Here is a 57,671-nt window from a genome sequence, read left to right on the forward strand (position 1 = left end):
CGACCGAAGCCAGCGTAAAAAGGGCGATGGCAACCAGGAAAAGGTTGCGCCGGCCCAGGATGTCGCCGAACTTGCCGTAGATCGGCATAACGATCGTGGTCGCCAGCAGATAGGCCGTGGTGATCCAGGCTTGGTGTTCCACGCCGCCGAGTTTCCCAACGATGGTGGGCATGGCGGTGGAGACGATCGTCTGGTCGAGGCTTGAGAGCAGCATGCCCGCGATCAGCGCGGAAAATATGATCCAGATCCGTTTCTGGGTCAGGAGCAGCGGCGTGGGCGCTGCCGGGGTGGTGACGGCAGAACTCATTGGGGTCCTTCGGTGGAGGGGGCGGGGTCAATATCCAGGGTCTGCGAGAAAAAGGTGCGGGCTGCCGCGACGTTGTCGAGCAGCATCTCCCGGTACGGGCGGGTGTTGTCCGCCGAGAAGTAGGCGGCGCTCGTTTTGCGGGTGATGCTGCCGAACAGAAGAACCGCCATCCGGACCACCGGGTGGTCCGGGGGAACCTGCTCCCGGACCGCAAGCATCCGCGCGATTTGGCCTTCGCGTTGTTCCGAGGCGCCAATAATCCGCAGCATCAGCTGTGGTTCCTTTTGGACGACGGCGATCAGCTGGCGGGTTTCTTCCTCGCTGGCGGTCATCTGTTCGGACAACACAAGGGCCAGGCGCACGAGGTCAGAGAGCAGGGTCGGGGAGATTTCGCCGGCCGGCGAACCTGCACCGCCTTCGACGAAGCGCCGCACCACGTCGGCAGGGAAGTCGTCGTCGACGTGTCCGATGATGGCATCTTCCTTGGTCGGGAAGTAGTTGAAGAACGTCCGGCGGGAGATGCCCGCGCGTTCGCAGGCTTCCTCCACCGTGTAGCCGTTGAGTCCCAGCTCGGCCGTCATGGTGCGCGCGACGGCGGTAATTGCCGCCCTCGTTGCGGCCCGTTTGCGTTCGCGGAGTCCGCACTCATGTTTTGCACTATTAATCACAAAGTACATATTTGCACTCAATATCTTAAAGTGCAAAATTCCGAAATCCGGCCTTGGGCAGCATACCGCCGCCGGGGTGGCCAACCGGAGGAACGACGTCGGCCGGCACCCTTGCGAAAAGGTGCCGGCCGACGAAGGACGTTTAGTTCGCTGAGCGGGCGCCGCCGCCCGCGGTGCCTAGGCTTTGTGCGGCGGCCGGGTCATGGACATTACGTCCAGCGCGGTGTCCAGCTGCCCCTCGGTCAGTTCGCCGCGTTCCAGGAAGCCCATAGCCACTACTGTCTCGCGGATGGTCAGGCCTTCGGCCACTGCCTTCTTTGCGATCTTGGCGGCGTTCTCGTAACCGATGAACTTGTTCAGCGGCGTGACGATCGACGGTGACGCCTCGGCCAGGAAACGGGCCCGCTCGACGTTGGCGGTGATGCCGTCGATCATCTTGTCGGCCATCACGCGGCTGGTGTTGGCCAGCAGCCGCACGGACTCAAGCAGGTTGGCGGCCATCACGGGGATGCCGACATTGAGCTCGAAGGCGCCGTTGGTGCCGGACCAGGCGATGGCAGTGTCGTTGCCGATGATCTGGGCGCAGACCATGATGGAGGCCTCGCAGATCACCGGGTTGACCTTGCCGGGCATGATCGAGGAACCCGGCTGCAGGTCCGGGATCGAGATTTCGCCGAGGCCGGTGTTGGGACCGGAACCCATCCAGCGCAGGTCATTGTTGATCTTCATAAAGGAGATCGCGATGTTGCGGAGCTGGCTGGATGCCTCGATCAGGCCGTCACGGTTGGCCTGCGCCTCAAAGTGGTCGCGTGCCTCCGTCAGCGGCAGGCCGGTATCAGCGGCAAGCAGCTCGATAACCCGCTCCGGGAAACCTGCCGGGGTGTTGATGCCGGTACCGACGGCGGTGCCGCCGAGCGGAACTTCAGCGACCCGGGGCAGCGCGGCATTAACCCGCTCGACGCCGTAGCGGACCTGCGCGGCGTAGCCGCCAAACTCCTGGCCCAGCGTCACCGGGGTGGCGTCCATCAGGTGCGTGCGGCCGGATTTTACAACGTCCTTGAACTCAACGGACTTGCGCTCCAGGGATTCCGCAAGGTAGCCGAGGGCCGGGATCAGGTCGTTGATCAGGGCAGAGGTGGCGGCCACATGGACCGAGGTGGGGAAAACATCGTTGGAAGACTGCGAAGCATTGACGTGGTCGTTGGGGTGGACCACCTTGTCGCTGCCGGCGGCCTTAAGCGCACGGGTGGCCAGTTCGGCAAGGACCTCGTTGGTGTTCATGTTCGACGAGGTCCCCGACCCGGTCTGGAACACGTCGATCGGAAAATCGCCGTCGTACTTGCCGGCGGCCACCTCGTCAGCAGCATCAGCGATCGCCTGGGCGAGCTCGCCGTCGAGTACTCCCAGTTCTGCGTTGGCCTGTGCTGCCGCCTTTTTGACCCGGGCGAGGGCCTCGATGTGGGCGCGCTCAAGGGTCTTGCCCGAGATCGGGAAGTTTTCCACGGCTCGTTGCGTCTGGGCGCGATACAAGGCGTTCACCGGGACGCGGACTTCGCCCATGGTGTCGTGTTCAATGCGGAACTCTTCGGTGTTCAATTCTTCTGTGGAAGTCATGGGGCTAGCTTATTGGGCGGAGGCGTCCCATCGAAAACCGTGAAGAGCATGCTGCCTGCAGTGGCAGGAAACTAGAGCTCGCCGATTTCGAAGACGAGGTCCGCCCTGCCGTCGGACAGGCTGTAGGCGAGGCCGATCACGGCGGCCCGGCCACCCCCGACAGCATCGGATATCACCCGTGAGCTGTCCACGAGCCGCTGTGATGTCTGTTTGACGTTTTCAACCACCATGTCGTTGATGTCGTTCTGGTTGTTGCGCAGCGAGGTCAGCACCGACGGCGTGATGCGTTCGACCAGGCTGCGCATAAAGCCGACGGGCATCTGCCCGGTCTCCATGGCGTTCTTGGTGGCCGTGACCGCGCCGCAGCTGTCATGCCCGAGGACGACGATCAGCGGCACCGAGAGGACGCTGACGCTGTACTCGAGCGAGCCGAGGACGGCGTCGTCGATCACGTGGCCCGCGGTGCGGACCACGAATGCATCGCCAAGGCCGAGGTCGAAGATAATCTCAGCGGCCAGCCGGGAATCCGAGCAGCCGAAGATCACCGCAAATGGGTGCTGGTTCTCCACCAGCGAGGAACGGCGGGACGCGTCCTGGTTGGGATGGGACGATTCGCCGGCAACAAAGCGATCGTTGCCTTCGCGCAGGCGGCGCCAGGCAAGGGAAGGGGTGAGATAGGTGGCCACGGCCCTACCTTACGGCGAAGGGGCGGGCGACGGCGAACCTGTTGCGTCCGCGGAGCTCCCTGGTGACGCGCCGCCGGCCGCACCGGAAGTGCCCTCGAGTGACTTCACCACGGCGGCAGCGAGCAGCGTGAATTCGTCCAGCTGCGCGGATCCGGTCAGGATAACCGTGGTGCCGCCGGCGTCGGCAAGCACCATGCTCTTCTCACCCTTGCCCGTGTCACGGAGTTCCCAATCGCGTCCGCCGGCGCTGCGGGTGCCGGTCACGGGCGCGCTCTTCACCTGCTGCAGCAGCCACGTGGGATTGGACTGCCGGGCCTGCACCAGGGCAATGAAGGACTCCTTGGGGGTGAGGTAGCCCACTTCCCACGTCGGGACGCCGCTGCCCGCGCCCGATTCCCAGCGGGCGTAATTTGCGCGGAATGTGTCGCCGGTTTCCGGGGCCGCGGGTGTGAATCCTGCCACACCGGCCGCGTTGCGCGCCACGGCGCTGACATCGATGTTGGGCCGGTAGCCGTCGGTCTTGGGCGACGGGTTCATCAGGACGATCGGCAGGAATGCCGCAATGCTCAGGACCAGCGCAATGATCATGCCGAGCACCGAGGCGTTCGCCCGCTTGGCCGCTCCGGCGCTCAGGACTGGCTTAACGGGCGGTTGGTCCGGCGCGCCGGGCACATTCGGGCCGGCGCTGCCGGCCCGGGCTGCTGGGGGTGTTTCCTGCAATTCGCTCACCCCTCTATAGTCGCCCATTCCGGGCCGATCTCACATTCGGCCGGGCGGGGCCGGCCGCGGGGCATAACGTTCACGGATTGGTCATTCCACGACGCAGCTTTCCACCGCGACTATGATCAGTAGCAGACGAGATCACCATGATACGAATCACCGCCGCGGATCGATCCTGTCCGTGCGGCTTCAATGATCGCCACTCGAAGAAGAGGTTCACGTGACACCAGCGCCAATGACCCAGAAGTACTCCACGCTCTCCCCGTCGCTCGCCGTCGGTATCGACGAGCCGGACCGCAACCTTGCTTTGGAACTGGTCCGCGTCACCGAAGCAGCCGCCATCGCCGGTGGCCACTGGGTGGGTTTTGGGGACAAGAACAAGGCCGACGGCGCCGCCGTCGACGCTATGCGTTCCTTCCTCCAGACCGTCCACTTCAACGGTGTTGTGGTGATCGGCGAAGGTGAAAAAGACGAAGCCCCGATGCTCTTCAACGGCGAGCACGTCGGTGACGGCACCGGCCCCGAGTGCGACGTCGCCGTTGACCCGATCGACGGAACCCGGCTGACCGCCCTGGGCATCAATAACGCCCTGGCCGTCCTTGCCGTGGCCGAGCGCGGTTCGATGTTCGATCCCTCCGCGGTGTTCTACATGGAGAAGCTCGTCACCGGCCCGGAAGCGGCCGACATGGTTGACCTGCGCCTGCCGGTCAAACAAAACCTGCACCTCATCGCCAAAGCCAAAGGCGTCAAAGTCAACCAGCTCAACGTGATGATCCTCGACCGGGACCGGCACCGCCCGCTTGTGGAGGAAATCCGCGAAGCCGGCGCGCGGACCAAGTTCATCATGGACGGCGACGTCGCCGGAGCCATCGCCGCGGCCCGCTCCGGCACCGGGGTTGACGCGCTGATGGGCATCGGCGGAACGCCGGAAGGAATCGTCACGGCCTGCGCGATCAAGTCCCTCGGCGGAGTGATCCAGGGCCGGCTGTGGCCCACCAGCGATGACGAAAAGCAGAAGGCGATCGACGCCGGACACGACTTGGACCGGGTGTTGTCGACCAACGACCTCGTCTCCAGCGACAACTGCTACTTCGCCGCGACCGGCATCACCGACGGTGACCTGCTCAGGGGCGTGCGTTACTCCAAGGACAAGGTTCTTACCCAGTCCATCGTGATGCGGTCCAAGTCCGGGACCATCCGCTTCGTTGATGGCGAGCACCAAGCCAGCAAGTGGGAAGGCTACGCGCGCAGGAACTAGCGCCTGCCGGATCGGCCAGAACACCCGGATCCCGGGGCGCGGACCGCGCCCCGGGATCCGGCGTTTCCGGCCGGCCGCTGGCCGTCGGCGTTAGGTAGGGTGGGACCATGACATGGCTCGTAACAGGTGGCGCAGGATATATCGGTTCGCATGTGGTCTCCGCTTTGCGCGGGGCCGGCATCCAGGCGGTGGTGATTGATTCGCTCTCGAGCGGGCACCGCGAGTTTGTTCCGGCGGACGTGCCCTTTGTGCACGGCAGTATTCTCGACTTGGACCTCGTCACCGGAACCCTGGCGGAACATTCGGTAACCGGCGTGATCCACCTTGCCGGCTTCAAATACGCTGGCGTTTCGGTGCAGGAACCGCTGCTGACCTACGAGCAAAACGTCACCGGCACGGCGGTGCTGCTGACTGGGATGGAACGAGCCGGGGTGAAGAATCTGGTCTTCTCCTCCTCCGCCGCGACCTACGGCACCCCCGCCGGCGACATTGTTACGGAAGAGACTCCAACGCGGCCGGAATCGCCCTATGGGGAAAGCAAGCTGATCGGCGAATGGCTGATCCGTGACCAGGGCAGGGCCAGGGGCCTCAAACACACCTCGCTGCGTTACTTCAACGTCGTCGGATCCGGCTCGCCCGAGCTCTACGACACGAGCCCGCACAACCTCTTCCCGATAGTGCTCCGCGCCTTGACCGCAGGAAAAACACCAAGAATCAACGGCATCGACTACAACACAGCCGACGGCACCTGCGTGCGCGACTACGTTCATGTCGCCGACCTGGCGAACTCGCACGTCGCGGCCGCCCAGGCCCTCGCCGCCGGTGGGCCGCTGGAACGCGTCTACAACCTCGGGTCCGGCGACGGGCTCTCGGTGCGGCAGATTATGACGGCGATGGCCGCGGTGACCGGCATCGACTTCGAGCCGGAGATCGGTCCCCGCCGGACAGGAGACCCGGACCGGATCGTGGCGGACGGCACCCTGGCCGCACGCGACCTCGACTGGAAAATGCGGCACTCCGTCGAGGACATGGTGGCCAGTGCCTACGAAGCGCAGAAGAAAGCTGCCGAAGCCGGCAACTAGGGACGCCTCCCGACGGACATGTCCAGTCTTGCGGCCGGGACGTGCCCCCACCGACGGACATGTCCGCTGGTCACGCCAGGGCGTGGACATAGTGGTGTTGTGTCCACTCGCCAAGCCTGACGCGGGGCATGTCCAGCAGGGGGGTGAGCCGGTCCGCGGTGCGGAGACCTAGCGGCGGAGCGCGCTGCGCAGCCGGACAGGCACCTTTCGCGCCGCCGCGAGTACGCGGCGTGCGGCCTGCGCGCCCTTTCTGGCCAGTTGGTATCCGCCGTAGCGCAGGGGCCGCACCGGCAAATCCCAGGTTCCGGGGTAGGCGACTTCACGGCCGCCGAAGGACTTCTTGAAGGCCGTGAACCCGGCCCACTTGTGCTCCGGCTGGTCTGCCGGTGCCACGCCCCACAGGTCCACGAACTTCAGGCCCCTGTCTTTGGCATCAGCCATCAGTGTGACCAGCAGCGGAATGCCGGCGCTCAGCTTCCGGTGCGCGTCGTCCAGCGCGGCGTGGGCATAGACGCGGGTGTCCGAGGAATCGTAGGCCAGGGATGCAGCAATGGGCTCGCCCTCGAGTTCGGCAATGAAGAGCGTCGCAGCACCGGCCGGCATCAGTGAGCGGGCCACCGCAGTGAGGTAGTCGTCGCTTTGGGGCCTAAAACCGTTTCGTGCCGCCGTCAGATGCAGGAATCCCAGCAGCACGGAGATCTCACCAGCGTCCTGGCTGGAGCGGAACGTTACGCCCTTCTTGTGGATGTTCCGGTACAGGTTGCGGTTTGCCGGCTTCATCTCCGCGAGGACGTCTTTAAAGTCGCGGTCCACATCCACGACCCAGCTGAGTTCCGGCTGCTGGTTGGCCGGGGCGGGACGGAGGCCGCGCGTGCGCAGCACGGCATCGGCGTCAGCGGCCGTGAAACCGGCATCGACCGGTTCGATCCGGACAAACACCGCGCCGCAGCCGCGGGCCAGGTCCGTCAGCACGGCGACGGCGGCGTCGAAAGCAGCCAGCGAGGCGGCGACCGGGCCGTAGGGTGCGTAGAGGAGTTTTCCGGCCGGGTTGCTTTCCTCGATGGCCAGGAAACTCCAGCCGGGACCGGAGCGCTGGTGTACTGTCCGGCCCAGGCTGCGCTGGAAATCGGCCCACGCCGGGCTCTGCAGGAAGTGGTCCACGGATTCAGGCTTTCAGGGCGGTAGTGACGGCGAATGCGATGGCGGTCCCGGCGGCGCCGGACACTGCGTGGGCGTTGACCGGTGCCTCGGCCGCGGGCAGGAAAGCACTGGCACCGCGCTCCAGCCGCAACTCGCCCTTGGGGGAGTCCAGGAGCACGGATCCGGCCACCACGATGATCACTGCGGCGCCCGACTGCGCCACCGGAACAGGTCCAGCGCCGGACTCCAGCACAATGCGCTGCAGCTGGAATTCGCGAAACGGCGGCCGGAAGAGCTCCTGGCCCAACATGGTGGTCTCGGGGCTGAGCTTCGGCACACCGGCGGCCGCAAAGGAAACGGTCCGGAGCAGTTCTGGGACGTCCACGAACTTCGGCGTCAGCCCGCCACGCAGCACGTTGTCCGAGGCGGCCATGACCTCGATGCCCAGCCCGTGCAGATAGGCGTGGACGTTGCCGGCCGGGAGGTAGACAGCCTCGCCCGGTGCCAGTGAGATCCGGTTGAGCAGCAGCGAAATCAGTACGCCGGGATCGCCCGGATACCGGGCGTTGAGGGTCACGACGGTGGAAAGCTCGGCCTGGTAGGGCGCCGTCGGGGCGCCGGAGATAAGGGCGGCCGCAATCACGGCCGTCGCCTCGGCTACGGCCTCGCCGCCGGCGATCAGCCGCTCGAAGGCCGACTGCAGGGCTGTGTGCTCGTCCGGCTGCGCCAGATCCTGCAGCAGCAGCGGCACAAGCTCCGGAAGATCGAGGCCGGCCAGCTCAAAGTCCGCCACCAGCAGATCGAAGACGGCGCGGGCTTCCGAGGCCGGTTTGAAACCGCACAGCGCCTCGAACGGCGTCAGCGCGAAGATCATCTCCGGCTTGTGGTTGTCATCCTTGTAGTTGCGTTCCGTGGCCTTGTGGCCGACGCCGGCGGCCTCCTCGCGGGCGAACCCTGCGCGCGCCTGCTCCAGGGTCGGGTGCACCTGAAGGGACAGCGGACTGTCGGCGGCCAGGACCTTGAGCAGAAACGGCAGCCGGGGGCCAAATTCGGCAACACTGTCGCTGCCCAGATGGTGCTCGGGGTCCAACGCGATCAGCGAATCCAAGCCCAGGCGGCCGCCGTCCTCCGCCACTGCGGCGTGGGCGCCGGTTGATCCCGCACCGGCGGGACTGAGCGCAACTGAGGGCGAATCCGGGTGCGCGCCGATCCACAGCTCGGCTTCGGGACCGCCTGAAGCCGGCCTGCCCAGGAGCCCGGAAATAGCCGTGGTGGAGCCCCAGGCATAGGGGCGGAGGACATTTTCGAGTTCGTACACTGCCGGGTGTCCCTGTCTGTTGTGGAAGCCTGTTACGGAATAAGACTGATCGACGGCGCTAGAGCGGAGCGCACTGGCCGTTGGTGGCCACCAGGTTGCGGATGGACTGCTCATCACCGTCGAGCTTGAACTGGTTCAGCATGTCTTCGGTGATCGGCTCGCCGTCCGGGGTGGTTGTCACCGGGGTGAAGTCCGACGACGGCCCGGGCTCGGTGCCGGGCTGTGTGCGCGGCAATCCGCCGGCGGCGGACAGCGGCCCGGGGACGGCGTCCTGCGGGCGGAGGCTGTCACCGGCGGCCGCGGGGGCGGGCCCAAGGAGGGCATCGACCTTCTGGTGGATCTGGTCGAAGTCCGGGACCGTCGAGAACGAGGCGTCGAAGTCGGGCGGTCCAATGGTCAGCCGCTTCGTTTCCTGGCCCTTCGCCTTGATGGCCAGGTCAACGAAACTTCCAAGCTGGCTGGCCGAGACGTTGGATTCGACCACCTTGGTCCCGGCCTTGGCGATGTCTTCGAACTTCGTGAGCAGGGTTGCGGGGTCCATTTGCTTGAGCATGGCCTGCTGGACGCATTGCTGGCGGGCGATCCGGGCGTAGTCGTCCACGAATTCGCGCGAGCGGCCGTACCAGAGGGCATGGTACCCGTCGAGCGTATTGTCGCCGGCGGGGATCCAGCCCAGCGGCATACCGTGGATACCGTTGGCTTCATCAATGGTCTCGCCGCTGATCGGGACCCAGCCCCCGGCCTTGATCCGGATGCCGCCCATGGCATCCACAAGTTTGGCGAAGCCGTCCATGTCGACCAGGACGTAGGCCTGGACCTTTATGCCAAGGGTCCCGGAGACGGCCTCCAGCGTGGCTTGCGCGCCGGGGTCTTGCACGCCGGGGTAAAGGTCCTTGTGCTCGTTGGTGACTTCGGTATTGATGGCGTTGATGAGGCACTCATCGCCGCAGTTGTAGCCGTCAGGGTAAATTGCGCGCATCGGGGAATCCTTGCTGAACTGTGCGTTCTGCAGGTTGCGCGGCACCGAGATGATGGCGGTCTGGCCGGTTTTGGCGTCAACGCTGATGACGGAGAGGCTGTCCGGCCGGCGGCCGGTTCGGTCCGCACCGGCGTCGCCGCCCATCATCAGGAAGTTATAGCGGCCCTCTGAGGGCTCAATTGTCGGCCCGGCGGAGAAAATGTTGCCGATGGCGTCGCGGCTGACGTTGAGCAGGTAGGCGGCGTAGCCCAGCGAGCCACTGCTGAGGACCATCGCGACCACCAGGGAAATAACGACGGCGGGACGAACTCCCGGCGGCAGCAGCACGAGGCGGATCAGTCGCAGGGTGTTGATAAACAGGGCTGCCCAGCCGAGGGCCAGCGCCACGAGCCCGATGATCAGCAGCAGCGAGGTAAAGCGGTTGGTGAGCAGATTGATAAGCGTGGACCGGGACACCGCGAGGAGCACCGCGGCAACAACCGCCAGCGCCCAGACGGTCAGGGTGACACGGAGGGCGATCCGTCCCAGCCGCCGGTCGCCGGCGACCGTCTGGGCGCTGCCGGGCACCAGCAGCGTCATCAGGACCAGCAAAAAAGCACGTTTGATCCGGACCGGGGCAGCCGCTCCCGAGGGGTAGCGAACGGGATCCGTGAGGGACCCGGAAGCTCTCGGGTTCCGTGGCGCCGGCTGACGGGAAGGGGCGTAACTGTTGGTCATCTGGTGATCCTTAACGGCTGCCCCGGGTGACAACGTTTGCGGCTGCGAACACGTCGCCCACCTTGTGCCGCAGGTTCGCGCCCTTCCGGGTGGCGACGTCGTTGAGCTCCCGGGCGAAGTCGAGCAGTTCCGCCCGGAGTCTTACGGCCAGCGGGTCCGCGCCCGAGGCCAGGATGCGCACGGCCAGGAGCCCGGCGTTGCGGGCCCCGCCGATGGATACTGTCGCGACCGGTACCCCGGCGGGCATCTGGACGATGGAGAGTAGGGAGTCCATCCCGTCGAGGGTTTTGAGCGGGACCGGGACGCCGATGACCGGCAGGGGAGTGACGGCGGCGAGCATGCCGGGCAGGTGGGCCGCGCCGCCGGCGCCGGCGATGATCACACGCAGGCCGCGCTCATGGGCCGTCTGGCCGTAACGGATCATCTCCAGCGGCATTCGGTGCGCGGAGACGACGTCGGCCTCAAAAGGGATCCCGAACTCGGCAAGGGCCTCGGCAGCTGCTTCCATCACGGGCCAGTCGGAGTCCGAACCCATCACGAGCCCAACGATCGGGGTCGCCGGCTCGGTGTCCGCGGCTGCGGGGGACCGGTCCGTGGACGGGACGGTGTTGCTGACGCTCATGCATTCTCCTCGTGGGCACCGGCGGCGGTGCGGGACTGGGACCCGCCGTTGCGGATGATGTTTGCGACCGTGGCGGCGCGGTCGCGCACCGAATCGACCTCGGCCACGGAACCGCCGATGAGGTTAACGTGGCCGATCTTGCGCCCTGGCCGCACGGACTTGCCGTAGCAGTGGACCTTTGCTGCCGGTTCGCTGGCCAGGGCTGCCGGGTAGGCGGAGAACAGATCCTCGTTCTCGCCGCCCAGGAAATTCTTCATCACCACAACTGGACCCAGCAGGTCCGTGGCGCCCAGCGGCAGATTGAGGATTGCCCGCAGATGCTGTTCGAACTGGCTTGTCACCGAACCGTCCTGGGTCCAGTGACCGGTGTTGTGCGGACGCATCGCCAGTTCGTTGATCAGAAAGCCGGCACCCACGCCCGGGGTTTCGAACAGTTCCACCGCCATCACCCCCGTGACGCCGAGCTCATTGGCGATCCGCAAGGCGGCATTCTCCGCCGCGGCAGCGACGTCCAGCGGGATGTCCAGCGCCGGGGCGATGACTTCGTCGCAGACACCGTCGACCTGGACGGTATGCACCACGGGCCAGGCCCGCGACTCGCCGTCGGGTGTCCTGGCTACAAGGGCCGAGAGTTCCCGGCTGAATTCCACTTTGGCCTCGGCGAGCAGCGGCGACATTGCCTCGAACCAGTCCGCGGTTTCCTCGGCGTCGGCCGCGGAGGCCACGATCCGCACGCCCTTGCCGTCGTATCCGCCGCGCGGGGTCTTCAGGACAACGGGCCAGCCGCTGTCCGCACCGAACGCGATCAGGGCGGCGACGCCGTCGACGGCGGCCCAGCGCGGATTGGGCAGCTCCAGGCGGTCGACAGCGGCCCGCATCACGAGCTTGTCCTGGGCATTGACCAGCGCATCCGGTCCGGGGTGGACGTTGACACCGGCCCGCTGCAGGGCCCGCAGGTGCTCGGTGGGCACGTGCTCATGGTCGAAGGTCAGGACGTCAAGGCCGCGGGAGAACTCAAGGAGATGGTCCAAGTCGGTGTAGTCACCGACCGGGGCATGGGCCACGGCCGAAACTGCCGAAACGTCCTCAGCTTCGGCGAGGACGCGGAGCTCGAAGCCCAGGGCGGTGGCCGCGGGGGCCATCATACGGGCGAGCTGGCCGCCGCCAACCACACCGATCACAGGAAAAGTCACAAGCCCCAGCCTACCGAAAAGCTCGCAATAACCCGGCTTTTGGTAGTCCCGGAGCGGGTTCCGGGCTGCCATTGGCCGGATTTAAGCAAGCTTCGGCAGGGGACGCGCCCGGCACGGCAACCGGCCGCCGGCATGATTCCACGCTGGCCGGTTGCGGCGTCCGGACCGCTGGAGGCGGTGAGCTGCCGGGAATCGGCGCTAAAATGGGCCGTTGGCCCAATGGCCTACGAGTTTACGACGGCCACGGAGGGTCATGATTACTACACTTACCGAGCGCTTGCGCGGACTTGCCTCGCTGTTCTGGCGCGAAGTCGCCAAGTTCGGTGCCGTCGGCGGGGTGGCGTTCATTATTGACAACGGCCTGACTTACTACCTGATGCACGGGCCGATGACCGACAGCGAAGCCAAAGCCCGCTTTGTCGGCGCCACCCTCGCCACGATCTTCTCCTGGATTGCGAACCGTTTCTGGACTTTCCGCCACCGCCGCCAGGACAACGTCCTCCGTGAGCTCGCGATGTTCATCCTGATCAACGGCATTGGCATCGGTATCTCCACCGGGTTCACGGCCCTCGCCAAGTACAGCTTCAACGTGACGGACAAAAACATGCTGTTCGCCGCCGGCATTGTTGGCATCCTGGTTGCCACAGTGGTGCGCTTTTTCGCCTACCGTTTCCTGGTCTTTAATAAGGAACTCGACGAAGAACCGGAATTCTCCCACGACCACGAGATCATCGAGCGGCACCCGCACACCCAGTCCGGCCCCGCCCTCGAGAGCCACCTGGTCCAGGGCAGCACCGCCAAGGACCGGGAAGTCCCCGGCCCGCCGGCCTAAGGCAGCCCTTAGCCGCCGTTGACGCGCTCGTCCGCGAGCAGCTTTTCCGTTACCGTGACCTCGGGGTGCACCAGCACCACCGAACCGTTATGGTGCCAGGCGCCCAAGGCCTGGGCCAACGCTGCTTCCAAGCCGTTGCCGGCCGGCACCAGCAACCGCACGCCGTCCGCCGGGGCCGCCGCAAAGCCGTCCAGCAATCCGCCGTGGCTATGCTCTGCCCCGGTTGCTGACCGCACGGCCCGCCGTGAGGCCTCCGGAGCCACATGCGGCATCAAGACGTCGCCGTGGGAGCGCACCTCGGCGGCATAGTCCAGCACACTGCTGGGCAGCTCACCCGGCCAGCGCATGGCCAACGCCGGCAGCGCCACAGCCAGGACGGCGTCGAAGGCGCCGAGCGCTGCGCCGGGGCCGGGATCGGCGGTGGCCAGCAGTTCGGCCTCGGCGTCGCCGAACACAACCTCCATACCGAGCTGCCAGGCCGCGAGGGCGAGGATGGCGGACTTCCAGTGCGCCGGCAGGTCCAGCCGCAACCGCGTCCCGGGCTCGGCGTCGAGCTCGTCCTGCAACAGGTTGCCTGTCTTTGCGACCCAGTTGTCCAAAACCCGGCCGGAAAGCTCTACCCGCTCGGAGTCGGGCCCGTACCAAGTCAGCCGCGGAGAGGTCGACTGGCCGGAACGCAGGGCTGTCATCAGTTCGATTGCCGGGATGCTCATGGGTTCATCTTGCCACGGCCGAACCGCGTGATCTCCATCACCTGTGTCGCGGGGGTTTAGCTCTGCGGCGCCACGGTGCACGGGGAAGTTTGCCTAAAATTCAGCTAAATGTCCCCGGAAGTGCTCAGTACGCTGATTAATCCGCGTAATCAGCGGGCTGATGCCAAAAAATTACTCGCGTGGCGTGCCCGGCGTTCAGGTAGGAAAGTGATTATTATCCCCGGCGTGGCTTGACTACCGGATACTTACACACGTGTAATTAGGTATCGAAGGCCAAAGCGCTGAATCCCGTACTCAAGCCGAGTGTCAACGGGACAGGCAAGGGCCGCAAAACCAGAAAGGAAACGCCAATGGGGCTAGCAGAGCGTATCCATGAACAGGCCGTCGTTGCTGGGCAGGCCACGGCCACTTACCGTTCACGAGGTGTACCGAGCGACTGGTACGTCGATCCGGCCGATCCGGACGCTGCGGACCGTTACAACGAACGGGCCAAAGACCCGCTGCAGGACCAGGCGACTGCCTTCCTTGCGGCGCACGATGAACTCCTGTCCGGACCGGACCAGGAAAACGATCTTCACGATCCCCCGATGGAACTTCAGACCCTCCATGCCGGCACCACCACGCAGCCGGTGTGGATCGGACTGCCCTCCCAGCAGGACTTCGACGATGAAGGCGAGCTGGGCTGGCAGACGGACGCGCTCTGCGCCCAGACGGACCCGGAGGCATTCTTCCCCGAGAAGGGCGGCTCCACACGCGACGCCAAGAAGGTCTGCGGGGCGTGCAACGTCCGCTCGCAGTGCCTCGAATACGCTCTGTCGAACGACGAGCGTTTCGGAATCTGGGGTGGCCTCTCCGAGCGCGAGCGGCGCCGGCTTAGGAAGCGAGCGATCTAATTCTTCAGGAAGTACGAGTCACCGCCGTTGTGGTTTCCCACGACGGCGGTGACTTTCTCCCCAGGACCCTCGCGGCACTGGCAGCCCAGATCCGGCCCGCAGACGCCTGTATCGGTGTCGACACCGGCTCCCGCGACCAATCCGCGACCCTCCTCCAACAGGCTCTCGGCACCGCCAACGTCACCGTCTATCAGCAGGCCCGCAGCGGCATGGGCGCGGCCGTGCAGGCTGGCCTCGCCGCGCTCGACCCCTGGGACGGCCGCGGCACGTCCAAGGAAGCGCCGGCCGAGTGGATCTGGCTGCTGCATGACGACGCTGCCCCGGCTCCGGAAGCCCTGGCCGAGCTGCTTCAGGCCGTGGAACGTGCACCGTCCGTCACCGTCGCCGGCTGCAAGCAGCTGGACTGGCACTCCGAGCGGCGGCTGATCGACGTTGGGCTCTCCACCAGCCGCTGGGCCGAACGGCTGACCCTGATCGACGCCGACGAGCTCGACCAAGGCCAATATGATGGCCGCAGCGACACGTTTGCCGTCAATTCCGCCGGGATGCTGGTCCGCCGCGACGTCTGGGAGGACCTCGGCGGCTTCGATCCGGCCCTGCCCGGCAGCGGCGACGACGTTGACTTCTGCTGGCGAAACCGGCTCGCCGGGCACCGGGTAGTCGTTGTTCCGGGTGCCAAAATGTTCCACGTCTCGCACCGCCCGCATGCCCTGGGCAATGCGAAGGCGGCGCGCAAGGCGCAGGTGTATCTGCGGCTCAAGCACGCCCCGGTGTGGAAGGTGCCGCTGCATGCAGCCGGTGCCCTGCTGGGGAGCATTTTCAAAGTAGTCCTGAGTATTGCGGTCAAGGATCCGGGCCACGGTTTTTCCCAACTCCTGGCAACGTTTGCTGCGCTTGGCCGGCCCGCTGCCGTGGTCCGCGGGCGGCGCAGTGCTGGCCGGTCCCGCCGCATCCGGCGTTCTGTGATTAAGGGTCTGCAGACACCGCGCCGCGAAGTGTGGGCGCACCGCCGCTCACTGATGGAAGCCCTCGGCGCGGACGATTCAGCGGACGCCCTGGCGGCGAATGATCCGCTGGCCGAACAGCCCACCGGCGACTCGGACGACGACTTCGCCGCGCTCACTACCTCCGAGCGCGGCTGGGTGGGCAACGGCGCGCTTCTCGCCATCCTGATTGCCACCGCAGCCTCCCTGACCGGGCTGCTCAGCCTCTTCCGGGCCGAAGCCGTCTCCGGCGGCGCGATGATCCCCGTCTCGCAGCGGCTCGGTGAGATCTGGGACCACGCCGCCGGCTGGTGGGTGAGCCTCGGCCCGGGGCTTCCCGGCCATGGCGATCCCTTCGGGTACCTCCTCTGGGTCCTCGGCGTGCTCGGCGCCGGCAACGCCAACACCGCGCTGGGCTCGCTGCTGATCCTGGCCATGCCCCTTTCCGCCCTCGGAGCCTGGTTTGCTGCCGGTGCCCTGACGCAGCGCCGGCGCCTCCGGCTCGCGGCAGCCCTCGTGTGGGCCGGCGCACCCGCCCTGCAGGTGGCGCTCAACCAGGGCCGTGTTGGGGCCCTGGTGGTCCATGTCCTGATGCCGGTGCTGGTGCTGGCCCTGCTGCGGGCCACCGGAACCGCCGCGGGACGCGGGCGCTACGCCGTTCCGGCCCCAGGCGAGCGGCGCTTCACCGAGCTGCCGCCAGCCAAGCCGGGCATCAACGGCACCCCGTCCTGGACCGCCGCCGCTGCTGCCGGACTGGCCTTGGCGGCCTGCACAGCAGCAGCCCCTTCGCTGCTGCTGCCCGGCATCGCCCTTGTGGCGCTGTGCGGGGCTCTCCCGGGCCGTCGCGGTCGGACCGTCTGGTGGGCGCTGTTGCCAAGCCTCGCCCTATACATACCGTTCCTGGTCTCCACCCTCGACCGGCCCCGTGCACTGCTCGCCGACCCCGGCGTGCCGCTGGCCTTTGACGCCGCACCCCTGTGGCAGCAGTTCCTCGGCCAGCCGCTGCGCTTCGCAGCCGACGGTGGGCTCACCGGCCTGCCGCTCTTCGGCGCAGGGTTTGCTGTGCCGTGGGCGCTCCTGCTCGCCCTGCTGGTGGGGCTGCCGGTGCTGGCCTTGGCCGTTGCTGCGCTGTTCCTCCCCGGCCGTCCGCCGCGGATCGCGCGGGCCCTTTGGGCCGCGGCGCTGCTTTTGCTGGCCGGCGGCTGGCTCAGCAGCCAGCTCGCCACCGGCGCCGGCGCCGGCGTCCTGGTCACCCCCTTTACGGGCCCCGCCGTGTCGGCGGCAGGCTTCGCCCTGCTGGCGTCGGCGCTGATCGGCGCGGCGGGCCTGCTGGACTCCGCCGACCGCGCGGCCGCCGCAACGGTGGGCCGCAAGGTCGCGACCCGGGTGACCGCGGCCGTAGCAATGGTCTTCCTGCTGGCCGGACCCGCGGCCGGCCTCACCGTGTGGGCCACGCAAAACGTCCTCTCACAATCCACCCTGGCTGCCGCTGGTCCCGGCGCCGGACCGGCTGATTCGCCGGCCACGGCTTCACTGGGCGTCCGCCGGCTGGTGCAGCCCGCAGCGTCCCGGATCCTGCCGGCCACGGCAATCGACCGCGGCGAGGGGCCGGAACAGACTCGAAGCCTGGTCATTTCCACCGGCGATAACGGCACTTTCGACGCCGCACTGATGCGTGGTGCCGGCACCACCCTCGATGCCCTGTCCACCATCGCCGCGGCGCGCCCGATCATGGGTGCGCCGGGTCAGGAGACCGCCCGTGACGACGACGCCGTTGTGGCGTCCGTCCGCAAGGTTGTAGCCACCATCGTCGCAGCCCAGGGCGTGGACCCCCGCGGCGACCTTGAACGGCTCGGCGTTGGCTTCGTGGTCCTTAGGGCAGACGATACCGCGGCGCAACTGACGGCCAGCCGGATGGATGCCGTCCCCGGACTCGTCTCCGTCGGCAAAACCGACGTCGGCTGGCTGTGGCGTATTAGCCCGCTGAACCAGCCGGTAATCCAGGCCGCCGACGTAGCCCACCGGGTGCGGATCGTTGATGGCGCAGGCGCGACAGTCGCGCTGGTCCCGTCCCGCGCCGTGTCCGCCGACGCTGCGGTCGCCGCCGGTCCGGAAGGCCGGCTGGTGGTGCTGGCCGAACGCGCCGATCCGGGCTGGAGTGCCTGGCTCGACGGCCGCCGCCTCACCGCCACCACTTCGGACTGGGCGCAGGCCTTCACCTTGCCGGCCCAGGGCGGGCAGCTAAGTGTCCGCTACGAAGCACCCTGGGCGCTCTGGGCCGGGGTTGCCCAGACCGTCATCATTGGACTGACAGCCCTTCTTGCCATCCCCATGCCTGCCCGCCGGCCAAACACCGGCCTCTCCCGGGACGAAGGCTCCCTGCGTAAGGAACGTCTTGATCCCTAATGACGACCACCCGGTGAACAAAGCCCCGGACGCCCTGCACACCGAGGGGAAGCCCGCGGTCCCTGCAGGCGATCCTGCTGAGACGGCGGGCACACCCGCCAAGCTGGCCCCCCGCGCCAAGCGAAGGACACGCGGGTCGCGCGGGGAGCGTGCTGCTGCCGCTGTACGCGTCCGGCGGCTGGGCGGCGTGCTCGCCGCCGTAGCGCTCGTCGCTGCCGGCGGCGGACTTGTGGCCGCCACGGCGCTTGCCCCGCAGGGGCCGGCCGGCAGCCGCCCCATCGCGGCCCCCCTGGCCGCCGTCCCGGCAGGCAACAGCGTCGGTGTCTGCCCGGGCCCGGCCAGGCTGCTTGACGGCGCGCCCATCGGTACTGACCCGCAATTCAGTCCTGTCTCTGCGACCGCCAAGACCGACGTCAGCGCCATTGTGCTGGCATCCGGCACTGGTGCCCTGCCCGGCAGCAGGCTCGCCGCGCTCACCGGGAGCACGCTGGTGGAGCTTGCCAAGACCACGACTGCGCCCCAAAGCCCTGCCCCCGCACCGACCAGGCCGGCCAATGCCGCGCCCGTGGCCGGGGTGGTGTCCCAGCGCGGAGTCGATGACGTCAGCGTCCTCAGCGCTGACGCCGAAGGCGGCCTGCAGCCCTCCGCGGGAGCTGTGATGAGCTACACGGCAGGGGACGGCGACCTCCGCGGGGCGGCAGCCGCAGGGTGCCAGCAGCCCGCCAACGACCTCTGGCTCGTCGGGGCGAACACCGCACTGGGCCGCACGGCGGTCCTGAAACTGAGCAACGCTTCGAGCAGCCCGGCCACTGTCAGCCTCGACCTCTTCGGAGCCAAGGGCCCCCTCCAGGCCCCGGGCAGCCGCGGGCTCCTGGTCGCGCCGGGAACTACACGCTCCGTCATCCTGGCAGGACTCGCGCCGGGACAGGAACAGCTCAGCGTCCGGGTGCGCAGCGCCGGCGGACCCGTGGCTGCTGTCATCCAGCAGAGCGTTCTGCGCGGGCTGACCCCAGGCGGTGTGGAATTCATTGTCCCCGCTGCGGCCCCGGCCCAGCGCCAGGTGATCTCCGGCGTCGACATCCAGGATCGCGCAGCTGTGGCAGCCTTGACTGCCAAGCCCGGTTTCGCAGACGCCGGTCCGGCACTGCAAATCACGGTGCCGGGGTCCGCCGACGCCGTCGTCGCCATTAAGCTGTACGGCCGGGACGGCCAGAAGGCCCTTCCCGGCGGCGGGGTGGTCACTGCGAAGGCCGGATCAGTCACCCAGGTCCCGCTCGCCGGCGTGCCGGCCGGTCCCTACACTGTGGCGGTCGCTTCGGACGTATCGTTCACCGCGGCAGCCCGCGTCACGCGGGGCCTCAAGGCCGAAGACGCCGCCGACTTCGCCTGGTCGGCGGCCTCGGCGCGGCTGGGAAGCCAACACGTTGTTCCGGTCCCCGGCGCAGGCGACCGCTTCCTCATTTTCGGGGCTCCCGAGGGGCGGGCCACCATTTCCTACTCCCCGATTACTGCGGACGGGAAGATCCGTACGGCCGGTTCCGCTGACATCGCCGGCGGCACCACGGCCTCCATCAGGGTCCCGGACGAGGCCGACGGCGCAAAGGTTGTCGGCTACCTCGTGTCCGCCGCTGGCGATCCCGCCTACGGCGCGGTGCTGCTGCAGCAGGACGGCAGGCAGGATGTCTCAACGATTACCATTGCCCCGGGGGCTGCGGGCCAAGAGCAGGTGCCTGTCACCCTCGGGTACTGACCACACCCTGGCCAAGAGACCGCCGCAGCGAACCGCGGCGGCTAACTAGTATCGGCGTCGGTAGACCGGGTCCAGTGACTCGGGCGGAACGCCGAGCATCTCAGCCGTGTACTCCACCACAACGTCATGGACCAGGTCCTGAAGTTCCTCGCGGCTCGCGCAGGCATGTTCGACTACCCGCCGGTACAGGGTGATGACCGGCCCCTCCTCCGCCGTAGCGGGGGAGCAGGACCCCATGGGTGCGGGAGTGCGCTCCGCCACGATTTGTTCCAAGCCCGGCGGAATCTCGTCGACGGCGAAACGGACACCGTCCAGCGGTTTGCCCCAAATGTCATGGAGCCGCTCCGCCGAGTCGAGGACGAAGTCGTCGAAGCGATCGGAACGGGTCCGGTAGCCGGGCAGTGTTGGCAGCATAAGCTCCCCGCGGAGCCCCCGGCCGTGCCGGTTCCTCCGCCGCTGGCGGAAGCCCCGCGCCGGCGCGGCGCGCCCGGAAGCGCCTGCTGTGGACCCGGCGTCGGGACGTCCGGCGTCGCTTTCAGCCAAGCGGACCGTAAAACCCGGATCGTGGTGCGATGACTGCATATCTCGACTCTAAACCCGGCGAAAGGTTTCCGCGACACGGGCGCCCGACCCGCCGTCAGCGTGCCGGGCGCCCCCTCCCGGTCCGGGGGAGTAGTCTGTGATGTCGTGGGTGCCATTCGTCTTTGTTCAAGGTCAGCCTGCCGCAATTCAGCGGTGGCCACTTTGACGTACGTGTACGCCGACTCCACGGCCGTCCTGGGACCACTGGCAACCTATGCCGAGCCGCACTGTTACGACTTGTGTGAACAGCATGCCGGGTCCCTGACCGTCCCGCGCGGCTGGGAAGTGCTGCGGCTGGCCATGCCGGCTACCCCGGCAGGTCCCGGTCCAGATGACCTCCTCGCCCTTGCCAACGCCGTCCGGGAGGCGGCCTCCCGGCCGGCCGCACCGGAACCGGGGCAAAGCCGGCGCGGCGTCCATCCGGCACTGGAAGCTCCGGCCGGCTCCGAGGGCACCCGCCGGGGGCATCTGCGTGTGCTGCGGGAACCTTCCTAGACCGCAACTGGCGGTAGGCTGGGAACTGCAAAATCCGTAAGCTAGCCGCGTCTGCTGCGGCGCCCACCAGGGAGCGTTCACCATGCCGAAGATCAGTCCCGAACTGTTGTCTGTCCTGAGATGCCCCGTAACAGGTTCCCCGCTGGTACAGGACGGCGAGGAACTCGTCACCGCCGCGGCCGGAGCCGACGGCGAAAAACTGCGCTACGCGATCGAGGATGGCATCCCCCTGTTGCTGCCGCCGGAATTGCTGCCGGCCGCCGCTGCTGCCCCGGCTTCCCAGCACGACGGCGGCCAGCCGGCCGCAGGCCTTTCCACCGCCGCTTCCGGGCACGCGGACACTTAGCCTCCAGCCCCATCACATTGACGTTCGGCACCGAAGTACTTTTCAGCCACCGATAAGCACAACTATCGACTTCACAGGCGGCCAGGTCCAGGACCTGCCCGCCGGCCACAACAAAGGATTCAGATGACTCTCGATTACAAGATTGCGGACATTTCCCTGGCCGAGGCCGGCCGTCACCAGATCCGCCTCGCGGAGCACGAGATGCCCGGCCTGATGTCCCTGCGCGAGGAATTCGGCGCGAGCCAGCCGCTCAAGGGTGCCCGGATCGCCGGATCGCTGCACATGACGGTGCAGACGGCAGTGCTGATCGAGACGCTCACGGCGCTTGGCGCCGAGGTCCGCTGGGCTTCCTGCAATATCTTTTCGACCCAGGATGAAGCCGCCGCAGCCGTGGTGGTCGGCACCGGAACCGCTGAGGATCCGCAGGGTGTTCCCGTGTTCGCCTGGAAGGGCGAAACGCTCGAGGAATACTGGTGGACTGCCGAGCAGATCCTCACCTGGCCCGGCGCGGACAGCAACCCGGATCTTGGACCGAACATGATTCTCGACGACGGCGGCGACGCCACCATGCTGGTCCACAAGGGCGTCGACTTCGAAGCGCTCGGCGCTGTCCCGGCCACCGCTGACGACGAGTCCGAGGAGGGCCGCGTCTTCCTTGAGGTGCTGCGCGCTTCGCTGCAGGCCGATCCGCAGAAATGGACCCGGATCGGCTCGCGCCTGCTGGGTGTCACCGAGGAAACCACGACCGGCGTGCACCGCCTCTACCAGCTCGCGGAGCAGGGAAAACTGCTGTTCCCGGCCATCAACGTCAATGACTCCGTCACCAAGAGCAAATTCGATAACAAGTACGGCATCCGCCACTCCCTCCCGGACGGCATCAACCGCGCCACCGACGTGCTGATGGGCGGCAAGGTCGCAGTCGTCTGCGGCTACGGGGATGTGGGCAAGGGTGCGGCCGAGGCGTTCAGGGGCCAGGGTTCACGCGTTATCGTCACCGAAATCGACCCGATCTGCGCGCTGCAGGCCGCAATGGACGGCTACCAGGTTGCGAAACTGGAATCCGTGCTGGCGGAGGGCCACATCTTCATCACCACCACTGGAAACAAAGACGTCATCATGGCCGAGCACATGGCCGGGATGCGGGACAAAGCCATCGTGGGCAACATCGGCCACTTTGACAACGAGATCGACATGGCCGGACTCGCCCGGATCCCGGGCATCACAAAGGTCGAGATCAAGCCCCAGGTCCACGAGTGGGTGCTCGACGCCGGGACCGCGGATGAGCGCTCCATCATCGTGCTGTCCGAAGGCCGCCTGCTGAACCTCGGGAACGCCACCGGGCACCCGTCCTTCGTGATGAGCAACTCCTTCGCCAACCAGACCATCGCGCAGATCGAGCTTTTCACCAAGCGGGACCAGCCGGCAGAGGAGCGGGAGTACAACAAGCAGGTTTACGTGCTGCCCAAGATCCTCGACGAGAAGGTGGCGCGGCTTCACCTCGGCGCACTGGGCGTCGAACTCACCGAACTGTCAAAGGAGCAGGCCGAATACCTGGACCTCACGGTTTCCGGTCCGTACAAGCCGGACCACTACCGCTACTAGGACCGGGCCGGCGCCGTTTCACCAGGGCGCAGCAACGGCAGATGACTGAGTAGAAGGCTCCGGACGTCCGTTCGGGGCCTTCTTCGTGACCTGATCGTGGCGGAGCCGAGGGCGGGGTCGGCAGGAAAGTCATTTATGCTTTCTAGGTAACGTCTGGAAGGAACCGAGTATTTTGAACGCCCCGAGAAGCCGGAGCACCGGCCGCAAGCTTGCCGTGATCGGTGCGGTCTGCGCGCTTGCCGCGGCCGGCGGAGTGTTCGCTGCGGGGCCCGGATTGGCCCATGCATCCTTCGCTTCCGAGGCCGCTTCGCCGGAACGCTCGACGCCGGGACTCGCTTTCCCGGTGGTGGCGCCCGCGCAGCTGAACGTTGCGCCCGCGAATGGGGCCAAACAGGTGAACCCTGCCGCGCCGGTGACCCTTAAGGTCAGCAACGGCCACATCGACCGAGTGTCCCTGACGAGCGCATCCGGCGACGCCATCGATGGAACCCTGAGCGCTGACGGCACCGGCTGGACGGCAGCCGCCGCGCTGAAGTTCAACACCCGCTACAACTACACCTTCTCCGTGGTGGACGCAGCCGGCCGCAAGGACACCTCGACGCGGAGCTTCACCACCGTCTCGACCGCCAACGAGGCCGACGCTGCCATCTACCCGCTGGACGGGATGAAAGTGGGCGTGGCACAACCGCTGCAGATTACCTTCAGCGAGCCAGTCCTGAACCGGGACGCCGTCGAAAAGGCCATTAAGATCAGCTCCACCTCCGGTCAGGCCGGTGCCTTCCACTGGTTCAGTAACACCATGGTCAGGTACCGACCGGAAAACTTCTGGACCGCAAACAGCACCATCACGATGGACATGCAGCTCTTTGGCGTCGACCTCGGCAACGGGCAAATCGGTAACTTCAACAAAAAGGTCACCGTCCACATCGGCGACAAAAAGGTCGCCATTGCGGATGCGACGGCGCACACCTTTACGGCCAGCGTCAACGATCAGCAGCTCGGCCAGTGGCCCGCGACCATGGGTGACACCCGGTTCCCGTCGGCCCGCGGATACCTTGTGTTTATGGAGAAGTACCGCGTGGAGCACATGGATGCGTCCACGATCGGCCTGAAGCCGGGCGACCCGGCTTACTACGGCCAGCTCGACGTCAACTACGCCACACGCCTGACCCCGAGCGGTGAGTTCATTCATCAGGCCACGGATTCCGCGATGCCCTATCTCGGCGTCGCCAACCTCTCGCACGGCTGCATCGGACTGGGGCCCGACGGCGCAAAATGGGTCTTCGAGAACATGACAACCGGTGACGTGGTCCAGGTCGTCAACACCGATGGCGACTTTGCCGCCGTAGACGACGGCTACGGGGACTGGAACATTCCCTGGGCGGAGTACGCGAACTGAGCGAGTGCCCGCCAGCGGTTGACCGGTGGCGGCAGGATTATCTTTGGGGGAGCAGGGCATGGGCAAGGTCTTGAGGCGCCGGGCAGCGCCGCGCGGACGCGGCGGGCACCAAGTCCGCCGGCTGCCAGTTGGCAGGAAAAGCGGCAAGATGCTGGCCGTGCTGGCAGTTTGTGCTGCAGTCGGAGCCGGCGGCATTGGCATCGCTGCGGGGCCCGGCAGGGCCGAAGCGGAAATGCCCTCAGAGGCGGCAGCCCCGATGCGAAACGTCGCCGGACTCGCGGCACCGGTGGTAAAAGCCGTGGAGCTCGGCGTGACTCCGAGCGACGGGGCCAAAGCCGTGAACCCCGCTGCACCCACGTCCGTCAAAGCAATCAACGGCACGGTAACTGACGTTGTGCTCGAGCGTGCCTCAGGCGGCGGCGGCATCCCGGGTACCACGAGCCCGGACGGGTCCACCTGGACGGCCGGGGATCCGCTTGAATTCGACACGCAGTACACGTACAGGTTCACGATTGTCGACCAGGCCGGCCGTGAAACTAAAAAGGCGCAGACCTTCGCGACGGTTGCCCGGGCCAATGAGGCGGACGCCGCCGTATATCCGCTCGGCGGCAGCACCGTCGGCGCGGGCCAGCCCATCGAGATCGTCTTCAGCGAACCTGTGCTGAACAAGGAGGCATTGGAGCAGGCCGTCACCGTCACGGCGTCCTCCGGCCAGGCGGTGGCGTGGCGCTGGTATTCGGACCGGCGCGTCAGGATCCGCCCTGAGGCGTTCTGGGCCGCCAACAGCGAGATTACCGTGGACCTGTCACTTTTCGGCGTCGACTTCGGCAACAAGATGATCGGCAACGCGGACACCAAGGTCTCGTTTAAGGTTGGCCCGCAGCGTCTGGCAGTTGTTGATGACATCACCAAAAAGATGAACGTATATTTCGACGGCCAGCTGGTCAGGACCGCTCCGGTTACGCTGGGCGATGCTGAGTGGCTCTCGCCCACCGGGTTCGCCGTGATCATGGAGCAGGAACGCAACTCCAAGTTCAATGCCGGCAGCATCGGGCTGAAGCCCGGCGACAAGGGCTACTATCCGCCGCTGACGGTGGAGTACGCGAACCGGTTGACAAGCTCCGGGGTGTACGTCCACCAGGCCCTCGAGTCGGCGTGGGGTGCGGTCGGCAAGTACAACGTCTCGCACGGATGTGTTGGGTTGCTCCCGGCCGACGCCGCTTGGTTCTTTAACAACATGAAGACCGGCGACGTCGTCCAGACCCTCAATACGGGTGCTCCGGCCGTGGAACCGCTCGAAGGCTTCGGCGACTGGAACATCCCCTGGGCCGAGTACGCCAAACGCTGACGGGCCGGCCCGGAAACCGGCGGGCACCGGCCCTACAGCCTTAGTAGCCGTTCCGTTGAAACCCCGTCCCGTTCGGGGTGGCATCTCGCCCACAGTCGGGCGCGGGCGGTAGGCTCGGAGGCAGATATGTAGCGTTGCCGGGCCGAGCCCGGCGGCGCGGCCGCCTACGGAAGCGAAGCTGCAGTGACTGACTCAAGTCCCACCCCTCCGAACCGACAGGATCCGCCGCTGGATCCGGCCGATGACTCTGGCGAGCCGGCGTTCGACTGGATGAAGCCAAGGTCCGCGGAACAGCGTCCTTCAGCGGCCGTTGACCGAACTCCGGTGGCGGCCGCCGGCACCACGGTGGCCGCGGCCACGCCAGCGGCCACCACGCCCGTGGCAGCAACTCCGGTGGCAGCAGCTTCGGAGCGCCGGCAGGCCGGAACCCGCGCCGACCGCAAAGCTGCCGAAGCCGCCGTCGAACCGTCCCAGCGCGGCCAGGGCTCGCACTTCAGCGAGCCGCTGCCCACTTCGGCGCTGCAGCTCCGGCCCCCGGAGGAAGAGGTGCAGCGCCGAAACGCCGAGCGGGAACACGCGGCGAACGCCAAGCCCGTGGCGCCGCGGGTGATGCAGGTCCTGCTCGCAGTGTGCTTCCCGGTTATTCTGCTGGTCCTGGCCGTCCGGGCGATCGCCAGCCCGCTGTTCCTTTGGGTTGAGTACAACCGCCCCGGTTTTCCGGGCGACGGCTACGGCTTCAGTACCGATGACCGCCTGACCTACGGCTCCTACGCCGTGGACTACCTGAGCAACTGGGCCGGACCCCGCTACCTCGGCGAACTGGTCCACCGCGGCGGCGACAAGCTTTTCCGGGACGGCGAGGTCAGTCACATGGCCGACGTCAAGCTTGTGATCCTCTCGACCTTCGGCGCCGGTGCCCTGCTGATCCTGTTGAGCCTGATTGCCGTGATCTACTTGCGCCGCCGCACGGCCGGCGGGGTTCGGCGTGGCTTGTTTGCAGGCTCCATCATCTCCCTCGTTGTCGTCACCAGCCTCGGCGTGCTGGGTGCGCTCGGCTGGGAACAGTTCTTCACCGAATTCCACAGTGTTTTCTTTGCCAGCGGCACCTGGACCTTCTCGTTGCAGGACACCCTGATCAGGCTTTTCCCGGCCCAGTTCTGGGTCGACGGCGGGATCGTGATCGCCGCCCTGGTGCTGATCGCCTCGCTGCTCACCTTGATCCTTACCTGGCCGACCCGCAAGCGCCGGGGACTGCCGAAACGCGGCGCCAAGAGCGCGGAACCGGACGCGGCGGCGGTCGCGCACACTGCCTCCGGCGATGGTGTCCCTGGCTCCCCGGCGAACCTTGCCGGCGAAGCGAACCCTGGCTCCCCGGCGAACCTTGCCGGCGAAGCGAACCCTGGCGGCGAAGCGGACAAGCCCAAGCGGTCGCTCTTCCGCCGGAACAAGACCGATCAGGCCGATGCACCAGCCGATACCGCACCAGCCGACACCCTGGACACCCCCGCGCGCGGAAGCTCAAGCACCGTGTAGCGCACTGGCCGGCGACTCCGGACAGGCACAGCAAGCGGCTGGCACCCATGGTGCCGGCCGCTTCCCTGCATCCGGGGCCGATCCTGCGGTGTTAGTCGTAGATGCGGTTAATCTGCGCTTGGAAGTCACGCACAACGGCTGCGCGCTTGAGCTTCAGGGACGGTGTCAGGTGACCGGACTCCACCGTAAAGTCGGCGTCCAGGACCACGAAACTGCGGATGGACTCGGCCTGGGAAACCAGGGCATTCGCGTCGTCCACGGCGCTCTGCAGGGCCACCCGGACCAGATCACTGCCGCGGGCCGTGGCGGTGCTCATCGCCGGAACCTTGTGGGCGGCGCACCAGTTTTCCAGGCCCTCCGGGTCCAGGTTGATCAGGGCTGATACGAAGGGCCTGCCGTCGCCGATCACCACAGCCTGCAGAACCAATTCGTGTTCGCGGATCTTTTCCTCAAGCGGCCCGGGGGCGACGTTTTTGCCGCCGGCGGTGACCAGCAGATCCTTTTTCCTGCCGGTGATGGTCAGGAAGCCGTCCGCGTCCAGTGACCCCAGGTCGCCGGTGCGGAAAAACCCGTCCACAAACGCCTCCGCGTTGGCCGCGGCGTTGTTGTGGTAACCCTTGAAGACGCCGATACCCTTGACCAGGATCTCGCCGTCTTCGGCGACCCGGATGGTGGTTCCGGGTACCGGTATGCCAACCGTCCCCACCTTGGTCCGCGTGGGAGTGTTGGCCGTACAGGGTGCCGTCGTTTCGGTGAGGCCGTAGCCTTCCAGGACAGGGACTCCTGCGCCCCGGAAGAAGTGCGCGTCGTGGGGGCTCAGCGGGCTGGCTCCCGAAACCGTGTAGCCCAACTGTCCGCCGAATGCCTGCCGCAGTTTGGGGTACAGCAGCCGGTCAAAAAGGGTGTGCTTGGCCCGGATCACCAGCCCGGGCCCGGCCCCCTCGCCCCGAGCGGCGGCGTCGAGTTGTTTTGAGTAGTCCACCGCGACGGCGGCGGCGGCCAGGAACAGGCGTTCCTTCCCGGCCAGGGCCGCCTTGTGGGCGGCGCCGGCGTAGATTTTCTCGAAGATTCGGGGCACAACAAGCAGGAAGGTCGGTTTGAAGCTGGCCAGGTCCGCGAGCAGTTCCTTGGCGCTGGCGGTGTGTCCGAGTGTGGTTCCTGCGCTCAGGCAGATCACCTGGACTGCGCGGGCCAGGACATGGGCCAGCGGCAGGAACATCAGGGTCCGGGTGCGGGGCTGCAAGAGGATCTCGGGCAGGAACGGCACGATGTTCCTGGCGACGAGGGCGAAGTTTCCGTGGGTGATTTCGCAGCCTTTGGGCCGGCCCGTCGTTCCGGAGGTGTAGACGAGTGACGCGACGTCGGCAAGGCCGGCCGCGGTCCGGTGCTGTTCGAGTTCGGCGTCGCCAACCCCGCTGCCTGCCGCCGCCAGGCTGGCAAGGTTAGGGGCGTCGCCGTCGTAGTCCATCCGCACTACGGACAGCACCGCGTCACCGAGCACCGCTGAGCTGTCCAGGACCTCACGCACAAGCCCCGCCCGCAGCTCGTTCTCCGCGAAGACCCGCCGGGCCCCGGAGTCGTGCAGGATCCATTCGATCTGGCTAGCCGAGGATGTCTCGTAGATGGGAACGGGGACGCCGCCGGCGAACCAGACGGCAAAGTCCACCACGGTCCACTCGTAGCGGGTGCCGGACATCACCGCTACCGTCTCGCCGGGAGTGATGCCGCCGGCGATCAGGCCCTTGGCCAGTGCCCGGACCTGGTCCAGGAACTGCGCTGCGGAGACGTCGGCCCAACCGGCCGGTCCTTTGCGGGAGTAGAGCGCATGCACGGGATCCTGGGCATGCTGTGCCAGCAGCAGGTCGGTTACGTTGCTCCCCGGGTCGAGGTTGACCAGCAGTCCGGTGCTTGCTTCTCTCACAGCCATGTCTCCGTTCCGGGTCCGCCTGGTGCCGGTGGACGTCACCTGCAATCCTGCCCTAGATCCAGGACGGCATCCACATCCGGAACCGCCAATCCTGGTAGGTGATGGTCTCGGCGGTCCAGACCGGATAGAAGAAGGCCGAGACGACGATCGCCGTGACCACAAAGAGTGCCACGAGGTACAGTCCGGAACGACGGCGCCACAGCGGATCCGTGCGCTGGCCCAGGACAAGCCCCAGACAGTAGACGAGGGCCAGCACCAGGAAGGGCTCGAAGGACACGGCGTAGAAGTAGAACATGGTTCGCTCCGGGTAGAGGAACCAGGGGAGATAGCCGGCTCCCACGGCCGCGAGCACGGCCCCGGCACGCCAGTCCCGCCGCCCGGCCCACCAGAAGAGCAGCACACCAAGGCAGACGGCGGCACCCCACCAGATCACAGGGTTGCCCACCGACAGGATTGCCGTTGTGCAGCTGGCGGTATCGCAGCCGGGACTGCCCGGTTTGGGGGATTCGTAGAAGAAGGACGTGGGCCGGCCGAGCACCAGCCAGCTCCAGGCGCTGGCCTCGTACGGGTGCTCCGAGCTGAGGCCCTGGTGGAACCTGTAGGCCTCCAGATGGTAGTGCGCCAGCGACCGAACGGCGTTGGGCAGCCAGCCCCATTCCGCCGAGGGCACGGCCGCGGCCCAGTTCCGAAAGTAGGCGTCCTTGGACAGGAACCACCCGGTCCACGTGGCGGTGTACACCAGCGCGGCGACCGGGACGATGCCCAGGAAGGCGGGGATTCCGTCCTTGAGGATCCCGCCGCTGATCCAGCCGTGGATTCCGGCGATCCGGCGTGCGCTCAGATCCCAGAAGACGGTCAGCAGCCCAAAACCGGCCAGGAAAAACAGCCCGGACCACTTAGTGCCAACCGCCAATCCCAGGCACACACCGGCGGCGAGGCGCCACCAGCGGATCCCCAGCCAGGGGCCCGACGCCAGCTGGAGCAGGCCGGGCCGTCCGTCCGGGGCGGCGCCTGCCTGACGGCCCAGCCGCACGGCCAGCCGGCGGCGGCCGTCGTCGCGGTCCATCAGCAGGGCGCCGAACGCGGCAAGGACCCAGAACATCAGGAAGATGTCCAGCAGCGAGGTCCGCGACATCACCAGGTGGTGCCCGTCCACCGAAAGCAGCACACCGGCCACGGCTCCGAGGGTCAGGGAGCGGAAAAGCTTCTGGGCGATCAGGGCCAGCAAGAAGATGGAGAGCGTGCCGGTCAGGGCCGCCCCGAACCGCCAGCCGAAGGGGTTGTCCGGGCCAAAGAGCCACATGCCGGCGGCAATCATCCACTTCCCGACCGGCGGGTGGACCACATATTCAGGCGTGTCCAGCAGCACCTGGGGATTTCCGGCGACGAAGGAATCGTTGGCTTTGTCAGGCCACGCGCGTTCATAGCCGCTGACCAACAGCGAGTAGCCGTCCTTGACGTAATAGGTCTCGTCGAACACCAGGCTGCGGGGGGAATCCAGCCGGACAAACCGCAGAATTCCGCCCAGGGCCGCGCTGATGGACGGGACAAGCCAGAACCACAGCCGGAGCGACGGCGGATAGTCCCGCCAGCTCCGGAGGCTGCCGATCAGGCGTTCCTGGAGGGCATCGACGGTAAACGCCTCCGCCGGGCGGCTGAGCCAGCGGTGCCCCTCCAGATTGCGTCCGGTGCGGGGGGCTGGGGGGGCCGATCCGGCGGAACCGGCTTCTACGGTCCGCGTGGGGGTCTGCGTCACGAAGCCCATGCTACCTTTTGCGGCCCGGCGTCCGGCCCGGCGCACGGACCGGGAGTCGTCTCCATGCGCCGCTCCCCGGCAGTAGGCTGGTCGTGTGGACCCTATATTCAGCATTTCCCCGAACCCTCCCGGCGACAAGCTGGTCCGCTCGGACGACGTCGAGGATGGCTCCGGTCCCCGGCCCGGGGAAAACCCCGGAACGGGGCCGGTACCGCAAACCGGCGGCCCGGGACGGATCGTGTTGGCGGCAACGCCGATCGGAAACGCCGGGGACGCTACCTACCGGCTGGTCGAGCTGCTGACAACGGCGGACATCGTCGCCGCCGAGGACACCCGGCGGCTGCACCGGCTGGTGCAGACTTTGGGGATCACTGTTTCCGGGCGGATCATCAGCTATCACGAGCACAACGAGGACGCCAAGACCGGCGAACTCCTTGACCAGGTACGCGCCGGCAAGACCCTCGTGATGGTGACCGACGCCGGTATGCCCTCCGTCTCGGACCCCGGCTTCCGCCTCGTCGAAGGAGCCGTCGCCGCCGGCCTGACTGTCACCGCAGCACCCGGGCCGTCAGCAGTCCTCACCGCACTCGCGCTCTCCGGGCTGCCTACGGACCGCTTCTGCTTCGAGGGCTTCCTGCCCCGCAAAGCCGGCGAACGCTCCTCGCGTCTCGCGGATCTCGACGCAGAACGGCGCACGATGGTGTTTTTTGAGGCCCCGCATCGGCTCGAACCGATGCTTCGGGCGCTGCGTGAGCGGTTCGGCGCGGACCGCCGGGCGGCGGTCTGCCGGGAACTGACGAAGACTTACGAGGAAGTCATCCGGGGCACTCTGCGCGAACTGCTCGAGTGGGCCGAGTCCAACGAGGTGCGTGGCGAGATCGCCGTCGTTGTGGGCGGCGCCCCGGAGCGGGCTCCGGGGCGGCCGGAAGATCTGGTCGCCGACGTGAATGCGCTGATGGCGCAGGGAATCCGGCTCAAGGAGGCCGTCGCGGCTGTGGCGGAGGACGCCAGGGTCAGCAAGCGGGAACTCTATTCCGCGGTGCTTGCGGCCCGGTAGCGCCCTTGTCGCCGGCCCGGGCTAGCGCTGTGCAGCTGCACAGCGAACCCCGCTCGGCGTAGTGCGGACAAGCGTAGACAGTCTCCAGAGCACGGCAGTACCGTGGCAGTAAATGCAGCGCCCTGCGTATGGTTTTTCGAACGGCGCTGAACCGAACCCATCCAACCGAATTGCTGACGAGGGAGTCAACCGTGACTGCAACTACCCAGCCCATTGTTACCGCCGAGCGTGAGAGCGCCCTGCTGGCTTCTGTTCCGACCGGCCTGCTGATCGGCGGCCAGTGGCGCCCGGCTGCCTCCGGCAAGACCTTTGACGTGGAGGACCCCGCCACGGGCAAGGTTCTGCTGAGCATTGCCGATGCCGGGCCCGAAGACGGGGCCGCCGCCCTCGACGCCGCGGCTGAGGCACAGGATTCCTGGGCGAAGGTCCCGGCCCGGGAGCGCGGGGAGATTCTGCGCCGGGCTTTCGAGCTGGTCACCGCACGGGCTGATGATTTTGCGTTGCTGATGACGATGGAGATGGGCAAACCGCTGGCCGAGGCCCGCGGCGAGGTCACTTACGGTGCGGAGTTCCTGCGCTGGTTCTCCGAGGAAGCTGTCCGCGCCTTCGGCCGCTACTCCGTCTCCCCGGACGGAAAGTCCCGGCTGCTGGTGACGAAGAAGCCGGTGGGCCCGTGCCTGCTGATTACGCCGTGGAACTTCCCGCTGGCGATGGCGACCCGCAAGGTGGCCCCCGCCGTCGCCGCGGGCTGCACGATGGTGCTCAAATCCGCGAACCTGACGCCGCTGACGTCCCAGCTGTTCGCCGCGGTGATGATGGAAGCCGGGCTGCCCGCCGGTGTCCTGAACGTTATCCCCACCTCCACTGCCGGGGCCACGACCGGTCCGCTGATCAAGGATTCCCGGCTCCGGAAGCTTTCCTTCACCGGCTCCACTGAAGTTGGCCGCCGGCTGCTCGCCGATGCCTCCGAAAACGTGTTGCGGACCTCGATGGAGCTCGGCGGCAACGCCCCGTTTGTGGTCTTCGAGGACGCCGACGTCGACGCAGCCGTCACCGGGGCGATGCTGGCGAAGCTGCGCAACATGGGCGAGGCCTGCACGGCCGCTAACCGGTTCATTGTGCACGAGTCCGTCGCCGACGAGTTCGCAGAGAAGTTCGCCGCGAAGATGGCGGATATGACCACTGCCCGCGGTACGGAAGCCGACTCCAAGGTCGGCCCGCTGATCGATGCGAAGAGCCGGGACAAGGTCCACGAATTGGTCTCCGATGCCGTGGCGGCCGGTGCGGTCACAGTGATCGGCGGCGCCGCCGTCGAGGGTCCGGGATACTTTTACCAGCCCACCATCCTCAAGGGCGTCACCGAGGGCACCCGGATCCTGTCCGAGGAAATCTTCGGACCCGTCGCCCCGATCATCACCTTCGACACCGAGGACGAGGCCGTCCGCCTCGCGAACAACACCGAGTACGGCTTGGTGGCCTATGTCTTTACCAAGGACCTCAACCGGGGCATCAGGATGGGCGAACGCCTGGAGACCGGCATGCTGGGCCTGAACGCCGGCGTCGTCTCCAACGCGGCTGCACCCTTCGGCGGGGTCAAGCAGTCCGGCCTGGGCCGCGAAGGCGGCCTGGAAGGCATCGAGGAATACCTCTACACCCAGTACATCGGCATCGCCGACCCGTACGCCGGCTAGTACCACGTCCGCTGGCCGGGACGCTTCAGCTCCGGCGCAGCCAACGCACCCGGCGCAGCGCTTCACGGGTCCCCAACCAGGCCCGTGCGATGCCGTGCCGGGTGCGTTGTGCTGTCCGGCGGCTGGCGTGAAAAGGCGCCGCCGCGGCTCGCCGCCAGAGACCCAGGATGGAAGGCGGCAGCCAGACCGCGCGCCAGCGCGCCAGCGGTCCCGCGTGGGCGCGCAGGGACGTCCGGACGGCCAAAATGAGGGGAGCAGCGGAGCTTGCGGCGCTGCCGTCCTGGCTGGTTCCGCCGGCCGGACTCCCGTTGCCGGCCGGACTCCCGTTGCCGGCCGGGCTCCCGTTGCCGGCAGGGCTTGCGGGGCGGGCAGGGACGACGTCACCGTCGTTCCCGGCGGGCGGGCGGCCGTAGCGACGGCGTTCGAAGTCGGCCGTCAGGGACCTGACGGCGATGTGGCCGTCCGCATCGATGCCCTCTGGCTCTCCCAGTGCACCCGAGGACCGCAGCCTGGCTGAGAAATGCCGCGGAGTCTCGCTGGTCTGCGGCGGCAGGCCGTAATCCGTGCTGAGATCGCGCAATTCTGCCCAAGCCTGCAGCGCTGCCGCCGTGCCGCCCCCGGAACCGTTCAATCGGCGGCGCCGCACGGCGCCGCGGGCCAGTTGCGGTGAGGCCAGCAACAGCACCAGGACAAGCAACGCGCCGGTGCCGTAGAGCGCTGGCACCAACACGCTTGCCGCGCCCGCCCCGGCGGCGGCGTCCGGCAGCGGCAGCGGAGCCACAGTGGGCACCGGTGACGTGCTGGGGTTCGAGCTTGGAATGAGGCCGTCGTTATTTTCATTGGTACTGGCGCCGCCGGGGGCCGAGCTGTCCCTGGCGTAGGCGGGAACGACTCCGCGCGAGGGGGTGGGTTCGAAGGGGACCCAGCCAAGGCCCTGGAAATAGAGTTCGGGCCACGCATGGGCGTCGCGGGCGTCGACCTCATATTCCGGCAGGGCGCCTTGGCCTCCGATCGACACAGTGGCCCCGGTGGGCCGGCCCGGCGCGTAACCGACCGCAATCCGGCTGGGGATGCCTTCCAACCGTGCCATCACGGCCATGGCCGAGGCGAAATGGATGCAGTACCCGCTTTTCTGGGTCAGGAAGTCAGCCAGGACAGACAGGCCGTTGCCGTCATACCCGCCCTGGACCGGGGACTGCAGCGAATAGGTGAACTCTGCGGAACGCAGGTAGCGCTGGATGGCGATGGCCCGGGCATAGGCGGTGTTGTTTCCGGCGGTCACAGCGTCGGCGGTGGTGCGCACGATTTCCGGAACGTTCGCCGGCTCTCGGGTGAACTCCTCGGGGATTCCCAGCACCGGCCCACCGGACTGCGCCAGCAGATCCGGGGTGAGCTGGGGCGCGGCGGAGAGCACTACGTACTGCTGGTCGCGGGAGTTCGTGTCAACACCTTTGATACTCAGCGTGGCAGGATCCCAGCTCCAGCGGCCGGTGAGGCCGTTCACTGCCTCCGGCGCGTACGGCGCCGGCAGGTAGGGGCTGGTGAACTGTCCGGTGTTCACCGCGGTGACCACCCTGACTTCGGCTGCGGCGGATTCGAGGCCCGATTCGATCCTCCCCGTGCCGAGCCGGCGCGTTTCGGCGCGGTCATCCGGTGTCCAGTTGTCGCCGTCGAAACTGTCGACCGTCACGGACCTCAGGTACGGCGTGCTGGACGCATTGGTGGCAAAGGTGATCCGGCCGTCACCGGCGGGGCTGCGGAGGCTGTTGCCCAGGCTGATCATGGGGTTCAGTCCCGAAGCCGGACCGAAAGGATTCAGCCGCGAGCCCTGCGGGAACGTCCCCTGGTCGAAACCCGGAATCACCACCTGGGCCAGGAGCGTAACGGTCAGCGCAACCGCGGCAGTCAGGGAGCCGCGCCGTAACTGCCCAGAGCTGCGGACGGTGTCCGCCCCGGTGCGCGGGTCGGGCGTGAACCAGTGGCTGCACCCCAGAATCATCAGGTAGCCGGCCGCTGCCGCCGCGAAGCCCAGCGCGCCGACGCTCTGCGGCTTGATCATGGCGGGAACGATAAGGATGGCAAGGATCCCGAGCCCGCTGGTGGCCGGCAACCGCAGCGGATAGGCGAGGGCATCGACCAGGATCACCATCAATCCCAGGGCGGCGCACACCACCAGGACGATGCCCGCATTCGGAGCCACCGGGGCACTTTCGGACAGAACCGTCTCGCTGGCCCGGCGCACGTACCGCCCCAGCTGCGTCACAGTGGTGTCCGAGGGGATAAAGCCGGCGATGCTTTGCGCACGGAAAAAGGTAAACGTCAGTACCAGCACCAGTGCCGCCAGCGAACCGGCCGTCACGACGGCGCTGCGCCAGCGGAGCGTGCGGAGCCCGGCCATCGTAAAGGCCACGGCGAAAACCGTGGACAGTACGGGGGAGAACCAGGACCATCCCCGCAGCACCCCGTTGAGGCTGAGCGCCGCACCTGCGACGGCGACTGCCACCGCGAGGGCCATCAGCCATGGCTGTGCGCCCGCTCCAGGCCGCGGCGTCTGGTTGGCCGGGGGAAACCGACGGGCGGCCGAATCCGGCCCGTGCGCCGCGGCCACCCCGGAACCGCCGGCCGGTGCGCCGGTATTTCGCTGCGGTGTCAGGGTCATCGCCGGACCCCCGTACCACGTCCCAGATCAGCGGCCATGGCCGGCGGTGACGTGGCACCGTCCTCGTCGAAGGCCGTCCACGCTGCGGGCAGCGGCGTCGAGGGGGAGACCGGCACTGTCCGCCAGCCGCCGAGCCGGAGGATTTCGAGCGCTTCCTGGGGCTGCCCGGCACGGCCGGTGATCACCAGTGCAAACGCGTTTGCCGCAAAGCCGGCCGCCGGGGCCAGTGACCTGGCCTCGGCCGGCGTGAGGTGTCCGAGGATGGCCAGCACCGGCCCCCGCATCCGGTGCGCGGCCAGCTTGTCCAGCAGCCGGTCGTCGAACGGCTGCGGGCCGGCTTCGGGTGCCGACGGATACCTGCGGCCGGGAAGCCTCGGGGCCGCACCCGCGGTTTCGTCCCGGCGGTTGGGGTGCGGGCCGGTGAGCTGGATCGCGGCCAGGCTCTCGGCGATGGACTGCAGCCCCGACTCGCCGAGGTACTCTTCAGCCTCCGGCTCGGGCGCGGACGGTGAATTCCGGAAGGCGGGCTCGCCGGTGGCATCGAGGAAGCGCAGCGCGTAATTGCGTTCGGCGAGATGGGCGCCGATGGATACCGCGGCCGTCACGGCCCATTCGAAGGCGTCGCTGGTCAGGAGTTCCCGCCCGTCCCCGGCAGCGGCGCCGCCGTGTCCACTCCGGTAGCCATCCGCTCCGCGCGGACCGCCGAACGGGTGGCGGGCAGAGGATGTGGTGCCGGCCGAAAAGGCGCCACGGCTAAAGGCCTGCAGCCGCTGGTCCATGATGATCGTCGCCTCCGGAGTGGTGACCGATTCCTCCTGCCGGACCATCAGCTCCCCGTGGCGTGCCGTAGCCGCCCAGTGCACCCGGCGCATCGGATCACCATGCCGGTATTCCCGGGTCATCACGTCGTCGTCGCTCGGGTTGCCCCGGACGCGCGTGGCGGTAACGCCGTCGTGCCCCCTGGCGCCGGCGAGTCCCGTGACGGGAAGTTCGACGGCGGCCGGGGTCACAGTGAGGATGGCGCCTTCGTCGATGGCGTGGCGGTGCAGGGAGAGGCCGAAGGGGTCGCTGAACTCAGCCGTGACCGGCCCGATCAGGAACTGGCCGCGTTTTCCGGAGCGCAAATGGTATTCGTAGCGGCTGCTCCCGCCTGCTGCCGAACGCGCCGGAAATCGGAAAACGGGGGATTCGCCGAAACGGGCGGGCAGGTGCTCTTCCATCAGCGCGTGGCCGGAGCCGACGCCTGTCCGGGCGACAGCCAACCGGACGGTGGTGGTGGCCGCAGCTTCCACGCTGGCGGGGGTGAACTCCCGGTAGACGCTGAAGTTGGGCTTGAGCAGCCGGGTTCCGGCTAGCGAGAGCAGCGGCAGGACAAGCAACAGGACTGCCAACGCCAGCAGGTCCCGGCGACCCATCACCTGGGCTGCCAGCAGGAAGACCATACCCGCCACCAGCAGTCCCCACCCCCTGCTGGTGAAGATGTGCCTCGGGAAGCGGTCGGTCAGCGCCACTGCGGAGCCACCCCTAACGGCGGTTCGGCAGGGTTGCAGCCGGGGCGGACGCAACGTCCGGATTGACCGGAATCTTCGCCAGGACGGCACGGATCACGCTCTGGGCGGTTTCTCCCGCACTCACGGCTTTGCGGTCCAGGATGATCCGGTGGGCCAGGACCGGTTCTGCCACACTGACCACGTCGTCCGGCAGCACAAAGTCCCTGCCCTCCAGTGCTGCCGTGGCTTTGGCCGCGCGCAGCAGCTGGAGCATGGACCGGGGGCTGGCTCCGAGCCGGAGCATTCCGCTTTCCCTGGTGGCACGCCCCAGCGACACGGTGTATTCCTTGATCGATTGGGAGACGTAGACTTGCCGCACCGTAGCGATCATTGCCGCGACCTCACTGGCGGTGACGACGGCGGTGACCTTGGCCAGCGGGGACGTCGCCTGGTGGGTCTCAAGCATTTCCATTTCGGCCTCCCGGTCCGGGTAACCCATGGAGATCCGCGCCATAAAGCGGTCCCGCTGCGCTTCCGGGAGCGGGTAGGTGCCCTCCATTTCGATCGGATTCTGCGTGGCCACCACCATAAACGGCTCGTCGAGCTTGTAGGACGTGCCGTCCACCGTGACCTGGTGTTCTTCCATGCATTCCAGCAGGGCGGACTGGGTCTTGGCTGAGGCGCGGTTGATTTCGTCACCGATGACGATATTGGCAAAAACCGCCCCGGGCCGGAACTCAAAGGAGCGCGAAGCCTGGTTGTAGATGGACACGCCAGTGACGTCGGAGGGGAGCAGATCGGGGGTGAACTGAATGCGGCTCACGGAGCAGTCGATGGTGCGGGCGAGCGTCTTGGCCAGCAGGGTCTTGCCGACACCGGGAACGTCCTCGAGGAGCAGGTGGCCTTGGGCCAAGAGCACGGTCAAGGCGAGTTTGGCCGCTTCCGCTTTCCCGTCGATCACGGTGCTGATGGCGGTCAGGATGCGTCCGCTGGCGGAGCGGAAGGCTGCCGCGTCCATCGCCGCGGCCGGCGGCGCGGGGCGCAGGGCAGGCGGGAGCCCGGCCGCAGCCGAGTCCTCCCGGCGGTCCGGCCCGTCAGGGTGTCCTTCGTCCAGGGAGATGCGCTGGTAGTCCATCGGTAGCCTTTCAGCCCTGGCGGTGCCCCGGTTCGGCTGGTGCTGGCCGGGTCACTCCTTGGGGTATGCCTGTGTTCCTGACCGTTGATTCCTAGCCGTCTGTGCCTGAGCCTGGATACCGCCCGCCGGCATCCAGTCTTGAGAACAGACTACTAACAGAACTGCCGGGCCTGACAGAGAGTTCCGCGGAAATATCGGACCAGCGTCGGGTCGGATATAGTGCGCCTGGGTTAATTCGGGGAGTTCGCCGGTTTCATCCGGCCGAAGGACCGCCGATAAGGTGGACGGATGACGACCCCCCTGACTCCCGTTCCGTTTCGTGCGCCCGGCAGCGACGGCGCCGGGAGGCAGGGTTATCCGCCGGCGCCGGAACCGCTTCCGGTGCCGGTTATGGACAACCACACGCACTTGGACTTCCCGCACAACGAGCTCAATGTCAGCATCGCTGACGCACTGGACGCCGCCGCGGCGGTGGGGGTGCAGGGCGCCGTGCAGGTGGGGTGCGACCTCGAATCGTCCCGGTTTACCGTTCAGGCAGTCGAACTGGATGCGAGGTTGCTCGGTGCCGTCGCCCTGCACCCCAACGATGCGCCGGAGTACGCCGCCCGCGGCGAACTGGAGGACGCCCTGGCAGAGATCGAGGCCCTGGCGGCGCACCCGCGGATCAGGGCCATCGGCGAGACCGGACTGGATTTCTTCCGAACGGAGGGCGACGGGCTGGCGCACCAGCGTTATTCCTTTCGCCGGCACATCGACATCGCCAAACGTCTCGGGCTGACCCTCCAGATCCATGACCGGGACGCGCACGAGGACGTCGTCCAGGTGCTGCGGGAGGAAGGCGCCCCCGAGCGGGTGGTGTTCCACTGCTTCTCCGGCGATGACCGGTTGGCCAGGATCTGCAATACGGAAGGCTGGTACATGTCCTTCGCCGGGACACTGACCTTCAAAAACGCCGCCAACCTCCGGGCTGCGCTGGCCATCGCGGAGCCGGAGCGGATCCTCGTCGAAACCGATGCCCCGTTCCTTACCCCGCACCCGCACCGGGGACGCCCCAACGCTAGCTACATGGTCCCCTACACCGTCAGGGCCATGGCCGAATTGACTGGCTGGGAGCTCTCGGAGATGTGTTCCCGGATTGCCCGCAATACGGTGCAGGCATACGGATCCTGGGACTGATGACACTGGGTCGCCCCGCCCTGGGTTAGATACCGCGTATGCATAATTTCTTGGTTGCTTTATAACGCTCCGGTTACAGTGGAGAACTATTAGCCGGGGTCGGGGAAGGCCTTCGGATAATTTCACTCCTGCAGGGCGCGCATCGTGGCCAACGAACCATGGGCGCGCTCTCGTTTATGAGTGTGGCGGTGCACAGGGCCGCCGCGGACACACCGCACCGTTTCCGGTGCTGCCTTTGGGCTGTCTGCGGTGCGTTGCCCTCGCACTTTTCCCCGTGCCCGGATGGTCCAAAAGATATGGGCAATCGTGGTCAAGTTTTTTACATCGGACGGCAAATTCAGCTTCGTCAAGGTCGGTACGCAACTTGTAGTGCTGGTCGCGTTGGTGCTGGGGCTGGTTGCCTTCGTCGGCAACAACAAGACAGTCACGCTCAACGTGGACGGCAAAGTGAGCTCGGTCCAGACCTTTGGCGGCACTGTCGGCCAGGTCGTCAAGGGAGCAAGCCTTGAGCTCCAGTCCGCGGACCGGGTGACGCCTGCCGCTGCTTCCCATGTACAGGACGGCACAGTCATTAACGTCAACCTCGCCAAGGCCGTCAAGGTCAGCCTGGACGGCGCCGAGCGGACCGTCAACACCACTGCGCCGACAGTCGAAGGCCTCGTCACGGAACTCGGCGTTGCCGGTTCCTCGGAGCTGTCCGCCCCGAAGGATGCCCAGCTTGCGGTCTCGGGGTCGTTCGTGTCCATCTCGACTCCCAAGACCGTGAGCATCGTCGCGGACGGCAAGGCCAATAAGACCACGACCACGGCTGCCAATGTCTCTGCGCTGCTGTCCGACGCCGGCATCTCCCTGGCCGCCAGCGACAGGCTCTCGCAGCCCGGCAACGCCCCGGTTGTCAGTGACATGGTGATCAAGATTTCCCGGGTGGACGTGAGCCAGACGGCGGAGTCCACCGAAGCGGTACCGTTCGAAACCCTCACCACGGAGGACGCCGGGATGATCAAGGGTGAGAAGCAGGTGACCCAGGCAGGCGTGGCGGGCACCATCAACAAGAGTTTCAAGCTGGTGATGGTTGATGGTCGCGAAGCCTCCCGCACCCTGGTGTCCCAGTCCGTCAGTGCCCAGCCGGTCACCGAACAGATCACGGTTGGCACCAAGGAGAAGCCCAAACCGGCACCCCAGGCGGCAGTTGCCGCCGCCGGGGCCAACACCGGCGCCGCAGCCCCCGCCATGATGAACGAAGCCATGTGGGACAAGATTGCGCAGTGCGAGTCCACCGGCAACTGGTCCATCAATTCCGGCAACGGCTACTACGGCGGCCTGCAGTTCGACGTCCGGACCTGGCTCGGTGCCGGCGGCGGCGCTTACGCACCGAATGCAGCCGGTGCCACCAAAGCCCAGCAGATCGACATCGCCAACCGCGTCTACGCGCAGCGCGGCCTGTCGCCGTGGGGTTGCGGCTGGGCAGCCTCGCGCTAGCGGGGCCACACCGGAGGCTGAGCTCCGGGTGACCGGCACTTCGAGTAGCACGGGTGTCCGCAGCGGCTGACCACGGCAGCGGAATTCCACGAGGGCCGGGTCCGATTTTCGGACCCGGCCCTCGCCATGCCCGGGCCGGTCCGCGGGATAGGATACCAAGGTGACTGAACCGACCTCTTCCGCTCCCGCCAGTGAGCCCACCAGCAAGCCGGCAAGCTCCCCTGCACCCCTGATGGGCGCCTCCGACATCCGCAGGCTGGCCGAGGAGATCGGCGTCCGCCCCACCAAGACTCTCGGTCAGAACTTCGTCATTGACGGCAACACGATTCGCAGGATCGTGGCCGCCGCGGACGTCCACCCGGACGAGACGGTCCTGGAGGTCGGGCCGGGGCTCGGGTCCCTGACCTTGGGCCTGCTGGACGCTGCCCGCTCGGTTGTCGCCGTCGAGATCGATCCTGTCCTGGCCGGGAAGCTCCCTGCCACGGTTGCCCGGTGGCGGCCGGCCGCCGTTGGGGACTTCCACCTTGTCCTCGCCGACGCTATGCGGGTCACCGAGCTGCCGGTGGAACCGACAGCGTTGGTGGCGAATTTGCCCTACAACGTCGCCGTCCCGGTGGTCCTGCACCTGCTCCAGCATTTCCCCAGCCTCCGTCACGGCCTGGTGATGGTCCAGGACGAGGTGGCCGACAGACTTGCCGCCGGTCCCGGGTCCAAGACCTACGGTGTCCCCTCGGTCAAGGCCGCCTGGTACTCCAGCATGCGCAAGGCCGGAGTCATCGGCATGAATGTCTTTTGGCCCGCCCCGAAAATCCACTCCGGCCTGGTGGCATTCACCCGCCGGGAACCGCCCGTCACCACGGCCACCCGGGAAGAGGTGTTTGCGGTCATCGATGCAGCCTTCGCCCAGCGCAGGAAGACCCTTCGTGCTGCCCTTGCCGGCTGGGCCGGCGGCGCGGCCGAGGCTGAGCGGTGCCTGCGTGCCGCCGGTGTCGATCCCACGGCGCGAGGCGAAGTGATTGACATCATGGCGTTTTCCCGGATCGCGGAACAGCGCGGACAGCCGGCGCAATGACCCGGGCGGCGGCTCCGACAAGATGAAGCAGGTCCGGGACCGTGCTTGGAGCCGGACCCCGCCATGCCATAGCGTGGAGCCATGAATAGCGTGGAGCCATGAATGCAGTGAGAGGGCGCCTGGGCGCGAGGACCGTCCGGGTCAAGGCGCCCGGCAAAGTCAACGTCTCACTGGACGTCGGACCCCTGCGCGCAGACGGCTACCACTCGGTGGCCAGCGTCTACCTCGCGGTGTCCCTCTACGAGGAAGTCGCCGCCACCAGCACAAACACCGGAGAGATTACGGTCAGCATCGGTCCGGCAAGCACCCTGGACCTCGACGGCGTTGACATCCCCCTGGACGAGCGGAACCTTGCCTACAAGGCCGCCGCGATTATGGCCGACGTCTCGGAGAACTCCACCGGTCTCCACCTCGAAATCACCAAACGGGTCCCCGTGGCCGGCGGCATGGGCGGGGGATCGGCCGACGCGGCAGCCACCCTGCTCGCCTGCGACGCACTGTGGAACAGCGGGCTCTCGCGCGACGAACTCGCCCATCTGGCCGCCGAACTCGGCGCAGACGTGCCGTTCTCCCTGCTCGGCGGCACCGCCGTCGGGCTCGGCGTCGGCGACGAACTCTCGCCGGCCCTCGTTAAGGCCCAGACCAACTGGGTCCTGGTGACCGCTGATTTTGGCCTGCCCACACCGGAGGTCTTCCGGACCCTGGACCGGCTCCGCGAGGCCGAAGGGGTAGTGATCGAGGAACCCACCGCTGTGGACCCGATGGTCCTGCAAGCCCTGCGCGGTGGCGACGCTGAAGCCTTGGGCCGGGTGCTGGTCAACGATCTCCAGCGCGCCTCCATTGCGCTGGCACCGAGCCTCCGGGACACCCTCGGGCTCGGCGAGGCCCTGGGCGCGATCGCCGGAATCGTCTCCGGTTCCGGCCCCACCGTGGCACTTCTGGTTCACGGCCCGGCGGCGGCCGAGGGGCTGGCGGGTGACCTCCGGCACCACGGCCTTGACGCCCTGGCCGTGCACGGCCCGGTTCACGGGGCGCGCATCATCTCCGATACGCTCCTTTAATAGGGTCGGCGCTGTCCTCCGCGCGGCGGAGTGGCGTGGCCCCATCACGCCTGACCATATTTGCTCGACATTACTTTTTCTCTAGGAAAGCAGTTCCCAGTGGCACACCTGCTCGGCGGCGAGAACCTCACGGTCTCCTATGCAACCCGTACCGTCCTCGATGGCATTACCCTCGGCCTTGAAGAGGGCGACCGGATCGGCATGGTGGGCCGCAACGGTGACGGCAAATCGACCCTTATGCGGCTGCTGGCCCTGCGCTCCACCCCCGACTCCGGCCGGGTGACCAAACGCAGCGAAGTCAACATCGGCTACCTGGACCAGAGCGACGTGCTCGACGGCGACCTCACCGTCGGCGCTGCGATCGTGGGGGACCAGGCCGACTACGAGTGGGCCCGCAACCCCCAGATCCGCGAAGTCATGGGCGGACTCGTCTCCGACGTCGACTGGCACGCCAACGTGCACGCGCTCTCCGGCGGGCAGAAACGGCGTGTGGCGCTGGCCAAGCTGCTGATCGAGGACCACGACGTTATTATGCTCGACGAGCCCACCAACCACCTCGACGTCGAAGGCGTCGCGTGGCTGTCCCGGCACCTGAAGACCCGCTGGCGGGCCAACCAGGGCGCCTTCCTCGTCGTCACCCACGACCGCTGGTTCCTGGACGAAGTCTGCACCAAGACCTGGGAAATCCACGACGGCATTATGGACCCGTTCGACGGCGGTTACGCCGCGTATGTGCTGGCCCGAGCCGAACGTGACCGCTCCGCCTCCGTGGTGGAAAGCAAGCGCCAGCAGCTGGTAAAAAAGGAGCTCGCGTGGCTCCGGCGTGGCGCCCCGGCCCGCACCGCCAAACCCAAATTCCGGATCGAGGCAGCCAACGCCCTGATCGCCGACGTCCCCGAACCGCGCGACTCGACGGCACTGAGCAAGATGGCCACCGCCCGGCTCGGCAAGGACGTCCTGGACCTCGAAAACGTCTCACTGGACTTCCTCGGCGGCGAACCCGGCCAAAAGCTCTTCGACAACATCACCCTGCGGCTCGCCCCCGGCGAACGGCTGGGCCTCGTCGGCGTCAACGGCGCCGGCAAGACCACCCTGCTGAAGTTGCTCAACGGTGAGATCGAGCCCTCCGCCGGGAAAGTCAAGCGCGGCAAGACGGTGGTCACCGCGGTCCTGACCCAGGAGGTCAAGGAGCTCGACGACGTCTCGGACCTGCGCGTCATCGAAGTGATCGAGCGGGAGAAGCGCTCCTTCAACGTCGGGGGCAAGGAATTCACCGCCGGCCAGCTCGTGGAACAACTCGGCTTCACCAACGAGAAGCAGTGGACCCCGGTCAAGGACCTCTCCGGTGGTGAACGCCGCCGGCTGCAGCTCCTGCGGCTGCTGGTGGGAGAACCCAACGTGCTGATGCTGGACGAACCAACCAACGACCTCGACACCGATACCCTCGCCGCCGTCGAAGACGTCCTGGATGGCTGGCCGGGCACACTTGTAGTCGTCAGCCACGACCGCTACCTGCTCGAACGCGTCACGGACCACCAGATGGCGCTCCTCGGTGATGGCAAGATCCGAGCCCTGCCGCGCGGTGTGGACCAGTACCTGGAACTGCGCGAAGGGGCCCTGGCCGGGTCCACCATCACCGGCGGAGGCAACCCGGTTACCGCTGCAGGCGGCTCGTCGGCCCCGGCAGCGACAGGCCCGTCCGAAGCCGAGAAGCGGGATGCCCGCAAGGCCAAAAACCGGATCGACCGCCAGCTCGGCAAAATCAAGCAGCAGGAAGATAAGATTCACGCCCAGATGACTGCCGCTGCCGCTGACACCTCGGCCGTCGGCGAACTTGGTGCCCTGAACAAAAAGCTCAAGGATCTCGCCGTCGAACGCGAAGCCCTCGAGCTTGAATGGCTCGGTGCCCTCGAGGTGCTGGGGGAGTAACCGCCCAGCCCCCCGGACATGCCCCTCGGGCCGGGCCAGGAGTGGACATGTCCCGTGGGTCAGTTAAATCCCGCAGGACATGTGCCTCGGGCCGGGCCAGGAGTGGACCCGGTCTGTTATGTCCACCCGCCAGGGCCAGCGGCGGGCATGTCCCACGGGGCCCGGTGGCCCTGAATTCCCGTGCTGCCGTTCAGTGTGCCGGCGTGCCCGGGAGCGTGCGCCGGTAGGACATTGCGGGCCCCGGAGCCGGGCCAGCGCGTGCACGGAGCGCAGTATGGCAGAATTGACTCTCGTGCCACAGGCCCAGCGCCTTGGTACGGTCCGCCCTGGTGTAATGGCAGCACCCCGGCCTTTGGAGCCGTGGAGTATAGGTTCGAGTCCTATGGGCGGAACTGCTGCGCATCGCGGTGGCCGGTAAACGGCCACCGCAGGGCGCGGCCCGGTGTGGGTCCAGTAGGATGAATCTGGCGCCACGACCGGAGTCTGGTCAGCCGAAACCGCGCGAATCCGGCAACCAAGGTGCACCAGCTGGCCTCGGCCGCCGGCCACCCAGATCCACCAAGCAGCGGCCTGAGCTAAGCCACTGAGCAAGGAGAGCCCGTACGTGAGCCCCGAGAAGACCGGCCCGGCCGCCGTTATCGTCCTAGCTGCAGGTGCCGGTACCCGGATGAAGTCCCGTACCCCCAAAATTCTCCACGAGATCGGTGGCCGCTCCCTCGTCGCGCACGCGCTGCATGCGGCCCGCACCATCCGGCCGCAGGAGCTGGCCCTGGTCGTCCGGCATGAGCGTGACCTCGTGGCCGCCCACATCGCCGCCGTTGACCCGGCCGCGCTGGTCGTCGACCAGGACGAGATCCCAGGCACCGGCCGCGCCGTCCAAGCGGCACTCGCGGCCCTCGACGGACTCCACCCTGCAGGCCGGGTCAGCGGAACGGTAGTTGTGACCTACGGCGACGTTCCCCTGCTCACCGGGAGCCTGCTGGCCGAACTCGTCGCAAGCCACGAGGCCGGCCACAACGCCGTCACCGTGCTTACCGCCGTCCTCGCGGACGCCACCGGCTACGGCCGCATCCTGCGGGCCACGGACGGAACAGTCACCGGGATCCGGGAGCACAAGGACGCGACGGACGCCGAACGCGAAATCCGCGAAATCAACTCCGGAATCTACGCCTTCGACGCTGCCGTGCTCCGCGATTCGCTGGCCCACGTCACCACCGAAAACGCCCAGGGCGAAATGTACCTCACCGACGTGCTGGGGCTCGCCCGCGCCGCCGGCGGCAGGGTGGCAGCGGTGGTGACCGAAGACCGCTGGCAGGTCGAGGGCGCCAACGACCGGGTTCAGCTCTCGGCCCTCGGTGCCGAACTCAACCGCCGGACCGTCGAGGCCTGGATGCGGGCCGGTGTCACCATCGTGGATCCGGCCACAACCTGGATCGACGCCGCCGTCACCCTCGACGAGGACGTCCGGCTGCTGCCCAACACACAACTCCACGGCAGCACCACTGTCGCGCGCAACGCCGCCGTCGGCCCGGACACCACCCTCACCGATGTTCAGGTGGGGGAGGGCGCCACGGTGATCCGGACACACGGTTCCGGCGCCACAATCGGCGCCATGGCCAGCGTGGGGCCGTTCACCTACCTGCGCCCCGGTACGGTCCTCGGCGAGACCGGCAAGATCGGCGCCTTCTACGAAACCAAGAACGTCACGATCGGCCGCGGTTCCAAGCTCTCCCACCTCGGCTACGCCGGTGACGCGGAAATCGGCGAGGACACCAACATTGGCTGCGGAAACATCACCGCGAACTACGACGGCGAGAAGAAACACCGCACAGTGATCGGCTCGGGCGTGCGTACCGGCTCCAACACCGTGTTCGTGGCTCCCGTGCAGGTCGGTGACGGTGCCTACAGCGGAGCCGGGGCGGTCATCCGCCGCGATGTTCCGCCGGGGGCCCTGGTCCTGTCCGTGGCCAAACAGCAGAACGCCGAGGGCTGGGTGCTCGAGCACCGCCCGGACTCCGTTTCCGCCTCCCTGGCCCGGACCGCCGGCGCCGCCACAACTTCCTCCAGTACTCCGGCATCTACAGAAGAGGGCTAGCAAAAATGAGCGAAATTACGGCACACGGCGAGAAGAAGCTGGTGCTTGCCGCTGGGCGCGCGCATCCCGAGCTGGCGAGGGAGATCGCCAGGGAGCTCGGAACCGAACTGCTGCCACTGGACGCCTACGACTTCGCCAATGGCGAGATCTACGTCCGGGCCGGAGAAAGTGTGCGAGGGACGGATGCCTTCGTTATCCAGGCGCATCCCGCACCGCTGAACAACTGGCTGATGGAGCAGCTCATCATGATCGATTCGCTCAAGCGGGCCTCCGCCAAGCGCATCACGGTTGTGTCGCCGTTCTACCCGTACGCCCGGCAGGACAAAAAGGGCCGCGGACGCGAACCCATCTCTGCGCGCCTGATCGCCGACCTGTACAAGACCGCCGGCGCCGACCGCATCATGAGCGTGGACCTGCACACCTCGCAGATCCAGGGCTTCTTCGACGGTCCGGTGGACCACCTGATGGCCATTCCGCTGCTCGCGGACTACATCCGTACCCGCGTCGGCTCCGACGACATCACTGTGGTTTCCCCGGACACCGGCCGTGTCCGGGTCGCCGAACAGTGGGCCGAGCGCCTCGGCGGGGCGCCGCTGGCCTTTGTGCACAAGAGCCGCGACCTGACCGTCCCGAACCAGGCAGTCTCCAAGACTGTCGTTGGCCAGGTCGAGGGCCGCACCTGCGTGCTGATCGATGACATGATCGACACCGGGGGAACAATTTCCGGTGCGGTCCAGGTGCTCAAGAACGCCGGCGCCAAAGACGTTATTATCGCCGCGACACATGCCGTCTTCTCCGATCCCGCAGCCCAGCGGCTGTCCGAGTCCGGGGCCCGCGAGGTTGTCGTCACCAATACCCTGCCGATTGACCCCAGCAAGCACTTCCCGCAGCTCACAGTGCTCTCGATCGCGCCGCTGATCGCCCGCGCCATCCGCGAAGTGTTCGACGACGGCTCCGTCACCAGCCTGTTTGACGGCAACGCCTGAACCACCGTTCGAGGCCGCTCCGCGGCAGCCGGTGCGGGACCGTTTTTACGATCCGGGTCCCGCACTGGTAACCTTGTACCGAAACCTTGGCGAGGGAGAGCGCCGGTCATCCGTATCTATGGAAACCGGTCTGCTGGTCTCCGTTATCGACTGGGTCTGAATCTCCCTTCGGAAGGGCGGCCGCATGGCCGCCCGGCGTTGAAGGTCGCAAACAGACCTCCGCCCTTGCTGACCGCCGCTAGTCCCTAGGAGATATCCATGTCCGAGCACAAAATCGCAGCTGAAGTCCGCACCGAATTCGGCAAGGGCTTCGCCCGTCGGGCCCGTATGGCTGGCCTGATCCCGGCCGTCATCTACGGCCACGGTGCCGTGCCGATCCACATCACGGTGCCGGCCAAGTCCACCACCCTGGCCGTCCGCGCGGCGAACGCCCTGCTGACCCTGGACATCAACGGCGAGCAGCACCTTGCCCTGGTCAAGGACATCCAGCGGGACCCGATCAAGCAGATCATCGAGCACCTCGACCTCCTGACCGTGCGTACCGGCGAAAAGGTCACCGTCGACGTTCCCGTGCACCTGACCGGCGAACTGGCGCCCGGCAACGTGTACAACCAGGAAATGACCCTCATTTCCCTTGAAGCTGAGGCAACCCACCTGCCGACGTCCGTCGAGGTCAGCATCGAGGGCCGCACCGCCGGTGAGCACATCCACGCTTCCGACCTCGTTTTGCCCACGGGCTCCGTTTTGCTGGCCGACGCCGAGTCCCTCGTCGTCCACATCTCCGAAGCAACCGAGGTCTCCGAGGAAGAGGCGTCAGCCGACACCACCGAAGGCTCCTCGGCCGCAGCCGAGTAGTTCCCGCGAAGTCTCCGGTGGCCGGGTCCCTGCAGGGGCCCGGCCGCCGTTGTCTCGGCCCGGCAGCGCCACCTCCCGCTTCCGGAACCGGCCCGCCTTACCGAAGGACTGACCCATGACTGACACCTGGCTGATCGCAGGGCTTGGCAACCCCGGAGCGGAGTATGCCCACAATCGGCACAACGTGGGGCAGATGGTCCTCGATGAACTCGCAGCCCGGATCGGGAGCGGTTTCAAATCCCACAAGTCCCGGGCCCAGGTCCTGGAAGGTCGCTTTGGAATCGGCGGCCCCCGGGTGGTACTGGCCAAGCCGCTGAGTTATATGAACGTATCCGGCGGCCCGGTCTCGGCGCTGGCCAGGTTTTACGACGTCGAGCCCGGCCACGTAATCGCCGTGCACGACGAAATCGACCTGCCTTTTACGTCGGTAAAGCTGAAACTGGGCGGCGGGGAAGGCGGCCACAACGGACTGCGGGATATCTCCAAGGCCCTCGCCACCAAGGACTACCTGCGTGTCCGGGTCGGCGTCGGGCGCCCGCCGGGCAGGATGGACACCGCCGACTTTGTGCTGAAGGACTTTTCCGGCGTAGAGAAGAAGGAACTTCCTTTCCTGATCGACGCGGCGGCCGATGCCGTTGAAGTTTTGGTCCGTGACGGTCTGGCGGCCGCGCAGCAGCAGTTCCACCCGGCGAAGGCCCCCTAGCCGAAAACTCACCGGCCATTGCGCTGCAGCGCATTCGCCACGTGCCGGGGAAAGCCAGCCAATTGCTTCCGCACCTCCTGAAATGCCTATATGATCGCTCTACTCTCATGTAGGGATACGCCACGTCGAAGCGGACGGTCTCAGGTTTTGCTGTCCGCAACGCGGTACGAAGGAAACAAGATGTCGAGGGAAACGCTGGGCTGGGGGAATGTTTCCACTACGTGGGTACCCGCCGCAGAAGAACTTCCCACCGGTCCGCTGGACGGGCAGAGGTGGTCCGGTCTTGCGCGCCGTGCCGACGCCGACCGGGTCCGCAGTGCCCTGCTCGCCGACGACCACGTGGGGGTTGTCATCACCGGGGACCGCGGTGTCGGCAAGACCCTCGTCGGTCGAACAGTGGTCTCGGGCTTCGGACCCGACGTCTACACCCTTCAGCTGCGCAGTTCCGGGTCCACTACTCCCTACGGGTGCCTGGCTTTTACGCTCGCCCGCCTTCCACAAAGCTCCCTGGGGTCGCCGACGGCCATCCTGCAGGGCATCACGGCCCTGATCCGCGACGACGCGGCCGGGCGCAGGTGTGTCATCCTGCTGGACAACGCGGGCGCACTTGACGAGTTGAGCACCGGTGTCCTGCTCAACCTTGTGCAGACCGGGACTGCACGGCTCGTTGCTACCGCGCAGCGTACGGCCGACCTTCCGCCGGACTTCTACTGGCTCATCACTGCCGGGCGGCTTGCCGAAGTCCGGCTCGCGAACCTCACCGAGGTTGAGACGCTTGAGGTGCTCCAGGCCGCCCTCGGTCACCGGGTGTCCACCGCGCTGGCGAGCCAATTGCATCGAATTGTGGGCGGCAGCCCGACCCTGCTGCAGGCAGTTGTCTCCGAGCAGATCGAACGCGGCAACCTCGTGCTCTCGGGCTCTGTCTGGACCCTGGTGGATGAGGTGGTCCTTGACGGCCGCACCGCACTTGAAGACATCGTCCGGGCCCGGTACGCGCGTGAAAAACCCTTGGCGCGTGAACTCATCGAAGTACTGTCGTGCGCCCGGACGCTGCCCCTGGCCCGGCTCGCGCAAATGTACGGCCCCGGTCTTGTCGCCGACATGGAAGACGCCGGCCAGATCGTCGTCGACCGGGCGGGCCGCCATCTTGTGTCGCTGGGCGACCGCTACCTCGGCGATATCGTCCGCAACTGGCTGAGCGTGGAGCGCAGGCTGGAATTGCGGGACAAGGTGCCCGGGCACCAGCCGGACGAATTGAACGAGTTGACTGTGGAGGACCTGCTGGCCTACGCGGCGTGGACCCACGACTGCGACAGCGCCCTGGCACCGGCCCACGCCGTGGCGGCTGCCGGCGCCGCCGTTAAGCTCTTTGACCCAAAATTTGCACTCAAATGCGTCAGCAACTTGACCCCTGAGGATCCGGAATGGGCCGCGGGGCAGCTGCCCAAGTCCGCAGCCTACCTTCAGCTGGGGTTGCCGCTGCAGGCCATGGCTGCCTTGGACGACGTCTCCGGGGATCAGCTTGACGAGCTCGGGGCAGAAGCGTACACGGAGCTGATTGTCGCCAAGGTGGACTGTATGTCCTGGCTCGAGGACCGGAGCGATCAGGTCCCTGGCCTGGTCCGGCAGGCGCGGGAGCGGCTCCAGGTACCCGGCGGAGGCCAGAGCGCGGACCAGCTGCGGGAGCTGGCGGGCGCACAACTGCGTTTGGACCTTTGCGAATTCGGCTACCTCTCCTTTGTTGGTGACTATGAGCCCATGATGGACCGGCTAAGGTCAGCGGCTTCCGCGGAAGGCGAAGACGTTAGCGCCCTGCACAGGCTCAGGTGCCGCATCATCCTGATGGAAGCCCTGTGCATGACAGGCAAGGAAATAGAGGCTCTCAAACTGATGCGCGAGATTGAGGGCCAGCTTGGGGAATGGTCCAATGTGCCGCGGATCCGGGAAAACTTCGCATGGCGGGCCTTTAACGCGCTCCTGCTGTCCGGGAAGTGGCGCCAGAGCATCGACATCCTCAAGGATGCCGGTGGCCGGGCGGGCCATGGGCAGCATTCCGGCAGCGCACCGACTGATCTGGCCGCCGGGCTCGCTTACGTGTACGCGGGCCGCGGCTACCTGGCCATCGAGCCGCTCCTGGCAGCCGTCGCGCAATTGGAAGTTCGGGCGAGCCTGCAATCGCTGCGGCAGGCCTACGCGGCAACGGCTTTCGCATACGCCCAGGCCGGGCATTCCGTGGAGGCCACCAGCTACTTGGCCCGGGCACGCTCAGCGGACGCTTCCGCCCGTTTCGCGGTCCGAAGTGCCGCAGACTTCTGCATGGACATGGCTTCCCGCTGGCTGGGGGAACCGGAGGCGAAGGACAGGCTTGTGCACGCGGCGGAGGCACACTTCCGGGCGGGCCGATTCACCCTGGCCGGCATCTCTATGCTTGGTGCGACCGTCCACGGCACGACCAAGGATTTCGAGTTCCTGGAGCAGACCGCGAAGTTACGCCAGGGGCCCCTTGCGGAGCTGACCCGGACTATTGCCGAGGGCAGCCGCAAGAAGGACGCTGCCATCATCATGGCGGCCGCCAGCCAGGCGGCGGCCATGGAACTCGATGCGGTCCAGGCCCGCTGCGCCGCTCTGGCCTTCGACTTCGCCAAGGCCGCAGGGCTGAGCAGCAAGGCCAGCGCCGCGCACGCCATGCTTGAAAGCCTCGCCGATTCCCTGCCGGCCCTGCCGATCATGCCCAGGAGCAGGGGGCCGTTGCTCACGGACAGGGAACGGCAGATTGCCGCCCTCGCGGGCAACGGCGAATCGAACAAGGACATCGCGCTGTCCATCGGCATTTCCGTCCGAACAGTGGAAGGACACCTCTACCAGGTGTTCACTAAGCTGGGAGTTTCGTCACGAAGTGATCTCCTTGGACTCATCTAGGAAGCGCCGGGCCGCGCCGCGCCCAGCCGCTGCAGCCGGAGTCCCGATCGGGCGGACGGAGGAGGCGCGTTTGGCGGTGGAGTCGGTCCTCGGCCCCGACCACGTCGCTGTGCTCCTGTTCGGCGACAGCGGAATCGGCAAGTCGACCCTCGTGGAAGCCGTGGTCGCCGAACTTCAGCATGCCGTAACGCCGGTCCGGATTCATGGCAGCGCCTCGCTGGCCAATGTCCCCTACGGCGTGCTGGGTCCTTTTATCGTCGGGTTGCCGGTGCAGGAAGCCACTTCTCAACTCGCGGTACTCAGGACGTTCTGGTCCCGGTTGGAGGAAGAGCGCCGCGTCTCCCAAAAGCCCCTGCTGCTGGTGGTGGACGACGCCCACGACCTCGACGAGTCGACGGCGGGCATCCTGGTGGAACTTGCCGCTGCCGGCTGGGCAAAAATGCTCGTAGCAGCGCAGACGCGGCCCGGCCTGCCGGAACCGCTGTTGCAGCTGTGGTTTGAGGGCATCGCGAAACGCCTCGACCTGCGCCCGCTGACCCGCGAGCAGACAAGCCACATGCTGGAAGCAACGCTGGGGCCGCAGGTCCTGCCCAGCGTTGCGGAGATCCTTTGGGAAGCCTCGGCGGGCAACCCGCTGCTGCTCAGTGGCCTCATCGCCGATGCGAAGGCCGATGGCACGCTGCTGCAGCGTAACGGGGTCTGGTTGCTCTTGCGTCCGCTCAAGAGCCACGGGGCCCGGTTGACGGACGTCGTGCGCCGGCAACTGCTCCGGCGCTCACCGGCAGAGCGCCAGGCACTGAACCTGATTGCCCTGGCGGAGCCCGTGACCCGGGATGCTATCGAATCCGCTGTGGGCGAAGATCCGGTGGCGGCCCTGATCGAACATGAATTGATCCGGGTGACGCCGGCACCGTACCCTCAACTGCGCCTGTGGCACTCGACGTACGGGGACGCCTTGCGCAACCTGATATCGCCGGCCCGCAGCCTGCAGCTCCGGCAGAGCCTGCTCCGGTTGATGGGCAGTGAACCGACGTCGGCAGAAGGCCTGCTTCGCCAGGTGAGCTGGTCGATGGACTGCGGAGTGGAAGTCGAAGACCGCCAGCTGCTGCGGGCAGCCGCCCTGGCCAGCCGGCTCTACGAGGATGATTTGGCCCGCCGGGCCGCTGCGCTGGTCAAGGACCCTGAACTGCAGGTGGCAGCACGGGCAGTGACGGCACGGACCTACTTCAATACCTCGGACTATGCCGCAGCCCGGGACATCCTGGAGGTCGACTTCGCCCAAGGACAGAGCGTAGCTGTCCTCCTGACGGGAACGCTGATGTGGGCCGCTGTCCAGGCAGCCCTGGGCCACGCGCCGGCGGACATCATGGACCGGGCCCGGGCACTCCTGGCTGCCGGGGAGCGGCTGGCCAGGGCCAACCCGGATGACGCCGAACAAATCCTCGGTGCCACCCGGGAGCGGTACGCCACCATGCACGCCATGGTGTATGCACTTGCGGGGGAATACCGGCAGGGTGCCGATACGGACGCGGCCGACGAAGCCGCCCCGGCCAACACCCTGGAATCAGCGTTCAGGCTGGCGCTGGCCTCGGAGCGGCTCCTGGTCCAGGGCAAGGCCGTTCAGTCCTTCGCTGTTATTTCCGAAGCCTTGGAAACCGCAGGCACGGGGGTCGATGAACTGTATTTCCTCGCGGAATTCCTCGTTGCACGGGCGGTGGCCGCCGTGGTCCATGGCGGCGACTGGGCAGCTGCCGGAAAGCTCCTCGCCGGACTGGCAGCAGGCCAGGGACCCAACCTCATCTCCTTCGGCGGGGGAGTCCACGCCGCGCAGGGTATTATCCAGCTGTATCAAGGCAAAGCGTCGCAGGCGCTGACGACGCTCAGTGTGGCGCTGGAGTCGCTGCGGCTTACGGATCCCCAGCAGCTCTTCGCCCTGACTGCCTCGATGGCGTTCGCCGCAGCCGCCGACGTCGGTGCCACCGACAAAGCCGCGGCATTCCTCGCCGACTATGAAGCTGCGCCGCGGCCGGTGTCCCGGTACCTGCGCGTTCTCTCGCAGATGGCAGTCACCTACGGCAAGGCTCGGCTCGGTAATTACCCGGGCGCCGTTACGGAGCTGCGCGCACTGGGCCGGCCACCCGGCGACGGTTCCACCGCAGGCCTGGAACTGGACTCGCTGGCGTTCTGCCTGTCCCTCGGAGACCGGGACGCGGCGACCAGGCTGCTTGAGCTCCGACCCGGGCTGGAAGGCCCCAGGCCGGCTGCGATCTGCCACTATGCGGCGGCGATCAGTTCCGACCGGGCCACCGACCATCTGGAAGCCGGGAAGAGCTGCGAAGCGGCTGAGCTGTGGGGTTTCGCGGCGCTTGCCTACGACGCCGCTGCTGACGGATACCGGGGAACCGGTGATACCCTGCGCGAGCGGATGGCGATGGCCCAGCGGAAGCGGTGCTTGGAAAGGGCAGACGGTGTCGCTGCACAGGACGAGGAAGCTGAGGACGACGCCCTGGGCCTGCTGACCCGTCGTGAACGCGACATCGTAGCGCTGGCGGTGCGTGGCCTGGGTGACCGGCAGATAGCCGCGGAGCTGCAGGTATCCGTCCGGACCGTTGAGGGCCACCTTTACCGCAGTTATGCAAAGCTCAACATCAAAGGCCGCGACCAACTCCCCGGTTCGGCCGGCAGCTAAGCCGCCAGGTTCCTTCCGGGCCATCCCTGGCTGCACCTCCATCCCGTCCCTGTCCGGGCGCACGGCTGCCGGGGCAGTGCCATGCCTGCTCGGCCGGGTGGCCTAGGTACGCACTCCCGGCGCCGCGTAGGCGACCACGTAGTTGAATGCGGCACCGGATCCCGAGCGCCTGCGTTTCCAAGTAGGCACCGCCACACACCCGCCGGGCCGGGGCCGTAAATCGAGTATGGACTACCGGTGTGCCCGGGCCCGGGGACCGGCTTAATTGATTTCAGGCACCAGACGGACAACCTCGATGAAGGTCTCAAATGTGGAATCCTGATGAAACAAGTAAGCCCATGTCCCGGGCGGAACCGTTGCTAGCTGCGGCTTCGAGCCATGATCCGCGCGGAACCATCCGGGTCGTCGAGACTGTCCGGCATGGTGCTCCGGGTCAAATATTCTTCCCTAACCGGTCTCCTCAACGGTCCGCACGATGTGTGCTGACCCCCTTGACGGAGCCGACGGCGTCGGAACCTTCTGAGACCGAGGTTCCCCCCCCAGCCGCCGTCGGCTCCCTAGCCTCCACCCGTGGCCGCTGTCTGCCTCTGCAGACAGCGGCCCACGGCCGGTGGGTGTTATGAGCAGCACCAAGGCCCAGCCAAGGCATTCACACCGGAGCTGGCAAACCCGCTGGATACCCGCCGCAACGGCGTGGCGTTCCGGGGGGCAAGCAGCCGCAGCCCTGCCGTTGCTGCAGCCGGCCGCCGTGCTGCTGGCGGCCCGCGCACCAAGTACTTCCGGCCGGGCCTGGGTCAAGTTCTATCGGCGGGGCCTGCGCTGCACCGACATACTCGTTGTACTGCTGGCTACGGCCTCCGGTATCGAGGCCGAGGCGTCAGCTGACCTCTCCGCCGGCGCCGGAGTACCCCTTGGCGGCGGCGGCTCCGTGGTTTTCGCCGCGGGCGTCGCACTGCTGTGGGCGGCGTTCCTCGTTGTGTACCGGACCCGGGACTCGACCATTCTGGGCGTAGGGTCGGACGAATACAAACGCGTTGTGGCCGCGACCTTGAACGTTTTCGGGCTGGCCGCCATGGTTGCCGTGCTGACCCAGTGGAACGCTGCAGGGGCAATGTTTCTTGTGGGGCTGCCGGTGGGAATCCTCGGGCTGGCCGGAAGCCGGTGGATCTGGCGGCAATGGATTAACTCCCAGCGGCTCCGGGGCCACTACCTTTCCCGGGTTGTGGTTTCCGGGGAACCTGAGGATGTCAGGTATGTCATCCGGCAGTTGAATCGAAAGTCCGGTGCAACCTTCGAAGTACTTGGAACACTGGTCTCCGGGGGGACGGCAGGGACGTCGCTCCGTATTGATAACCGCGAAGTCCCGATCCTTGGCGGCCTGAACGACATCGTCCCGGCCGTCCAGGAAGCCGGCGCGACGGCGGTTATTGTGGCGGGGCCGATGCCGGGTGGAAACAACGGGCTCCGTGAGCTGGGCTGGATGCTGGAGGAGCATCAGGCCGAGTTGGTGCTGGCGTCAAACCTCACCAACGTTGCCGGTCCCCGGATGCACCTGCGCCAGGTGGAAGGACTTCCCCTGATGCATGTGGACCTGCCCCGGTACGCCGGTGGAAAGCACCGGATAAAACGTGCGATGGACGTGGTCCTCGCCGCCGGCGCACTGTTGGCCCTCGCACCGGTTTTCCTCGTCCTGGCCTTGATCGTCCGCTCGGACAGCCCGGGACCGTCCTTCTTCCGGCAGGAACGCGTGGGCAAGGACGGGAAACGTTTCTACATGCTCAAGTTCCGTTCGATGGTGGAGAGCGC

Annotated in this window: 43 protein-coding genes and 1 tRNA gene (2 of these 44 cut by a window edge); 27 read left to right on the plus strand and 17 right to left on the minus strand. The window is 67.0% G+C overall.

Features of this window, described 5'->3' with window-relative positions:
- The 5 genes from QMG72_RS04550 to QMG72_RS04570 form a co-directional block, all read right to left on the minus strand.
- Nucleotides 1-307, minus strand: partial view of an MDR family MFS transporter gene (locus QMG72_RS04550; protein ID WP_283479806.1) — the 5' portion only. 1,367 nt of this gene lie to the left of the window's left edge; only the first 307 of its 1,674 coding nucleotides appear in the window; the start codon lies at nucleotides 305-307; its stop codon lies beyond the left edge, outside the window.
- Nucleotides 304-975: a TetR/AcrR family transcriptional regulator gene (locus QMG72_RS04555; RefSeq protein WP_502934646.1), complete on the minus strand. Its 672-nt coding sequence runs from the start codon at nucleotides 973-975 to the stop codon at nucleotides 304-306. Before QMG72_RS04555 ends, QMG72_RS04550 begins: the two co-directional genes overlap by 4 nt.
- A gap of 177 nt (nucleotides 976-1,152) precedes the next feature.
- Nucleotides 1,153-2,589 carry a class II fumarate hydratase gene (locus QMG72_RS04560; RefSeq protein WP_226773615.1) on the minus strand — a complete coding sequence of 479 codons (1,437 nt, stop codon included), beginning with the start codon at nucleotides 2,587-2,589 and terminating at the stop codon, nucleotides 1,153-1,155.
- 71 nt (nucleotides 2,590-2,660) lie between these two features.
- Nucleotides 2,661-3,275 carry a carbonic anhydrase gene (locus QMG72_RS04565; protein ID WP_226773614.1) on the minus strand — a complete coding sequence of 205 codons (615 nt, stop codon included), beginning with the start codon at nucleotides 3,273-3,275 and terminating at the stop codon, nucleotides 2,661-2,663.
- 9 nt (nucleotides 3,276-3,284) lie between these two features.
- The gene (locus QMG72_RS04570; RefSeq protein WP_283479807.1) at nucleotides 3,285-4,004 is read right to left on the minus strand and encodes a DUF4245 domain-containing protein; all 720 of its coding nucleotides are present in this window, start codon (nucleotides 4,002-4,004) and stop codon (nucleotides 3,285-3,287) included.
- 226 nt (nucleotides 4,005-4,230) lie between these two features.
- Between QMG72_RS04570 and glpX the strand changes: the two genes are divergently transcribed.
- Both glpX and galE read left to right on the plus strand, forming a co-directional pair.
- Nucleotides 4,231-5,253: a class II fructose-bisphosphatase gene (glpX, locus tag QMG72_RS04575; protein ID WP_226773623.1), complete on the plus strand. Its 1,023-nt coding sequence runs from the start codon at nucleotides 4,231-4,233 to the stop codon at nucleotides 5,251-5,253.
- Between the two features lie 107 nt (nucleotides 5,254-5,360).
- A complete protein-coding gene (gene galE, locus QMG72_RS04580; RefSeq protein ID WP_283479809.1) occupies nucleotides 5,361-6,335 on the plus strand; it encodes a UDP-glucose 4-epimerase GalE in 975 nt (324 codons plus the stop codon).
- 168 nt (nucleotides 6,336-6,503) lie between these two features.
- Here galE and QMG72_RS04585 read toward each other — a convergent pair whose 3' ends face one another.
- The 5 genes from QMG72_RS04585 to QMG72_RS04605 all read right to left on the minus strand — a co-directional run bounded on the left by QMG72_RS04585 (nucleotide 6,504) and on the right by QMG72_RS04605 (nucleotide 12,304).
- Complete coding sequence (locus QMG72_RS04585; RefSeq protein ID WP_283479811.1) at nucleotides 6,504-7,496, minus strand: lipid II:glycine glycyltransferase FemX; 993 nt, start codon at nucleotides 7,494-7,496, stop codon at nucleotides 6,504-6,506.
- A gap of 4 nt (nucleotides 7,497-7,500) precedes the next feature.
- Entirely contained in the window at nucleotides 7,501-8,793 is a 1,293-nt protein-coding gene (manA, locus tag QMG72_RS04590; protein ID WP_283479812.1) for a mannose-6-phosphate isomerase, class I, read from the minus strand.
- Between the two features lie 58 nt (nucleotides 8,794-8,851).
- Complete coding sequence (locus QMG72_RS04595) at nucleotides 8,852-10,489, minus strand: LCP family protein (protein ID WP_282359159.1); 1,638 nt, start codon at nucleotides 10,487-10,489, stop codon at nucleotides 8,852-8,854.
- 10 nt (nucleotides 10,490-10,499) lie between these two features.
- The gene (purE, locus tag QMG72_RS04600; RefSeq protein ID WP_226773622.1) at nucleotides 10,500-11,024 is read right to left on the minus strand and encodes a 5-(carboxyamino)imidazole ribonucleotide mutase; all 525 of its coding nucleotides are present in this window, start codon (nucleotides 11,022-11,024) and stop codon (nucleotides 10,500-10,502) included.
- Nucleotides 11,025-11,107: 83 nt separating this feature from the next.
- Nucleotides 11,108-12,304, minus strand: coding sequence for a 5-(carboxyamino)imidazole ribonucleotide synthase (locus QMG72_RS04605; RefSeq protein ID WP_283479814.1), 1,197 nt, complete (start codon nucleotides 12,302-12,304; stop codon nucleotides 11,108-11,110).
- 253 nt (nucleotides 12,305-12,557) lie between these two features.
- On the opposite strand from QMG72_RS04605, the gene QMG72_RS04610 reads away from it, so the two are divergent.
- Entirely contained in the window at nucleotides 12,558-13,136 is a 579-nt protein-coding gene (locus tag QMG72_RS04610; protein ID WP_226773607.1) for a GtrA family protein, read from the plus strand.
- Nucleotides 13,137-13,144: 8 nt separating this feature from the next.
- Here the strand turns inward: QMG72_RS04610 and QMG72_RS04615 are convergent, their stop codons facing one another.
- Nucleotides 13,145-13,849, minus strand: a complete 705-nt coding sequence (locus QMG72_RS04615) for a TIGR03089 family protein (protein WP_253033376.1) — start codon at nucleotides 13,847-13,849, stop codon at nucleotides 13,145-13,147.
- Nucleotides 13,850-14,199: 350 nt separating this feature from the next.
- On the opposite strand from QMG72_RS04615, the gene QMG72_RS04620 reads away from it, so the two are divergent.
- Genes QMG72_RS04620 through QMG72_RS04630 form a run of 3 tightly spaced genes read left to right on the plus strand, consistent with a single transcriptional unit; the run spans nucleotide 14,200 to nucleotide 19,881 of the window.
- Complete coding sequence (locus QMG72_RS04620; RefSeq protein ID WP_256446544.1) at nucleotides 14,200-14,742, plus strand: WhiB family transcriptional regulator; 543 nt, start codon at nucleotides 14,200-14,202, stop codon at nucleotides 14,740-14,742.
- 29 nt (nucleotides 14,743-14,771) lie between these two features.
- Nucleotides 14,772-18,131 (plus strand): glycosyltransferase family 2 protein, encoded by a 3,360-nt coding sequence (locus QMG72_RS04625; RefSeq protein WP_283479816.1) that lies wholly within the window; start codon nucleotides 14,772-14,774, stop codon nucleotides 18,129-18,131.
- The gene (locus tag QMG72_RS04630) at nucleotides 18,121-19,881 is read left to right on the plus strand and encodes a DUF5719 family protein (protein ID WP_283479817.1); all 1,761 of its coding nucleotides are present in this window, start codon (nucleotides 18,121-18,123) and stop codon (nucleotides 19,879-19,881) included. Before QMG72_RS04625 ends, QMG72_RS04630 begins: the two co-directional genes overlap by 11 nt.
- A 45-nt stretch (nucleotides 19,882-19,926) precedes the next feature.
- Here the strand turns inward: QMG72_RS04630 and QMG72_RS04635 are convergent, their stop codons facing one another.
- Nucleotides 19,927-20,463 (minus strand): metallopeptidase family protein, encoded by a 537-nt coding sequence (locus tag QMG72_RS04635; RefSeq protein ID WP_282359167.1) that lies wholly within the window; start codon nucleotides 20,461-20,463, stop codon nucleotides 19,927-19,929.
- A gap of 105 nt (nucleotides 20,464-20,568) precedes the next feature.
- Here QMG72_RS04635 and QMG72_RS04640 point away from each other — a divergent pair, with 105 nt between their 5' ends.
- The 6 genes from QMG72_RS04640 to QMG72_RS04665 all read left to right on the plus strand — a co-directional run bounded on the left by QMG72_RS04640 (nucleotide 20,569) and on the right by QMG72_RS04665 (nucleotide 27,186).
- Entirely contained in the window at nucleotides 20,569-20,958 is a 390-nt protein-coding gene (locus tag QMG72_RS04640) for a DUF3499 domain-containing protein (RefSeq protein WP_226773602.1), read from the plus strand.
- An 82-nt stretch (nucleotides 20,959-21,040) separates the two neighbouring features.
- Entirely contained in the window at nucleotides 21,041-21,304 is a 264-nt protein-coding gene (locus QMG72_RS04645; RefSeq protein ID WP_282359168.1) for a Trm112 family protein, read from the plus strand.
- A gap of 123 nt (nucleotides 21,305-21,427) precedes the next feature.
- The gene (gene ahcY / locus QMG72_RS04650) at nucleotides 21,428-22,906 is read left to right on the plus strand and encodes an adenosylhomocysteinase (RefSeq protein ID WP_226773600.1); all 1,479 of its coding nucleotides are present in this window, start codon (nucleotides 21,428-21,430) and stop codon (nucleotides 22,904-22,906) included.
- Between the two features lie 172 nt (nucleotides 22,907-23,078).
- Complete coding sequence (locus QMG72_RS04655; protein ID WP_282359171.1) at nucleotides 23,079-24,305, plus strand: L,D-transpeptidase; 1,227 nt, start codon at nucleotides 23,079-23,081, stop codon at nucleotides 24,303-24,305.
- 148 nt (nucleotides 24,306-24,453) lie between these two features.
- Nucleotides 24,454-25,653 carry a L,D-transpeptidase gene (locus tag QMG72_RS04660; protein ID WP_283479991.1) on the plus strand — a complete coding sequence of 400 codons (1,200 nt, stop codon included), beginning with the start codon at nucleotides 24,454-24,456 and terminating at the stop codon, nucleotides 25,651-25,653.
- Between the two features lie 183 nt (nucleotides 25,654-25,836).
- Nucleotides 25,837-27,186, plus strand: coding sequence for a TIGR01906 family membrane protein (locus tag QMG72_RS04665; RefSeq protein WP_349358879.1), 1,350 nt, complete (start codon nucleotides 25,837-25,839; stop codon nucleotides 27,184-27,186).
- 91 nt (nucleotides 27,187-27,277) lie between these two features.
- On the opposite strand, the gene QMG72_RS04670 is transcribed toward QMG72_RS04665, so the two are convergent.
- Together QMG72_RS04670 and QMG72_RS04675 are read right to left on the minus strand one after the other, a co-directional pair.
- Nucleotides 27,278-29,107 (minus strand): AMP-dependent synthetase/ligase, encoded by a 1,830-nt coding sequence (locus QMG72_RS04670; RefSeq protein ID WP_283479993.1) that lies wholly within the window; start codon nucleotides 29,105-29,107, stop codon nucleotides 27,278-27,280.
- Nucleotides 29,108-29,165: 58 nt separating this feature from the next.
- Complete coding sequence (locus tag QMG72_RS04675) at nucleotides 29,166-30,878, minus strand: dolichyl-phosphate-mannose--protein mannosyltransferase (protein WP_283479820.1); 1,713 nt, start codon at nucleotides 30,876-30,878, stop codon at nucleotides 29,166-29,168.
- Between the two features lie 226 nt (nucleotides 30,879-31,104).
- Between QMG72_RS04675 and rsmI the strand changes: the two genes are divergently transcribed.
- On the plus strand, nucleotides 31,105-31,926 hold the full coding sequence (rsmI, locus tag QMG72_RS04680) for a 16S rRNA (cytidine(1402)-2'-O)-methyltransferase (protein ID WP_226773619.1): 822 nt from the start codon (nucleotides 31,105-31,107) through the stop codon (nucleotides 31,924-31,926).
- Between the two features lie 191 nt (nucleotides 31,927-32,117).
- On the plus strand, nucleotides 32,118-33,617 hold the full coding sequence (locus tag QMG72_RS04685; RefSeq protein ID WP_282359175.1) for an NAD-dependent succinate-semialdehyde dehydrogenase: 1,500 nt from the start codon (nucleotides 32,118-32,120) through the stop codon (nucleotides 33,615-33,617).
- A gap of 25 nt (nucleotides 33,618-33,642) precedes the next feature.
- On the opposite strand, the gene QMG72_RS04690 is transcribed toward QMG72_RS04685, so the two are convergent.
- The 3 genes from QMG72_RS04690 to QMG72_RS04700 are packed head-to-tail and all read right to left on the minus strand — an operon-like array spanning nucleotide 33,643 to nucleotide 38,901.
- A complete protein-coding gene (locus QMG72_RS04690) occupies nucleotides 33,643-36,276 on the minus strand; it encodes a transglutaminase TgpA family protein (protein ID WP_283479823.1) in 2,634 nt (877 codons plus the stop codon).
- Complete coding sequence (locus QMG72_RS04695) at nucleotides 36,273-37,787, minus strand: DUF58 domain-containing protein (RefSeq protein ID WP_226773595.1); 1,515 nt, start codon at nucleotides 37,785-37,787, stop codon at nucleotides 36,273-36,275. Before QMG72_RS04695 ends, QMG72_RS04690 begins: the two co-directional genes overlap by 4 nt.
- A 13-nt stretch (nucleotides 37,788-37,800) precedes the next feature.
- Nucleotides 37,801-38,901 (minus strand): AAA family ATPase, encoded by a 1,101-nt coding sequence (locus QMG72_RS04700; RefSeq protein ID WP_226773594.1) that lies wholly within the window; start codon nucleotides 38,899-38,901, stop codon nucleotides 37,801-37,803.
- A 288-nt stretch (nucleotides 38,902-39,189) separates the two neighbouring features.
- On the opposite strand from QMG72_RS04700, the gene QMG72_RS04705 reads away from it, so the two are divergent.
- The 13 genes from QMG72_RS04705 to QMG72_RS04765 all read left to right on the plus strand — a co-directional run.
- Entirely contained in the window at nucleotides 39,190-40,077 is an 888-nt protein-coding gene (locus tag QMG72_RS04705; RefSeq protein ID WP_226773593.1) for a TatD family hydrolase, read from the plus strand.
- A gap of 306 nt (nucleotides 40,078-40,383) precedes the next feature.
- Entirely contained in the window at nucleotides 40,384-41,556 is a 1,173-nt protein-coding gene (locus QMG72_RS04710; RefSeq protein WP_226773592.1) for a resuscitation-promoting factor, read from the plus strand.
- Nucleotides 41,557-41,788: 232 nt separating this feature from the next.
- Entirely contained in the window at nucleotides 41,789-42,628 is an 840-nt protein-coding gene (gene rsmA / locus QMG72_RS04715) for a 16S rRNA (adenine(1518)-N(6)/adenine(1519)-N(6))-dimethyltransferase RsmA (protein ID WP_226773618.1), read from the plus strand.
- Nucleotides 42,629-42,726: 98 nt separating this feature from the next.
- Nucleotides 42,727-43,689, plus strand: a complete 963-nt coding sequence (locus QMG72_RS04720) for a 4-(cytidine 5'-diphospho)-2-C-methyl-D-erythritol kinase (protein ID WP_226773591.1) — start codon at nucleotides 42,727-42,729, stop codon at nucleotides 43,687-43,689.
- A 99-nt stretch (nucleotides 43,690-43,788) separates the two neighbouring features.
- A complete protein-coding gene (locus tag QMG72_RS04725) occupies nucleotides 43,789-45,618 on the plus strand; it encodes an ABC-F family ATP-binding cassette domain-containing protein (RefSeq protein ID WP_226773590.1) in 1,830 nt (609 codons plus the stop codon).
- 320 nt (nucleotides 45,619-45,938) lie between these two features.
- Nucleotides 45,939-46,010: transfer RNA gene (locus QMG72_RS04730), tRNA-Gln, on the plus strand.
- Between the two features lie 212 nt (nucleotides 46,011-46,222).
- The gene (glmU, locus tag QMG72_RS04735; RefSeq protein WP_226773589.1) at nucleotides 46,223-47,713 is read left to right on the plus strand and encodes a bifunctional UDP-N-acetylglucosamine diphosphorylase/glucosamine-1-phosphate N-acetyltransferase GlmU; all 1,491 of its coding nucleotides are present in this window, start codon (nucleotides 46,223-46,225) and stop codon (nucleotides 47,711-47,713) included.
- A 5-nt stretch (nucleotides 47,714-47,718) separates the two neighbouring features.
- Nucleotides 47,719-48,699, plus strand: a complete 981-nt coding sequence (locus tag QMG72_RS04740; RefSeq protein ID WP_226773588.1) for a ribose-phosphate diphosphokinase — start codon at nucleotides 47,719-47,721, stop codon at nucleotides 48,697-48,699.
- Between the two features lie 258 nt (nucleotides 48,700-48,957).
- On the plus strand, nucleotides 48,958-49,554 hold the full coding sequence (locus tag QMG72_RS04745) for a 50S ribosomal protein L25/general stress protein Ctc (RefSeq protein WP_226773587.1): 597 nt from the start codon (nucleotides 48,958-48,960) through the stop codon (nucleotides 49,552-49,554).
- A gap of 115 nt (nucleotides 49,555-49,669) precedes the next feature.
- Nucleotides 49,670-50,257, plus strand: a complete 588-nt coding sequence (pth, locus tag QMG72_RS04750; RefSeq protein WP_226773586.1) for an aminoacyl-tRNA hydrolase — start codon at nucleotides 49,670-49,672, stop codon at nucleotides 50,255-50,257.
- Nucleotides 50,258-50,437: 180 nt separating this feature from the next.
- Entirely contained in the window at nucleotides 50,438-53,176 is a 2,739-nt protein-coding gene (locus tag QMG72_RS04755) for a helix-turn-helix transcriptional regulator (RefSeq protein WP_226773585.1), read from the plus strand.
- Nucleotides 53,154-55,865 (plus strand): helix-turn-helix transcriptional regulator, encoded by a 2,712-nt coding sequence (locus QMG72_RS04760; RefSeq protein WP_349358885.1) that lies wholly within the window; start codon nucleotides 53,154-53,156, stop codon nucleotides 55,863-55,865. Before QMG72_RS04755 ends, QMG72_RS04760 begins: the two co-directional genes overlap by 23 nt.
- Nucleotides 55,866-56,484: 619 nt before the next feature.
- Nucleotides 56,485-57,671, plus strand: partial view of a sugar transferase gene (locus QMG72_RS04765; protein ID WP_283479827.1) — the 5' portion only. 403 nt of this gene lie beyond the right edge of the window; only the first 1,187 of its 1,590 coding nucleotides appear in the window; the start codon lies at nucleotides 56,485-56,487; its stop codon lies off the right edge, out of view.

Source organism: Pseudarthrobacter sp. PH31-O2 (genome assembly GCF_030063265.1).
GTDB lineage: Bacteria > Actinomycetota > Actinomycetes > Actinomycetales > Micrococcaceae > Arthrobacter.

Coding starts and splice junctions, on each gene's coding strand:
- QMG72_RS04560 (WP_226773615.1), bottom strand. CDS start 2,589: ATGACTTCCACAGAAGAATTGAACACCGAAGAGTTCCGCATTGAACAC.
- glpX (WP_226773623.1), top strand. CDS start 4,231: ATGACCCAGAAGTACTCCACGCTCTCCCCGTCGCTCGCCGTCGGTATC.
- galE (WP_283479809.1), top strand. CDS start 5,361: ATGACATGGCTCGTAACAGGTGGCGCAGGATATATCGGTTCGCATGTG.
- QMG72_RS04595 (WP_282359159.1), bottom strand. CDS start 10,489: ATGACCAACAGTTACGCCCCTTCCCGTCAGCCGGCGCCACGGAACCCG.
- purE (WP_226773622.1), bottom strand. CDS start 11,024: ATGGGTTCGGACTCCGACTGGCCCGTGATGGAAGCAGCTGCCGAGGCC.
- QMG72_RS04610 (WP_226773607.1), top strand. CDS start 12,558: ATGATTACTACACTTACCGAGCGCTTGCGCGGACTTGCCTCGCTGTTC.
- QMG72_RS04615 (WP_253033376.1), bottom strand. CDS start 13,849: ATGAGCATCCCGGCAATCGAACTGATGACAGCCCTGCGTTCCGGCCAG.
- QMG72_RS04620 (WP_256446544.1), top strand. CDS start 14,200: ATGGGGCTAGCAGAGCGTATCCATGAACAGGCCGTCGTTGCTGGGCAG.
- QMG72_RS04635 (WP_282359167.1), bottom strand. CDS start 20,463: ATGCAGTCATCGCACCACGATCCGGGTTTTACGGTCCGCTTGGCTGAA.
- QMG72_RS04645 (WP_282359168.1), top strand. CDS start 21,041: ATGCCGAAGATCAGTCCCGAACTGTTGTCTGTCCTGAGATGCCCCGTA.
- ahcY (WP_226773600.1), top strand. CDS start 21,428: ATGACTCTCGATTACAAGATTGCGGACATTTCCCTGGCCGAGGCCGGC.
- QMG72_RS04660 (WP_283479991.1), top strand. CDS start 24,454: ATGCTGGCCGTGCTGGCAGTTTGTGCTGCAGTCGGAGCCGGCGGCATT.
- QMG72_RS04675 (WP_283479820.1), bottom strand. CDS start 30,878: ATGGGCTTCGTGACGCAGACCCCCACGCGGACCGTAGAAGCCGGTTCC.
- QMG72_RS04690 (WP_283479823.1), bottom strand. CDS start 36,276: ATGACCCTGACACCGCAGCGAAATACCGGCGCACCGGCCGGCGGTTCC.
- QMG72_RS04700 (WP_226773594.1), bottom strand. CDS start 38,901: ATGGACTACCAGCGCATCTCCCTGGACGAAGGACACCCTGACGGGCCG.
- QMG72_RS04705 (WP_226773593.1), top strand. CDS start 39,190: ATGACGACCCCCCTGACTCCCGTTCCGTTTCGTGCGCCCGGCAGCGAC.
- rsmA (WP_226773618.1), top strand. CDS start 41,789: ATGGGCGCCTCCGACATCCGCAGGCTGGCCGAGGAGATCGGCGTCCGC.
- QMG72_RS04720 (WP_226773591.1), top strand. CDS start 42,727: ATGAATGCAGTGAGAGGGCGCCTGGGCGCGAGGACCGTCCGGGTCAAG.
- QMG72_RS04740 (WP_226773588.1), top strand. CDS start 47,719: ATGAGCGAAATTACGGCACACGGCGAGAAGAAGCTGGTGCTTGCCGCT.
- QMG72_RS04745 (WP_226773587.1), top strand. CDS start 48,958: ATGTCCGAGCACAAAATCGCAGCTGAAGTCCGCACCGAATTCGGCAAG.
- pth (WP_226773586.1), top strand. CDS start 49,670: ATGACTGACACCTGGCTGATCGCAGGGCTTGGCAACCCCGGAGCGGAG.
- QMG72_RS04755 (WP_226773585.1), top strand. CDS start 50,438: ATGTCGAGGGAAACGCTGGGCTGGGGGAATGTTTCCACTACGTGGGTA.